The sequence below is a fragment of the Cyanobium sp. ATX 6F1 genome, assembly GCF_024346315.1.
In the GTDB taxonomy this organism is placed as follows: Bacteria; Cyanobacteriota; Cyanobacteriia; order PCC-6307; family Cyanobiaceae; genus ATX-6F1.
On record NZ_JAGQCS010000005.1, the window covers coordinates 223,835 to 278,014 of the forward strand.

The 54,180-nt window shown below is 66.0% G+C and carries 57 protein-coding genes, 1 tRNA gene and 1 riboswitch (2 of these 59 only partly in view); of the genes, 26 read left to right on the forward strand and 32 right to left on the reverse strand.

Annotated elements, in window-relative coordinates; genetic code table 11:
• Positions 1-1,215, forward strand: the 3' portion of a protein-coding gene (locus KBZ13_RS09645; RefSeq protein WP_255008621.1) for a mannose-1-phosphate guanylyltransferase/mannose-6-phosphate isomerase. It extends 246 nt beyond the left edge of the window; 1,215 of the gene's 1,461 nt are visible here — the last part of the coding sequence; the start codon falls outside the window, past its left edge; its stop codon occupies positions 1,213-1,215.
• A gap of 131 nt (positions 1,216-1,346) precedes the next feature.
• Here the strand turns inward: KBZ13_RS09645 and glmS are convergent, their stop codons facing one another.
• Positions 1,347-3,251: a glutamine--fructose-6-phosphate transaminase (isomerizing) gene (gene glmS, locus KBZ13_RS09650; RefSeq protein WP_255008622.1), complete on the reverse strand. Its 1,905-nt coding sequence runs from the start codon at positions 3,249-3,251 to the stop codon at positions 1,347-1,349.
• A 94-nt stretch (positions 3,252-3,345) separates the two neighbouring features.
• Positions 3,346-3,591, reverse strand: coding sequence for a photosystem I iron-sulfur center protein PsaC (gene psaC, locus KBZ13_RS09655; protein ID WP_254939178.1), 246 nt, complete (start codon positions 3,589-3,591; stop codon positions 3,346-3,348).
• Positions 3,592-3,735: 144 nt separating this feature from the next.
• On the opposite strand from psaC, the gene acpP reads away from it, so the two are divergent.
• The 3 genes from acpP to tkt are packed head-to-tail and all read left to right on the forward strand — an operon-like array spanning position 3,736 to position 7,294.
• Complete coding sequence (gene acpP, locus KBZ13_RS09660) at positions 3,736-3,978, forward strand: acyl carrier protein (protein WP_255008624.1); 243 nt, start codon at positions 3,736-3,738, stop codon at positions 3,976-3,978.
• 8 nt (positions 3,979-3,986) lie between these two features.
• Positions 3,987-5,234 (forward strand): beta-ketoacyl-ACP synthase II, encoded by a 1,248-nt coding sequence (gene fabF / locus KBZ13_RS09665; protein WP_255008626.1) that lies wholly within the window; start codon positions 3,987-3,989, stop codon positions 5,232-5,234.
• Positions 5,235-5,284: 50 nt separating this feature from the next.
• Complete coding sequence (gene tkt / locus KBZ13_RS09670; protein WP_255008628.1) at positions 5,285-7,294, forward strand: transketolase; 2,010 nt, start codon at positions 5,285-5,287, stop codon at positions 7,292-7,294.
• Between the two features lie 208 nt (positions 7,295-7,502).
• On the opposite strand, the gene KBZ13_RS15810 is transcribed toward tkt, so the two are convergent.
• Both KBZ13_RS15810 and KBZ13_RS09675 read right to left on the reverse strand, forming a co-directional pair.
• Positions 7,503-7,772 (reverse strand): DUF2442 domain-containing protein, encoded by a 270-nt coding sequence (locus tag KBZ13_RS15810; RefSeq protein ID WP_409995636.1) that lies wholly within the window; start codon positions 7,770-7,772, stop codon positions 7,503-7,505.
• On the reverse strand, positions 7,744-7,917 hold the full coding sequence (locus KBZ13_RS09675; RefSeq protein ID WP_255008747.1) for a DUF4160 domain-containing protein: 174 nt from the start codon (positions 7,915-7,917) through the stop codon (positions 7,744-7,746). Before KBZ13_RS09675 ends, KBZ13_RS15810 begins: the two co-directional genes overlap by 29 nt.
• Positions 7,918-7,919: 2 nt before the next feature.
• On the opposite strand from KBZ13_RS09675, the gene KBZ13_RS09680 reads away from it, so the two are divergent.
• Positions 7,920-8,174: a hypothetical protein gene (locus tag KBZ13_RS09680; protein WP_255008763.1), complete on the forward strand. Its 255-nt coding sequence runs from the start codon at positions 7,920-7,922 to the stop codon at positions 8,172-8,174.
• A 269-nt stretch (positions 8,175-8,443) separates the two neighbouring features.
• On the opposite strand, the gene thiC is transcribed toward KBZ13_RS09680, so the two are convergent.
• The 6 genes from thiC to ruvB all read right to left on the reverse strand — a co-directional run bounded on the left by thiC (position 8,444) and on the right by ruvB (position 13,962).
• The gene (gene thiC, locus KBZ13_RS09685; protein ID WP_255008630.1) at positions 8,444-9,829 is read right to left on the reverse strand and encodes a phosphomethylpyrimidine synthase ThiC; all 1,386 of its coding nucleotides are present in this window, start codon (positions 9,827-9,829) and stop codon (positions 8,444-8,446) included.
• Between the two features lie 92 nt (positions 9,830-9,921).
• Positions 9,922-10,027, reverse strand: a riboswitch (TPP riboswitch).
• A gap of 53 nt (positions 10,028-10,080) precedes the next feature.
• The gene (locus KBZ13_RS09690) at positions 10,081-10,668 is read right to left on the reverse strand and encodes a HEAT repeat domain-containing protein (RefSeq protein WP_255008632.1); all 588 of its coding nucleotides are present in this window, start codon (positions 10,666-10,668) and stop codon (positions 10,081-10,083) included.
• Positions 10,669-10,680: 12 nt separating this feature from the next.
• Positions 10,681-10,887 (reverse strand): DUF3188 domain-containing protein, encoded by a 207-nt coding sequence (locus KBZ13_RS09695; protein WP_255008633.1) that lies wholly within the window; start codon positions 10,885-10,887, stop codon positions 10,681-10,683.
• Positions 10,884-12,092 (reverse strand): amidohydrolase, encoded by a 1,209-nt coding sequence (locus tag KBZ13_RS09700; RefSeq protein ID WP_255008636.1) that lies wholly within the window; start codon positions 12,090-12,092, stop codon positions 10,884-10,886. The genes KBZ13_RS09695 and KBZ13_RS09700 overlap by 4 nt, the downstream gene beginning before the upstream one ends.
• The gene (locus tag KBZ13_RS09705) at positions 12,092-12,853 is read right to left on the reverse strand and encodes a tetratricopeptide repeat protein (RefSeq protein WP_255008638.1); all 762 of its coding nucleotides are present in this window, start codon (positions 12,851-12,853) and stop codon (positions 12,092-12,094) included. The genes KBZ13_RS09700 and KBZ13_RS09705 overlap by 1 nt, the downstream gene beginning before the upstream one ends.
• Positions 12,853-13,962: a Holliday junction branch migration DNA helicase RuvB gene (gene ruvB / locus KBZ13_RS09710; protein ID WP_255008640.1), complete on the reverse strand. Its 1,110-nt coding sequence runs from the start codon at positions 13,960-13,962 to the stop codon at positions 12,853-12,855. Before ruvB ends, KBZ13_RS09705 begins: the two co-directional genes overlap by 1 nt.
• Positions 13,963-14,013: 51 nt before the next feature.
• Between ruvB and smpB the strand changes: the two genes are divergently transcribed.
• Entirely contained in the window at positions 14,014-14,511 is a 498-nt protein-coding gene (smpB, locus tag KBZ13_RS09715) for an SsrA-binding protein SmpB (RefSeq protein WP_255008642.1), read from the forward strand.
• A 9-nt stretch (positions 14,512-14,520) separates the two neighbouring features.
• Here the strand turns inward: smpB and KBZ13_RS09720 are convergent, their stop codons facing one another.
• Both KBZ13_RS09720 and KBZ13_RS09725 read right to left on the reverse strand, forming a co-directional pair.
• Positions 14,521-16,542 (reverse strand): serine/threonine protein kinase, encoded by a 2,022-nt coding sequence (locus tag KBZ13_RS09720; protein WP_255008644.1) that lies wholly within the window; start codon positions 16,540-16,542, stop codon positions 14,521-14,523.
• A complete protein-coding gene (locus KBZ13_RS09725; RefSeq protein WP_255008646.1) occupies positions 16,539-17,525 on the reverse strand; it encodes a cysteine synthase A in 987 nt (328 codons plus the stop codon). The genes KBZ13_RS09720 and KBZ13_RS09725 overlap by 4 nt, the downstream gene beginning before the upstream one ends.
• A 97-nt stretch (positions 17,526-17,622) precedes the next feature.
• On the opposite strand from KBZ13_RS09725, the gene egtB reads away from it, so the two are divergent.
• Genes egtB through KBZ13_RS09750 form a run of 5 tightly spaced genes read left to right on the forward strand, consistent with a single transcriptional unit; the run spans position 17,623 to position 21,434 of the window.
• Positions 17,623-18,879, forward strand: coding sequence for an ergothioneine biosynthesis protein EgtB (egtB, locus tag KBZ13_RS09730; protein ID WP_255008648.1), 1,257 nt, complete (start codon positions 17,623-17,625; stop codon positions 18,877-18,879).
• A complete protein-coding gene (gene egtD, locus KBZ13_RS09735; RefSeq protein WP_255008650.1) occupies positions 18,876-19,883 on the forward strand; it encodes an L-histidine N(alpha)-methyltransferase in 1,008 nt (335 codons plus the stop codon). Before egtB ends, egtD begins: the two co-directional genes overlap by 4 nt.
• Positions 19,870-20,118, forward strand: a complete 249-nt coding sequence (locus KBZ13_RS09740; protein ID WP_255008652.1) for a hercynine metabolism small protein — start codon at positions 19,870-19,872, stop codon at positions 20,116-20,118. The genes egtD and KBZ13_RS09740 overlap by 14 nt, the downstream gene beginning before the upstream one ends.
• The gene (locus KBZ13_RS09745; RefSeq protein WP_255008654.1) at positions 20,115-20,633 is read left to right on the forward strand and encodes a hercynine metabolism protein; all 519 of its coding nucleotides are present in this window, start codon (positions 20,115-20,117) and stop codon (positions 20,631-20,633) included. Before KBZ13_RS09740 ends, KBZ13_RS09745 begins: the two co-directional genes overlap by 4 nt.
• A gap of 3 nt (positions 20,634-20,636) precedes the next feature.
• Positions 20,637-21,434 carry a YdcF family protein gene (locus KBZ13_RS09750; protein ID WP_255008656.1) on the forward strand — a complete coding sequence of 266 codons (798 nt, stop codon included), beginning with the start codon at positions 20,637-20,639 and terminating at the stop codon, positions 21,432-21,434.
• 4 nt (positions 21,435-21,438) lie between these two features.
• On the opposite strand, the gene KBZ13_RS09755 is transcribed toward KBZ13_RS09750, so the two are convergent.
• The 7 genes from KBZ13_RS09755 to KBZ13_RS09785 form a co-directional block, all read right to left on the reverse strand.
• Positions 21,439-21,702 (reverse strand): hypothetical protein, encoded by a 264-nt coding sequence (locus KBZ13_RS09755; RefSeq protein WP_254939156.1) that lies wholly within the window; start codon positions 21,700-21,702, stop codon positions 21,439-21,441.
• A gap of 34 nt (positions 21,703-21,736) precedes the next feature.
• Positions 21,737-23,287, reverse strand: coding sequence for a lysine--tRNA ligase (lysS, locus tag KBZ13_RS09760; protein ID WP_255008659.1), 1,551 nt, complete (start codon positions 23,285-23,287; stop codon positions 21,737-21,739).
• A 58-nt stretch (positions 23,288-23,345) separates the two neighbouring features.
• Positions 23,346-24,155 carry a response regulator transcription factor RpaB gene (rpaB, locus tag KBZ13_RS09765; RefSeq protein ID WP_315859620.1) on the reverse strand — a complete coding sequence of 270 codons (810 nt, stop codon included), beginning with the start codon at positions 24,153-24,155 and terminating at the stop codon, positions 23,346-23,348.
• 171 nt (positions 24,156-24,326) lie between these two features.
• Positions 24,327-25,634 (reverse strand): ABC transporter substrate-binding protein, encoded by a 1,308-nt coding sequence (locus KBZ13_RS09770; protein ID WP_255008661.1) that lies wholly within the window; start codon positions 25,632-25,634, stop codon positions 24,327-24,329.
• Positions 25,635-25,677: 43 nt separating this feature from the next.
• Complete coding sequence (locus tag KBZ13_RS09775) at positions 25,678-26,190, reverse strand: rod shape-determining protein MreD (RefSeq protein ID WP_255008663.1); 513 nt, start codon at positions 26,188-26,190, stop codon at positions 25,678-25,680.
• Positions 26,191-26,193: 3 nt separating this feature from the next.
• Positions 26,194-26,943: a rod shape-determining protein MreC gene (gene mreC, locus KBZ13_RS09780; protein ID WP_255008665.1), complete on the reverse strand. Its 750-nt coding sequence runs from the start codon at positions 26,941-26,943 to the stop codon at positions 26,194-26,196.
• Positions 26,944-26,948: 5 nt separating this feature from the next.
• The gene (locus KBZ13_RS09785; RefSeq protein ID WP_315859621.1) at positions 26,949-27,995 is read right to left on the reverse strand and encodes a rod shape-determining protein; all 1,047 of its coding nucleotides are present in this window, start codon (positions 27,993-27,995) and stop codon (positions 26,949-26,951) included.
• Between the two features lie 185 nt (positions 27,996-28,180).
• Here KBZ13_RS09785 and KBZ13_RS09790 point away from each other — a divergent pair, with 185 nt between their 5' ends.
• Positions 28,181-28,576 (forward strand): single-stranded DNA-binding protein, encoded by a 396-nt coding sequence (locus KBZ13_RS09790; protein WP_255008667.1) that lies wholly within the window; start codon positions 28,181-28,183, stop codon positions 28,574-28,576.
• Between the two features lie 31 nt (positions 28,577-28,607).
• Here the strand turns inward: KBZ13_RS09790 and KBZ13_RS09795 are convergent, their stop codons facing one another.
• Both KBZ13_RS09795 and ahcY read right to left on the reverse strand, forming a co-directional pair.
• Positions 28,608-29,231 carry a DedA family protein gene (locus KBZ13_RS09795; RefSeq protein ID WP_255008751.1) on the reverse strand — a complete coding sequence of 208 codons (624 nt, stop codon included), beginning with the start codon at positions 29,229-29,231 and terminating at the stop codon, positions 28,608-28,610.
• Positions 29,232-29,407: 176 nt separating this feature from the next.
• A complete protein-coding gene (gene ahcY / locus KBZ13_RS09800) occupies positions 29,408-30,835 on the reverse strand; it encodes an adenosylhomocysteinase (RefSeq protein ID WP_255008668.1) in 1,428 nt (475 codons plus the stop codon).
• Positions 30,836-30,970: 135 nt separating this feature from the next.
• On the opposite strand from ahcY, the gene tsaE reads away from it, so the two are divergent.
• Positions 30,971-31,423, forward strand: coding sequence for a tRNA (adenosine(37)-N6)-threonylcarbamoyltransferase complex ATPase subunit type 1 TsaE (tsaE, locus tag KBZ13_RS09805; protein WP_255008669.1), 453 nt, complete (start codon positions 30,971-30,973; stop codon positions 31,421-31,423).
• Here the strand turns inward: tsaE and KBZ13_RS09810 are convergent.
• The 4 genes from KBZ13_RS09810 to mgtE form a co-directional block, all read right to left on the reverse strand.
• On the reverse strand, positions 31,420-32,424 hold the full coding sequence (locus tag KBZ13_RS09810) for a carbohydrate kinase family protein (RefSeq protein ID WP_255008670.1): 1,005 nt from the start codon (positions 32,422-32,424) through the stop codon (positions 31,420-31,422). The two genes, tsaE and KBZ13_RS09810, sit on opposite strands and share 4 nt — an antisense overlap.
• Positions 32,425-32,457: 33 nt before the next feature.
• Positions 32,458-33,591: an 8-oxo-dGTP diphosphatase MutT gene (mutT, locus tag KBZ13_RS09815; RefSeq protein ID WP_261358966.1), complete on the reverse strand. Its 1,134-nt coding sequence runs from the start codon at positions 33,589-33,591 to the stop codon at positions 32,458-32,460.
• Between the two features lie 88 nt (positions 33,592-33,679).
• Positions 33,680-34,630: an RpoD/SigA family RNA polymerase sigma factor gene (locus KBZ13_RS09820; protein WP_255008672.1), complete on the reverse strand. Its 951-nt coding sequence runs from the start codon at positions 34,628-34,630 to the stop codon at positions 33,680-33,682.
• A 191-nt stretch (positions 34,631-34,821) separates the two neighbouring features.
• A complete protein-coding gene (gene mgtE, locus KBZ13_RS09825) occupies positions 34,822-36,228 on the reverse strand; it encodes a magnesium transporter (RefSeq protein WP_255008673.1) in 1,407 nt (468 codons plus the stop codon).
• Between the two features lie 97 nt (positions 36,229-36,325).
• Between mgtE and KBZ13_RS09830 the strand changes: the two genes are divergently transcribed.
• Positions 36,326-36,805 carry a glutathione peroxidase gene (locus KBZ13_RS09830; protein ID WP_255008674.1) on the forward strand — a complete coding sequence of 160 codons (480 nt, stop codon included), beginning with the start codon at positions 36,326-36,328 and terminating at the stop codon, positions 36,803-36,805.
• Here the strand turns inward: KBZ13_RS09830 and KBZ13_RS09835 are convergent.
• Genes KBZ13_RS09835 through gyrB form a run of 4 tightly spaced genes read right to left on the reverse strand, consistent with a single transcriptional unit; the run spans position 36,771 to position 39,826 of the window.
• A complete protein-coding gene (locus tag KBZ13_RS09835; protein WP_255008675.1) occupies positions 36,771-37,187 on the reverse strand; it encodes a fluoride efflux transporter FluC in 417 nt (138 codons plus the stop codon). The two genes, KBZ13_RS09830 and KBZ13_RS09835, sit on opposite strands and share 35 nt — an antisense overlap.
• Positions 37,184-37,549, reverse strand: coding sequence for a FluC/FEX family fluoride channel (locus KBZ13_RS09840; RefSeq protein ID WP_255008677.1), 366 nt, complete (start codon positions 37,547-37,549; stop codon positions 37,184-37,186). The genes KBZ13_RS09835 and KBZ13_RS09840 overlap by 4 nt, the downstream gene beginning before the upstream one ends.
• Positions 37,550-37,562: 13 nt before the next feature.
• Positions 37,563-37,868: an SH3 domain-containing protein gene (locus tag KBZ13_RS09845; protein WP_255008679.1), complete on the reverse strand. Its 306-nt coding sequence runs from the start codon at positions 37,866-37,868 to the stop codon at positions 37,563-37,565.
• Positions 37,868-39,826, reverse strand: a complete 1,959-nt coding sequence (gyrB, locus tag KBZ13_RS09850; RefSeq protein WP_255008681.1) for a DNA topoisomerase (ATP-hydrolyzing) subunit B — start codon at positions 39,824-39,826, stop codon at positions 37,868-37,870. Before gyrB ends, KBZ13_RS09845 begins: the two co-directional genes overlap by 1 nt.
• A gap of 148 nt (positions 39,827-39,974) precedes the next feature.
• On the opposite strand from gyrB, the gene miaA reads away from it, so the two are divergent.
• Entirely contained in the window at positions 39,975-40,877 is a 903-nt protein-coding gene (gene miaA, locus KBZ13_RS09855; RefSeq protein ID WP_255008683.1) for a tRNA (adenosine(37)-N6)-dimethylallyltransferase MiaA, read from the forward strand.
• 41 nt (positions 40,878-40,918) lie between these two features.
• Positions 40,919-41,521: a translation initiation factor IF-3 gene (gene infC, locus KBZ13_RS09860; RefSeq protein WP_255008684.1), complete on the forward strand. Its 603-nt coding sequence runs from the start codon at positions 40,919-40,921 to the stop codon at positions 41,519-41,521.
• A 38-nt stretch (positions 41,522-41,559) separates the two neighbouring features.
• Here infC and KBZ13_RS09865 read toward each other — a convergent pair whose 3' ends face one another.
• Positions 41,560-42,348, reverse strand: coding sequence for a dienelactone hydrolase family protein (locus KBZ13_RS09865; RefSeq protein ID WP_255008685.1), 789 nt, complete (start codon positions 42,346-42,348; stop codon positions 41,560-41,562).
• Between the two features lie 168 nt (positions 42,349-42,516).
• On the opposite strand from KBZ13_RS09865, the gene KBZ13_RS09870 reads away from it, so the two are divergent.
• Genes KBZ13_RS09870 through cysE form a run of 4 tightly spaced genes read left to right on the forward strand, consistent with a single transcriptional unit; the run spans position 42,517 to position 44,991 of the window.
• Positions 42,517-43,533 carry a GntR family transcriptional regulator gene (locus tag KBZ13_RS09870; protein WP_255008686.1) on the forward strand — a complete coding sequence of 339 codons (1,017 nt, stop codon included), beginning with the start codon at positions 42,517-42,519 and terminating at the stop codon, positions 43,531-43,533.
• Between the two features lie 30 nt (positions 43,534-43,563).
• Entirely contained in the window at positions 43,564-43,833 is a 270-nt protein-coding gene (locus KBZ13_RS09875; RefSeq protein ID WP_255008687.1) for a type II toxin-antitoxin system VapB family antitoxin, read from the forward strand.
• A gap of 17 nt (positions 43,834-43,850) precedes the next feature.
• Positions 43,851-44,234, forward strand: coding sequence for a type II toxin-antitoxin system VapC family toxin (locus KBZ13_RS09880; RefSeq protein ID WP_255008688.1), 384 nt, complete (start codon positions 43,851-43,853; stop codon positions 44,232-44,234).
• Between the two features lie 16 nt (positions 44,235-44,250).
• Positions 44,251-44,991, forward strand: a complete 741-nt coding sequence (gene cysE / locus KBZ13_RS09885; protein ID WP_255008753.1) for a serine O-acetyltransferase — start codon at positions 44,251-44,253, stop codon at positions 44,989-44,991.
• Between the two features lie 23 nt (positions 44,992-45,014).
• Here the strand turns inward: cysE and secA are convergent, their stop codons facing one another.
• Positions 45,015-47,855, reverse strand: a complete 2,841-nt coding sequence (secA, locus tag KBZ13_RS09890; RefSeq protein WP_255008689.1) for a preprotein translocase subunit SecA — start codon at positions 47,853-47,855, stop codon at positions 45,015-45,017.
• A gap of 175 nt (positions 47,856-48,030) precedes the next feature.
• On the opposite strand from secA, the gene KBZ13_RS09895 reads away from it, so the two are divergent.
• Complete coding sequence (locus tag KBZ13_RS09895) at positions 48,031-48,498, forward strand: GNAT family N-acetyltransferase (RefSeq protein ID WP_409995638.1); 468 nt, start codon at positions 48,031-48,033, stop codon at positions 48,496-48,498.
• Between the two features lie 4 nt (positions 48,499-48,502).
• Here KBZ13_RS09895 and KBZ13_RS09900 read toward each other — a convergent pair.
• A tRNA-Gly gene (locus KBZ13_RS09900) sits at positions 48,503-48,574 on the reverse strand.
• Between the two features lie 272 nt (positions 48,575-48,846).
• On the opposite strand from KBZ13_RS09900, the gene KBZ13_RS09905 reads away from it, so the two are divergent.
• From KBZ13_RS09905 to KBZ13_RS09925, 5 genes are all read left to right on the forward strand, one after another.
• Positions 48,847-49,806 carry a GDP-mannose 4,6-dehydratase gene (locus KBZ13_RS09905; RefSeq protein WP_255008690.1) on the forward strand — a complete coding sequence of 320 codons (960 nt, stop codon included), beginning with the start codon at positions 48,847-48,849 and terminating at the stop codon, positions 49,804-49,806.
• Between the two features lie 291 nt (positions 49,807-50,097).
• Positions 50,098-50,841, forward strand: a complete 744-nt coding sequence (locus tag KBZ13_RS09910; RefSeq protein ID WP_255008691.1) for an ABC transporter permease — start codon at positions 50,098-50,100, stop codon at positions 50,839-50,841.
• Positions 50,838-52,061, forward strand: coding sequence for an ABC transporter ATP-binding protein (locus KBZ13_RS09915; RefSeq protein WP_255008693.1), 1,224 nt, complete (start codon positions 50,838-50,840; stop codon positions 52,059-52,061). The genes KBZ13_RS09910 and KBZ13_RS09915 overlap by 4 nt, the downstream gene beginning before the upstream one ends.
• A 55-nt stretch (positions 52,062-52,116) precedes the next feature.
• The gene (locus KBZ13_RS09920) at positions 52,117-53,334 is read left to right on the forward strand and encodes a class I SAM-dependent methyltransferase (RefSeq protein ID WP_255008695.1); all 1,218 of its coding nucleotides are present in this window, start codon (positions 52,117-52,119) and stop codon (positions 53,332-53,334) included.
• A 46-nt stretch (positions 53,335-53,380) separates the two neighbouring features.
• On the forward strand, positions 53,381-54,180 hold the 5' portion of the coding sequence (locus KBZ13_RS09925; RefSeq protein ID WP_255008696.1) for a class I SAM-dependent methyltransferase. Its footprint extends 40 nt past the window's final position; the window shows 800 of its 840 coding nt (coding positions 1-800); the start codon lies at positions 53,381-53,383; its stop codon lies beyond the right edge, outside the window.

The window sequence follows — 54,180 nt, forward strand, 5'->3', positions numbered from 1 at the left end:
ATCGGGATCGAGCCCGGGGCGATCCTGCTGGAGCCCCTGGGGCGCAATACCGCTCCCGCCGTGGCGGTGGCGGCCCTCAAGGCCACGGCCCTGGGGGAGGACCCCCTGCTGCTGGTGCTGGCCGCCGACCATGTGATCCGTGACGCCGGTCGCTTCCGCGCCACGGTCTGCGCCGGCATCGCCAGCGCCGAAGCCGGTTCCCTGGTCACCTTCGGCATCGTCCCCAGCTCGGCGGAAACCGGCTATGGCTACATCGAGGCCGCCGAGAGCCTGGGGCCCTCACCGGTGCCGATCGCCCGCTTCGTCGAGAAACCCGACCGCGCCACCGCCGAGCAGTTCTTGTCCACCGGTCGCTTCACCTGGAACAGCGGCATGTTCCTGTTCCGTGCCAGCACGGTGCTCTTGGAGCTCGAACGGCTGGCGCCGGAGGTGGTGAGCGCCTGCCGCGCTGCCCTCGACCACGACAGCAGCGATCTGGATTTCCTGCGGCTGGAGCGGGAGGCCTTCGCCACCTGCCCCAACGTCGCCTTCGATGTGGCGGTGATGGAGAAGACCGAGCGGGGGGCCGTGCTGGCCCTGGAGGCGGGCTGGAGCGATGTCGGCAGCTGGAGTGCCCTGTGGGAGACGGGCGACCGCGACGGGGCGGGCAACGTGTTGCGGGGCCGGGTGATCAGCGAAGGGGCGCGCAATTGCTATCTGCGCAGCGAGCACCGCCTGGTGGTGGGGCTGGGGGTGGAGGATCTGGTCGTGATCGAAACCGATGACGCCGTGCTGGTGGCCCACCGCGACCGGGCCCAGGACGTCAAGACGATCGTGAACAGGCTGGCGGCCGATGGCAGTTCCGAAGGCAAGGCCCACCGCCGCATCTACCGCCCCTGGGGCCACTACGACGGCGTCGTGGAAGGGGAGCGCTGGCAGGTCAAGAAGATCCAGGTCAAACCGGGCGCCTGCCTGTCCCTGCAGATGCACCATCACCGGGCCGAGCACTGGGTGGTGGTCAAGGGCACGGCCGTGGTCGAAAAAGACGGGGTCGAAGAACTGGTGGGCGAAAACCAGAGCACCTACATCCCCCTGGGCGCCAAGCACCGCCTCTCCAACCCCGGCAAGATCCCGGTGGAGCTGATCGAGGTGCAGAGCGGCCCCTACCTGGGCGAAGACGACATCGTCCGCTTCGAAGACCGCTACGGCCGCAGCGACGCCGCGCTGGTGCCGTAGTCGCCCCAAACGTCCCCCCCCTGACCCAGCGACCCCAGGGCGTCACCCCCCGTTGAACCGGGGTCCCGGTCTGCGCAGGCGGCCTTGCTCGCCCCGCGAGCTCAGCCGCCGAAGCGGACCGGGACCCCGGTTCACTCCACCGTGACACTCTTCGCCAGATTTCGTGGTTGATCCACATCCAACCCCCGGTGGGCGGCGATGTGATAGCTGAGCAGCTGCATGGGAATCACCGTCAGCAGCGGCGAGATCAGTTCATCGACCACCGGCACCGGCAGCAGCAGGTCGAACAGCTCGGTGTCGGGGCCCTCAGGGGCCACGCCGATCAGCTGGGCATCGCGGGCCTTGGCCTCTTGGGCATTGGAGAGCACCTTGTCGAAGACCACGCCCGGCACCGCGATCGAGACCACGGGAACCCGGGCATCGAGCAGAGCGATCGGTCCGTGCTTCATCTCGCCAGCGGGATAACCCTCGGCGTGGATGTAGCTGATCTCCTTGAGCTTGAGGGCGCCCTCGAGGGCAATCGGATAGTTGATCCCCCGGCCCAGGAAGATCATGTCGTGGGTCTCGTTGAACAGGTGGGCCACTTCGGCGCAGCGCCGGTCGTGTTCGTCCACCAGCTGAGAGAGCTGGGCGGGGATGGTGCGCAGTTCCCCCACCAGCCGCTGCAAGGTCTCCGGGCACTGCCCCCGGCGCTCGGCGAAGGCGATCGCCAGACCGTAGAAGGTCAGCATCTGGCCCATGAAGGTCTTGGTGGCCGCCACCCCCACCTCGATGCCGGCGCCGATGTCGAGGATGTGGCTCACCAGGCGACCCAGGGAGCTTTCCGGGCGGTTGGTGATCCCCAGCAGCCGCGGGGCGAAGGCCGGGTCGGCCACCAGTTCCCGCCGCTCCTGCTCCATCAACAGGGCCGCCAGGGTGTCGGCCGTCTCTCCCGACTGGGTCACCCCAATGGTCAGGGTGTGGGGGGCCAGGGGCGGCGGGGCATAGCGGAACTCGCTGGCATGGAACACCGAGGTGGGCAGGCCGGCGAGTTGCTCGAGCAGGTAGGCCCCCACCAGGGCGGCATGGCGGCTGGTGCCGCAGGCCAGAATCTGGATGCGTTCCACCCCTGCGAAGACCGACTCATCGAGGGGCAGGGCCACCAGAGGTGCAGCCCCGGCCACGGTTCGCTCGGCCTCGCTCGATTCAGGCAGATGGCGGGCGACCCAGAGGGCCGCGGTCTCGGATTGCTCGTGGATTTCCTTGAGCATGAAATGGCGGAAGCTGCGCTTGTCAGCCACGTGCTCCGTGCCGCTGAGCAGCGTCGGCGTGCGCTGCTGGCGCTCACCGGCCCCGTCATAGAGCTCGATTCCCAGGGGGGTGAGCAGGGCCACCTCGCCGTCCTCCATGGGCAGGATCGTGCGGGTGAAGCCCGCCAGGGCCGGAGTGTCGCTGGCGCAGAGGAACTCCCCTTCCCCCAGGCCGATCAGCAGGGGAGCCTGGCGGCGGGCCACCACCAGGGCACCGGGAGTCTCCGCCCAGACCACCGCAAGGGCGTAGGCGCCGTGGAGCAGCGGCAGCACCCGCTGGAGCGCCTCCAGCAAGAGCTGGCCGCTGGCGGCACGGCCGGCTTGACGCAGGGCCGCCAGTTCACGGCCCAGCAGGTGGGGGATCACCTCGGTGTCGGTCTCCGAGAGAAACACCACCCCTTCGGCCTGCAGCTCCTGGCGCAGGCTGCGGAAGTTCTCGATGATGCCGTTCTGCACCACCGCCACCTGGCCGGAACCATCCAGGTGGGGATGGGCATTGCGTTCCTCCGGTTTGCCGTGGGTGGCCCAACGGGTGTGGCCGATGCCGCAGAGCCCCCGGGCCCCCTGCTGCTCGTAGCGGCTGGTGAGGTTGACCAACTTGCCCTGGGCCCGCAGGCAAGTGAGCTCACCCCCGGCCACGGTGGCCAGGCCGGCGGAGTCGTAGCCGCGGTACTCCAGCTGACGCAAGCCCTCAAGCAGCAGAGGAGCCGCCTCGCGGGAACCGATCACCGCGACGATGCCGCACATGGAGGAAGGGGCTGAGTGGGCTCGTTTCTAGTGGATCGCCAGGCAGAAAAAAAGCCCGGCCGAGGCCGGGCTTGATTCCTTGATGGAGGGCCGATTAGTAGGCCAGACCCATGCTGCGGCTGGTCTCGTCGCCGAGGTAGACGCGGATGCTGAGGAAGTCGGTGGGGCAGGCGGTTTCGCAACGCTTGCAACCGACGCAGTCTTCGGTGCGGGGGGACGAGGCGATCTGGGCTGCCTTACAGCCATCCCAGGGGACCATCTCGAGCACGTCGAGTGGGCAGGCGCGCACACACTGGGTGCAACCAATGCAGGTGTCGTAGATCTTGACGGAATGGGACATGCCCGACCGGAAGCGAACGGCGTGGAGCCCAAAGTACCCAAAGCGGACCGGGGCCAACCGGGGCCCTGGGCACCCCGTCACCCTTGTTCATAAGCCAGGGGGTGTCCGGGCGACCCGTAGGATGCGGCCTCCCACCAACCGGTCATGTCCCAGGAAGCGACCTACGAGAAAGTCCGCTCGATCGTTGCCGAGCAACTCAGCGTCGATGCCGCTGAAGTCAAGCCAGAGTCGAACTTTCAGAACGATCTGGGCGCTGACTCCCTCGACACCGTTGAACTGGTGATGGCCCTGGAAGAAGCCTTCGACATCGAGATCCCCGACGAGGCCGCCGAAGGCATCCTCACCGTCGGTGACGCCGTCAAGTACATCCAGGACAAGCAGGCCTGAGGATCCCGATGGTGGAGGGTCTCCACCGCGTCGTGGTCACGGGCCTGGGCGCGGTCACACCGATCGGCAATGACGTTTCCTCCTACTGGGAAGGTTTGAGCACCGGTCGCAACGGGGTGGCGCCGATCGCCCTGTTCGATGCCTCACGCCATGCCTGTCGGTTCGCGGCCGAGGTCAAGGGCTTCGACCCCACGGGCTGGATCGAACCCAAGGAGGCGAAGCGCTGGGACCGCTTCTGCAAGTTCGGTGTGGTGGCCGCCAAACAGGCGGTCGCGGATGCGGGCCTCAGCGTCGACGATCTCAACCAGCATCGGGTCGGTGTGGCGATCGGTTCTGGGGTGGGCGGACTGCTGATGATGGAGACCCAGGCCCACGTGCTGGCGGAACGGGGGCCGGATCGGGTCAGCCCCTTCTGTGTGCCGATGATGATCCCGAACATGGCCACGGGATTGGCGGCCATCGCCCTGGGGGCCAAGGGACCCAGCAGCGCCGTGGCCACCGCTTGCGCCGCTGGCTCCAATGCCATCGGTGACGCCTACCGGCTGATTCAACTTGGTCTGGCCGACGCCATGGTCTGCGGCGGGGCCGAATCGGCAATCACGCCTCTGGGGGTGGCCGGTTTCGCCAGCGCCAAGGCCCTCTCCTTCCGCAACGACGACCCGGCCACGGCGAGCCGCCCCTTCGATGCCGAGCGCAACGGCTTCGTGATCGGTGAAGGGGCCGGCCTGCTGGTGCTCGAAAGCCTGGAGCACGCCGAGGCCCGCGGCGCCGAGATCCTGGCGGAGGTGGTGGGCTACGGCATGACCTGTGACGCCTATCACTACACCTTGCCCTCCCCCGGTGGAGTGGGCGCCGCCGAGGCGATCCGCTTGGCCCTGGCGGACGCGCACCTCGACCCGGCGGACGTGGACTACATCAACGCCCACGGCACCAGCACCCAGGCCAACGACAGCAACGAAACCGCCGCCATCAAGACGGTCCTTGGGGAGCGTGCGTTCCAGATCCCGGTGAGCTCGACCAAATCGATGACGGGGCACCTGCTCGGTGGCAGCGGCGGGATCGAGGCCGTGGCCTCCGTGCTGGCGCTTGTTCACGGCCTCGTTCCACCTACGATCAATTACCAAAACCCGGATCCGGCCTGTGATCTGGATTACGTTCCCAACCAAGCCCGGGAACAGAAGCTGAACGTGGTGCTCTCGAACTCCTTCGGGTTTGGTGGTCACAACGTCTGTCTTGCCTTCCGTCGGATGGGCTGATTCCCAGCCCCCCGGAACGCCCCACTCCCCTCACCCTTCCCTCCATCCCCATGGTCGCCGCGCCCCCCGTGTCCATCGACACCCTCTGCGTCAACAGCATCCGCTTCCTGGCGATCGACGCGATCAACAAGTCGAACTCGGGGCACCCCGGCCTGCCCATGGGCGCCGCTCCCATGGCCTACGCCCTCTGGGATCGGGCGTTGAAGCACAACCCCAAGAACCCCCTCTGGTTCAACCGCGACCGCTTCGTGCTCTCCGCCGGCCACGGCTGCATGCTGCTCTACGCGCTGCTGCACCTCACCGGCTACGACAGCGTCACCATCGAGGACATCAAGCAGTTCCGCCAATGGGGATCGAAGACCCCCGGCCACCCGGAAACGTTTGAGACACCGGGCGTTGAAGTCACCACCGGCCCCCTGGGCCAGGGCATCGCCAACGCCGTGGGCCTGGCGATCGCCGAAGCGCACCTGGCGGCGCAGTTCAACAAACCCGGTCTGCCGCTCGTCGATCACTACACCTACGTGATCATGGGCGACGGTTGCCACCAGGAGGGGATCTCCGGTGAGGCCGCCTCCCTGGCGGGTCACCTGGGCCTGGGCAAGCTGATTGGCCTCTACGACGACAACCACATCACCATCGATGGAAACACCGAGGTTTCCTTCACCGAGGATGTGCTCAAGCGCTATGAGGCCTACGGCTGGCACGTGCAGCACGTGGCCGAGGGCAACACCGATGTGGACGCGATCAGCCGGGCGATCGAGGCGGCCAAGGCGGTCACCGACAGGCCAAGCCTGATCAAGGTCACCACCACCATCGGCTACGGCTCCCCCAACAAGGCCGACACCGCCGGCGTGCATGGGGCGGCCCTGGGCGTTGAGGAAGCGGCCCTCACCCGGGCGGCCCTGGAGTGGACCTACGGCGACTTCGAAGTGCCCCAGGCGTCCTACGACCACTGGCGCCAGGCAATCGAGCGCGGCGCCGCCCTGGAATCGGCCTGGAACGACACCCTGGCCTCCTACCGCTCCGCCTACCCCGCTGAAGCCGCTGAATTCGAGCGCCGGCTGCGGGGCGAGCTGCCCAGCGGCTGGGAGCAGGCCCTGCCCAGCTTCACCCCCGCCGACAAGGGCCTGGCCACGCGCCAGTACTCCTACAACGTGCTCAATGCGATCGGGCCCAAGCTGCCCGAGCTGATCGGCGGCTCGGCCGACCTCACCCACTCCAACCTCACCGACATCAAGGGAGAGAAGAGTTTTCAGAAGGGCGCCGAGGCCAACCGCTACCTGCACTTCGGCGTGCGCGAACACGCCATGGCAGCGATCCTCAATGGCCTCGCGTATCACGGCAGCGGCTTGATTCCCTACGGCGGCACCTTCCTGGTGTTCGCGGGCTACGCCCTGGGCGCCATCCGGCTCTCGGCCCTGAGTGAGCTGGGGGTGATCTACGTGTTCACCCACGACTCGATCGGCCTGGGCGAAGACGGTCCCACCCACCAGCCGGTGGAAACGCTGGCGAATCTGCGCGCGATCCCCAATCTGCTGGTGATCCGCCCGGGCGATGGCAACGAAACCAGCGGCGCTTACCAGGTGGCCGTCACCAACCGCAAGCGGCCCACGGTGCTGGCCCTCAGCCGCCAGGCCATGGCCAACCAGGCCAACTCCAGCGCCGACAAGGTGGCCAAGGGCGGCTACATCCTCGAGGACAGCGACGGCACCCCCGAGCTGATCGTGATCGGTTCGGGCACCGAGCTCGAGCTCTGCACCAAGGCCGCCGCCCAACTGCGGGCCGAGGGCAAAAACGTGCGCGTGGTGTCGATGCCCTGCGTGGAACTGTTCGAGGAGCAGGACGCCGCCTACCGCGAATCCGTGCTCCCCGCCGCCGTGCGCCAGCGCCTGGTGGTGGAAGCCTCCAGTTCCTTCGGTTGGCACAAGTACACCGGCTTCGACGGTGACACCGTGTCGATCGATCGCTTCGGAGCCTCGGCTCCGGGCGGCGTGTGCTTGGAGAAGTTCGGCTTCACGGTGGAGAACGTGGTGGCGAAGGCGAAGGCGTTGCTGGGCTGAGGCTGGGCGGAACTCAGCCAGTGAATGTGGGCCGGGACGCTTCTCGGCCGATCAAAGCCCCGCCCAGATGGGTGGGGCTTTTTGATGGCTTGTGGGAGATCATTGGCTGAGAAGGTTCGATCGCAGAAACCATTGCTGGATCTAACGGTCAAGATCAGCGGCGGATAGCAGCCATGGGAGCGCATCACGCAAGCCATGCCATGCCTGCTTATTCTTGATGTTCGGAAGTCATCCTTGCTTGAAGCGGAAACTCACTTGGATGACGGATTGAGGCTACAGATAGATCTACGTCGAGATCGGGCCAATAGAGATGATCTTCTGTTGGGCGGAGCACATTGGCTACTTGTTCAATTGTGCCCCCCCTGAACCAAGGGAATTCCGAGTAGGGGATCACCAACTCCTCTTCATCGACCAGTATCCACAGGCAATGCCTGGAGACATTGGTGACCTCAGCTGGGAAAGTAGTTGTTCCAGGCATCGATGATCTCCTGATGGTGAGCTTCCACTACGCGTTGGGCATCCCTGAGTCGCGAATCGCCAAGGCAAATATTCTTTGCAATTTGCACAGCTGGTGTCAACCAGAACTTTGCTTCTCCATCAGGATGACTGACGTGAACATGCATGCGTGGCTCTTCTCGCGAAAAGAAGAATAAACGATATTCTCCATCTCGAAGAACAGTTGGCAACAAGGACTCCTCTAGATAACCACTCAAGCATAGGCAGGAAGGTCGCCCATGTCATGCGGCGTGGCGCAGCAACAGCCCTAATGATCTCCGGGAAGCTCAAACAGGATGAATGCTCCTCAGCCGGTCATACGATCTTCCCAACGCCGATTGGGCTGGCCAGCGAACAAACTGAAGTCAAGGCCCTCCTGTTGTAGGTGACCCAACCAAGGTGTGATGCATGGCATGAAACTCCAGCGGCACAAGGGCCTTGGGCCAACGGCTTTGACCAGGCAGAGTCTTGGGCGGAACCGAGAATCAACTGTTGACACTCCCCAGAAGCTGGTCTGCTCTCGCCAGCGCTTCTGGCTCAGCCCGCCCATGCCAGCCAATGCCAATCCAACCAGCCAACTTCCCTGATCCTCAGACATGAACAAGGCCCAGGAGTTACTCCCCTGGGCCAATCATCAGCAAGCAGGTTGGCTACTCACACCACCGCGGCCTCCTTCTCCTGTGCCTGCGCCTTGAGCACCTCTTCGAGCCCTGCGATGTCCTCATCGGTGATCTTCGTCTGCATCGGGCAGTGCTTCGGCCCGCACATCGAGCAGAATTCGGCCTGCTTGTAGATGTCGGCCGGCAGGGTTTCGTCGTGGTACTCGCGGGCGCGTTCGGGATCGAGCGCTAAATCGAACTGCTTGTTCCAGTCGAAGGCATAGCGAGCCCGGCTCAGCTCGTCGTCGCGGTCGCGGGCGCCCGGGCGGTGGCGGGCGATGTCGGCGGCGTGGGCAGCGATCTTGTAGGCGATCAGGCCCTCACGCACGTCATTGGCATTGGGCAGGCCCAGGTGTTCCTTCGGGGTCACGTAGCAGAGCATCGCCGTGCCGTGCCAGCCGGCCAGGGCCGCGCCAATGGCGCTGGTGATGTGGTCATAACCCGGAGCGATGTCTGTCACCAACGGACCGAGCACATAGAAGGGCGCCTCGCAGCACTCCTCCATCTGCTTTTTGACATTGAACTCGATCTGATCCATCGGCACATGGCCCGGGCCCTCCACCATCACCTGGATGTCGTGCTCCCAGGCGCGGCGCGTGAGCTGACCCAGGGTTTTGAGTTCCGCCAGCTGGGCAGCATCGGAGGCATCGTGCTGGCAGCCGGGCCGCAGGGAATCTCCCAGCGAAAAGCTGCAGTCGTAGCGCTTGAAGATCTCGATGATGTCATCGAAGCGCGTGAACAGCGGGTTCTGCTTGTGGTGATACAGCATCCACTGGGCCAGGATGCCGCCGCCGCGGCTCACGATGCCGGTGAGGCGTCCCTTCACCAGCGGCAGGTGCTCGATCAGCAGTCCCGCGTGGATGGTCTGGTAATCGACGCCCTGCTGGCAGTGCTTCTCGATGATGTGCAGGAAATCATCGGCGTCGAGCTTCTCGATCGAGCCATGCACGCTCTCCAGCGCCTGATACACCGGCACCGTGCCGATCGGCACCGTGGAGGCATTGATGATTGCCGTGCGCACCTCATCGAGGTTGACACCGCCAGTGGAGAGATCCATCACCGTGTCGGCGCCGTACTTCACGGCCAGGCGCAGCTTGGCCACCTCTTCCTCAAGGTCGGAGGCATTGGGGGAGGCGCCGATGTTGGCGTTCACCTTGCATCTGGAGGCGATGCCGATCGCCATCGGCTCCAGGTTGGTGTGGTTGATGTTGGCGGGGATGATCATCCGCCCCCGCGCCACCTCCTCCATCACCAGCGATTCGGGCAGGTTCTCGCGCTTGGCCACATAGGCCATCTCCTCGGTGACCACGCCCTGGCGGGCGTAGTGCATTTGCGACACGTTGGCGTCGCCGCGACGCTTCTCAATCCAGGCGCTGCGCATGATCGTGGGGGGTAGGGCGGAGAACGGGGCTGGGGACAGTCGGCTGAGCGAGGTCGTCTCCGGAGCCGACGCCCACCGGGCCCGAAGGCAAGGCAGATTTCGGGGCACTTCCCTGCGCCGGCATGACCCGGATCAGGTTCGGAGGGTGTGATCTCAGCCCAGGCCTTCTGATTTGGCCGGGCACCCCTAGTGACCTGTGAAACCTAGCAAGGCTGTTTGGTCAAGCGCCAATCCGGAGCTGAGCCGACGACCTAACCCCGCAATCCATTGAGGGCCGCCGCCACCACCCGGTGGTCCCCGTCCTGCTGGAGGCCCACCAGCAACTCCCGGGCGGCGGCGGCGGCGCCTGGATCCGTCGCCTCCCGCACCAGCCTCCCCAGAATCTCGGTGCCGCCCACGCGCACGCTGCCATCGCCATCGGCCACGGCCAGTTCGGCCAGCTCCAGCAGCGCTGCCGGCCCCATCTCCGGCTGCTCGGCCAGGGCCGAGAGAATGCTGCAGCGCACCAGCCACTGGCCATCGCGCTCGAAGGCCTCCCGCACCAGCGGCCAGGCGCGTGCCACCCCATGGCTCACGAGAGCATTGGCCGCCTCGGCCCGCACATTGGGGTCTCCGTCGTGACGCAGGGCCTCCACCAGGGCCTGCCAGCCCGCCTCGTTGCGTTTCTGCCCCAGGCCCGCGCAACTCAACGAGCGCACCATGAACACCTCCTGCTCAAGCCCCAGTAGCAGCAGGGGCACCGCCTGCTCCACCTCCGCCGCCCGCAAACCCACCAGCGCTGGCATTGAGCGGCTGGGATCACCTGAGACGATCGCCTGCTTGAGCATCTCCAGATCCATTCAACGTCTCCTTCAACGACCCGTCTTCTCAGACCGTAGGGCGCTCAGCAGGGCCCGGCGGCGCTGGCCCCGCACGATGGCACTGGTGGCCAGCAGCCCTGAACCGATCAGCAGGGCCGGCAAAGCCTGGAGCCGTTCCCGCTCCTGGCGGCTGACCATGACCAGCAGGGCAAGGAGGATCAGCAGCGGCGAGGCCAGGGCCAGCAGACGCCGGGTCATCGCTGCCGCTCCAGCCAGCGCAACAGGCTGAGGGTGAGCACCTGCACCCCCACGGCCAGGGCGCCTTCATCGGGATCGAAGCTGTTGCTGTGCAGCGGCGAGCAGCCCTGGGGCCCGGCCACCCCGAGGCGGAACATCGTGCCGCGGGTGTCCTGCAGCAGCATCGCGAAATCCTCTGCCCCCAACGATGGCTGCTCCAGGCGCAACACCCGGGCGCGCCCCAGCCGCTCGATCGCGGCCTCCTCCACCAGGTCCGTGAGTTCCGGGTCGTTCTGCACCGGAGGGGCGATGCAGCGATAGCGCACCCGCGCCTCGCCGCCGTAGCCGCGGCAAATGGCGTGCACGGTTTCTTCGATCCAGCCCGGCAGTTGGGCATGCACATCCGGATCCAGGCAGCGCACGGTGCCCAGCAGGCGCACGTGGTCGGCGATCACGTTGAAGGCCTTGCCGCCTTCGATGCGCCCGAAGCTGACCACCACCGGGTGGAGGGCATCCAGCTTGCGGCTGATCGCCTCCTGCAGGCCGCTCACCACCTTCGCGGCGATCCAGATCGCATCGGTGCTCTGGTGGGGCCGGGCCCCGTGGCCCCCCTCCCCCAGCACCTCCACCTCCAACTCGCCCGCTGCCGCCGTCAGGCCGCCGCTGCGCACGCCGATCGTGCCCACCGGCAGGCTCGGGAACACATGCACCCCGAAGAGGGCGTCCACCCCCTCCATCGCCCCGTCGGCCACCATCCAGCTGGCCCCCTGGGCAATCTCCTCGGCGGGCTGGAACAGCAGCCTTACCCGGCCCTGCAGCCGATCCGCGTGGGGCGCCAGCAGCTGGGCCACCCCGAGGCCCAGGGTGGTGTGCAGGTCGTGGCCACAGGCGTGCATCAACCCCTGACGGGTGGAGGCATAGGCCAGCCCCGTGCGCTCCTCCACCGGCAGGGCATCCATGTCGACCCGCAGGGCCGCCAGGGGGCCATGGGACGGGCCCAGTTCCGCCACCACCCCGGTGCGGCCCACCCCCTCGCGCACCCGCCAACCCCACTGGCGCAGCTCACCAGCCACCAGGGCGGCGCTCTGGTGCTCCTCCCCGCTCAGCTCCGGGTGGGCATGGAGGTGGCGCCGCAGGCCGATCCACTGGGGCAGAGCCTCCGCCAGGGCGCCCTCCAGAGCCAGCGCCTGCCAGAGATCAGTGGAAGCCGTTGCGGCGGGGGACATCAGCGGGTGAGGGCGAGGAAATCCTCGAGGGCGTGAACGGGCTCCGGCGGCCAACGCCGCTGCGCCAGCAACCATTCTGGCTGGCCGTAACGGGGATCAAGGCCGGAGGCCGCCGCCCAGTTGCTTTCGGCCTCACCGCTGGCTCCCCGGCGCCACAGCAGGGCGGTGAGGCCGGCGCGGGCATCGGCGAACATCGGGTAACGGCGGATCAACGAGCGCAGCTGCCGCTCGGCGTTCTCCTGCTCGCCCAGTTGAATCGCGGCCAGGGCGGCGCTGGAACGGGCCATGGCGAAGCCGGGACGGGCCGCGGCGGCGGCCTCGAAGCAGGAGCGGGCTGCGCTCCAATCCCCCTGGGAGCCGCGCACGTTGCCCAGGTTGTAGAGGGCGGAGGCATCGGCGGGGTCGCGCTCGAGGATCCAGCGGTAATCCGCCTCCGCCTCCGGCCATTGCTGCAGCGCCTCCTCGGCGGTGCCGCGGTTGAGGTGAGGATCGGGGCTCTCCGGCTCCAGGACCATGGCCCGGTTCTGGTCGGCGATGTCCGCCTCCGGCCGGCCCAGGGCCAGCTGCACGTTGCCGCGGTTGCTCCAGGCCGAGGCCGATTCAGGCGCCTCCTCCAGCACCCGATCCCACAGGGGCAGGGCCTCACCGAAGCGCCCCGCCTGGCTGGCGGCCAGCGCCTGATCGAACAGCTGGGGCAGGGTCAGTTGCACCGTGAGCAGCAGGGCCAGCAGCGGTGGCCCCAGCAGTGGCACCCCGAGCATCAGGCCGCCTCCGGCCAGCCCAGGTGCTCCCGGCCCTTGGCGGTCACCACCCGGCCGCGGGGGGTGCGCTGCAGAAAGCCCAGTTGCAGCAGGAACGGCTCCACCACCGCCTCCAGGGTGGCGGGGTCCTCGCCCAGGCCCGCCGCCAGGGTGTCGATGCCGACGGGGCCACCGCCATAACCCTCCAACAGCAACACCATCAAACGGCGATCGCTGGCGTCGAGGCCCCGTTCATCCACCCGGTGCAGGCTGAGGGCCTCGCCCACCAGCTCGGCGCTGATGGTGCCGTGGCCACCCACGCTGGCCACATCGCGTACGCGGCGCAGCAGCCTGTTGGCGATCCGGGGCGTGCCGCGGCAGCGCCGGGCCACCTCCAGGGCCGCCAAGGGCTCCAGATGCAGCTTCAGCAGGCCCGCCGCCCGTTCCACGATCGCCTGGAGGTCGGGCAGGTCGTAGAACTCCAGCCGCTGCACCAGCCCGAAGCGATCGCGCAGGGGTGAACTGAGCGAACCGGCGCGGGTGGTGGCGCCCACCAGGGTGAAGGGGGCGATCGGCAGGCTGCGGGTGCGCGCCGAAGCGCCCATGCCCACGGTGAGATCGAGCCTGAAATCCTCCATCGCCGGATACAGCAGTTCCTCGGCCACCCGGTTGAGCCGGTGGATCTCGTCGATGAACAGCAGCTCGTGGGGCTGCAGGTTCACCAGCAGACCGACGATGTCGCGGGGGCGCTCCAGGGCCGGCGCGCTGGTGATGCGGCAGCGCACCCCGAGCTCCTCGGCCAGTACCAGGGCCATGGTGGTCTTGCCGAGGCCGGGGGGGCCGTAGAGCAGCACGTGATCGAGCGCCTCGCCCCGGTGGCGGGTGGCCTCGATGGCGATGCCCAGCACCTGCTTGAGCTCCCGCTGGCCGATGTAGTCCGCCAGGCGACGGGGGCGCAGGGTGTCTTCACGCAGCACAGGGGCGTCGGGGGCGCTCTCCTCCGCCAGGCTTTCGGGATCCACCAGCCGCGGCCGGGACCCCAGCGAGTCCCCCGCCGACGCCGCCGGCTTGCGCTTGGAGCGCCCGGCGGCGTCAGCGCCCCGTCCGGCCCCTGAGGAAACGATCGCCATGGGGCGAGGGTACCGGCCCCTGCCTAGGGTCGGGAGATTCCAGGGACGGTGATGGCGAAGGGCGGAGGCAAGAAAACCGCCAAGTCCGCACGGGACGCCGCCAACAAGCTGCTGGCGGACAACCGCTTCGCCCGCCACCAGTACGAGATCCTCGACACGCTCGAAACCGGCGTGGAGCTGCTGGGCACGGAGGTGAAATCGATCCGCGCCGGCAAGGCCAACCTGCGGGATGGCTTCTGCCTGATCAGGAACGGCGAACTGCAGCTGCACAACGTGCATATCTCCCCCCACAGCCACGCCGGCGCCTACTTCAACCACGAGCCGCTGCGGGTGCGCAAACTGCTGGCCCACCGACGTGAGATCGACAAGTTCCGCGTCGCCCTCGATCAGAAGGGGCTCACCCTGGTGCCGCTCAACCTCCACCTCAAGGGCTCCTGGATCAAGCTCACCATTGGCCTGGCCAAGGGGCGCAAGCTCCACGACAAGCGCCAGGATGAAAAACGCAAGCAGGACGCCAAGGAGACCCGCGCCGCGATCGCCCGGATCTGATCGGAGCGCTCAGTTCGCCTTGGGCTCGGCGCCGGGCACCGGCGGCGGCGGGGTGGGCCCCGCGGGCGCCGATGGAGTGGGCTCGGGCGTCGGGGCGGGGGTGGGCGTGCTGGGGGCCGGATCGGTGGGCGTGGGCTCCCCTGGGGTGGTCGGGGTGGTGGGCGTCACCGGCGGGGCAGGATCCACGCGCAGCGACAGGGTGATCAGGGCCGGTGCCACGCCCTCATTGGTGATCAGCAGCTGCACCGGCGCGCTGGTGATCCTGTCGAGGCTGATCACCCGCAGGGGCCCCTTGGCCTCCAACAGGGCGCCGTCGGCAGCGAACACGCTCATCTGCATCAGCGGCGAACCGTTGACCCCCAGCACCAGCCGGGAGCCGGGGCCGATCTGGATCGGGAACAGGCGGGCACCCCCGGCCTCCACCTGGGCCGAGAGCACCCGGGTCTGACCGAGCTGGGTCTGGATCTGCTCGATCTGCACGTTGGCCAGGCTCTTCTGGGCCGCCGCATACCAGAGCTGGCGGAAGGGCTCCGGGGGGATGTCCTCACCGGAGCGGCCGGGCAGCAAGTTCTGGGCTGAGCCCGACACCAGCTGGCGCAGCACCGCCGGGCTCAGCCCCTGGGCCCCCAGGCGGGTCTGCTGGCTCTGCCAGTCGCCGGCACTGAAGCTGCCCAGGCGCCGGCGCAACTCCGGGGGCAGCTGTTCCACCCGCGCCAGCCACTCTTCGGCCAGCTCGTTCCAGACCTTGCGCAGGGGCGCGTCCTCGAGCGAATCACTGGGCAGGCGGCCGCCCCGTTCGGGGAACTGGGCCAGCAGGCTGGCGTCCACCAGCTTGAGGAACCAGGCCCGATCGATCTGGAGCGCCCGTAAGCGATTAAGAAGCTGCTGGCGCTGGTCCACCTCCGCCGGCGGCAGGCTGGCGGGCAGCTGCAGGGAGGCGGCCGGATCGGGGGTGGGGGCCTTGCCGCGGCTGAGCAGCAACCAGCCCAGGGCGGTGCCCACCACCGCCGAGAGCACCAGGGCAATCACCACCGGCCAGAGCCGGCCTTCGGCCTCCTCCTCCTTCTGCTCCTGGCGGCTGCGGGGAGCAGGCTCGACGCTCGCGGCCACGGCGGGCCGCAGGGGGGGAAGCTCCGGCTCAGGCGACGTCGATGGCGCTTCCACTGGCGGAGTGGGCGGGGCGCTCTGGGGCACCAGCACCACGGTGCGGTCGGCCCGGGCCACGGGCCCGGTGCTCTCGGGCATGGGCAGTTGCTGCAGGGCCTGCAGGGCCGCCGCCGCCGAGGCGAAGCGCTCGGAGGGCTCGCTCGCCAGCAGGCGCGTCAGGGCCTCCCGAAAGCCCGGCTCGGGCTCCAATCCAGCGGGCAACCGCCAGGCCAGGGTGACCGGATCGAGCAGCTCGGCGGGCTCCTGGCCACTGAGCAACACCAGCGCCACCACCCCCAGGCTGTAGAGGTCCATCCAGGGCTGGGCCGGCTCCCCACGCACCAGCTCCGGCGGCGCGTAGCCGGGGGTGGCCCCCAGCAGACCGGCTGACTGGGCGGCGGTGGCCGCCACCCCCCGCACCAGGCCGAAATCCAGCAGCACCGGCAGACCGTCGCGATCCCGCCGCAGCAGGTTGGCGGGGGTCAGATCGCCATGGAGCAGCTGCTGGCTGTGGAGCACCGCCAGCACTGGCAACAGCTGGCGCAGCAGCAACAGCACCTCTCCGGAGCCGAACACCAGCTGGCGCTCGCGGCGGGCCTCCAGCAGCTCCTGGTAGGTGGGACCGCCCTGCCACTCCCGCACCAGCCAAAGGCTGGCGCCGTCCTGGATGACACCACCGAACCGGGGCACCTGCGGGTGGAGCACCCCTTGAAGGCGGCCCCAGAGCTCACGAAAACGCTGTTGATCCTGGCCCGGGGCCAGCTGGCGCAACACCATCGGCGCCTCGCCGGCCAGCTGGTCGCTGGCCCGCCACAGCACCCCCTGGGCACTGCGGCTGAGCTGCTCCTCCAGCAGGTAGCGATCGCCGATCAATGCGCCGCTCATGAGCCGCGCCGGGGCTGGCTGAGCCCCTTGCTGGCCAGCCATTCGCCGTCGTAGAGGCGGGAGCGGTAGCGGTCGCCGCTGTCGCAGAGCACGGTCACCACCGTGTGACCGGGCCCGAGACGCCGGGCCGTCTCCACCGCGGCGGCCACGTTGATGCCCACCGATCCGCCCATGAACAGTCCCTCACGCCAGAGCAACTGGTAGATCGTGTCGAGGGCACTCTGGTCGTCAATGCGCACGGCGTCATCCACCGGTGCCCCCTCCAGGTTGGCGGTGACCCGGCTGTTGCCGATGCCCTCGGTGATCGAGCTGCCCTCGAGCGTCAGTTCGCCGCTGGTGGCCCAGCTGTAGAGGGCACTGCCGTGGGGATCGGCGATCACGCAGCGCACCCGGGGGTTGCGTTCCTTCAGAAACAGCGCCACCCCGGCATAGGTGCCGCCGGTGCCGGTGGCGGCCACCCAGGCATCCACCTGGCCGCCGGTCTGCTCCCAGATTTCCGGGCCGGTGGAGTTGTAGTGGGCGCGCCGGTTGGCGAGGTTGTCGAACTGATTGGCCCAGATCGCCCCGGGGGTTTCAGCGGCGATCCGGCCGGAGAGGCGCACGTAGTTGTTGGGGTCGCGGTAGGGCACCGCGGGCACGGTGCGCACCTCCGCCCCCAGGCTGCGCAGCAGGCCGATTTTCTCCGCTGACTGGGTGTCGGGGATCACGATCAGGCTGCGGTAGCCGCGGGCATTGCAGAGGTGGGCCAGGCCGATGCCGGTGTTGCCGGCGGTGCCCTCCACCACGGTGCCGCCGGGCTGGAGCTCACCGCTGGCCTCCGCCTCCAGCAGGATTCCGAGCGCGGCCCGGTCCTTGACGGAACCGCCGGGGTTCATGAACTCCGCCTTGCCCAGAATCTCGCAGCCGGTGAGCTCGCTGAGGGCCTGGAGCCGGATCAGGGGCGTATGGCCGACCGCACCCACGAATCCCTGGGTAATGCCCATGGCGCCGGCCGTGCTCCTGCAGAAGATGTGGGGCGATCGTAGGTGCCACGCCGCGCCCGTTTGGCCCGATTAACCTCGCTCCAGTCACGCTGCCCCGGTGGAGAGTCCCCCCGACACCGCGGCGCTGGCCCACCGGCTGGGGAGCATCCGCCGCCAGAGCGAAGCCCTGATCGCCGGGCTCCAACCCGAGGACCTCTGCCTGCAGGGCATGGCGGACGCCAGTCCGCCCAAATGGCACCTGGGCCACACCGGCTGGTTCTTCGAGACGTTCCTGCTGGCAACGGAGCTGCCGGAGCACGAACCGGCCGACAGCCGCTGGGGCTACCTGTTCAACTCCTATTACGACACGGTCGGCGAGCGGCTGGCGCGGCCCCTGCGGGGTCTGCTCACCCGTCCGACGATCGCCGAGGTGCTGGCCTGGCGTCAGCGGGTGGACGCCAGCCTGGTGCTGCTGATCGAGCGGCTCGATCAACGCCCCCCCGCCCAGCGCAGCGCCCCGCTGGCCCTGCTGGAGCTGGGTCTTCAGCACGAACAACAGCACCAGGAACTGCTGCTGATGGACCTGTTGGACGGGTTCGCCCGCAACCCGCTCGAACCCGCCTATCGCAGCGGCCCCGATGGTCCCGAAGCCGGCTATGCCAACGGCCCTGGAGCCAGCGAATGCGCCACCGCCGATGGGGGCTGGCGGGCCCATCCCGGCGGGCTGGTGGCGATCGGCCATCCGGGTGAGGAGGCCGCGGGCTTCCATTTCGACAACGAGACCCCCCGCCACCGCCACTGGCTCGAGCCCTTCGCCATCGGCGGACGACTGGTCAGCAACGGCGACTACGCCGCCTTCATCGCCGACGGGGGCTACCGGCGCCCGGAACTCTGGATGAGCGAAGGCTGGGCCCTGGCCACCGAGCGGGGCTGGCAGGCCCCCCGCTACTGGCGTGGCAGCGGCGGCGCCCAGGGCTGGGAGTGGGAGTTCACCCTCGCCGGCCGCCGTCCCCTGCGGCCACAGGCACCGGTGCGCCACCTGAGCTGGTTCGAAGCCGAGGCCTACGCCCGCTGGGCCGGCGCCCGCCTGGCGACGGAAGCCGAATGGGAGATCGCCGCCGCAGCGGGCCTGCTGGCGGACATCGGGCAGCTCTGGGAATGGAGCGCGAGCCCCTACCGCCCCTACCCCGGCTTCCTGCCCGCCGCCGGCGCCGTGGGCGAGTACAACGGCAAGTTCATGAGCTCCCAATTCGTGCTCAGGGGCCACTCCTTCCTCACCCCGGCGGGCCACGGCCGGCTCACCTACCGCAACTTCTTCCCCCCCGGCAGCCGCTGGATGGCCAGCGGCCTGCGCCTGGCGAGGAACGCTGGATGACTTCGGCGCTGCTGGAGCCGGAGCTGCTCGACCTGCACCCCGCCGCCGCCGACATGGAGCGGCTGGTGCGCGAAGGTCTGCGCCGCAGTCCCAGGCAGCTGCCGGCCTGGTTCCTCTACGACGAGGAGGGCTCCCGCCTGTTCGAGGCGATCTGCTGCCAGCCGGAGTACACCCTCACCGCCACCGAGACCGCCCTGCTGGAGGCCCGGGCGCCGGCCATGGCCGCGGCCATGGGCTCGGGGGTGCTGGTGGAGTTCGGCGCCGGCAGCGCCCGCAAAGTGAGTCCGCTGCTGCGGGCCCTGGACGGGCCGGCCTACGTGGCGCTCGACATCAGCGCCGCCCACCTGCGCTCGGCCTGCCGGGATCTACAGGGCCGCCATCCCGGCGTGCCCGTGCTGGGCATCTGCTGCGACTACACCAGCCTCGAGCGCCTGCCGGACCACCCGCTGCTGGAGCGGCGAAACAGGCTGGGCTTCTTCCCGGGCAGCTCCCTGGGCAACTTCAACCGTGCGGAGGCCCTGGGGCTGCTGCGGCAATTCGCCCGGCTGCTGGGCCCGGGCAGTCAGCTGCTGATCGGCATCGACCAGCCCAAGAGCGAGCGGCGGCTGGAGGCGGCCTATGACGACCGCGCCGGCGTGTCGGCCGCCTTCGCCCTCAACCTGCTGCGCCGGCTCAACCGGGATCTGGGCGGCGACTTCGACCCCTCGGCCTTCCGCTACCGGGCCCGCTGGCAACCGCAGCAGCAGCGGATCGAGATGGCCCTGGTGAGCGAGCGGGATCAATGGGTGAGCGTGGCCGGCGAACGCTGGCACTTCGCCGGCGGCGAGCCCCTGATCACCGAACACAGCGTCAAGTACGACCCCGCCAGGTTCCTGGCCCTGGCGGAGCAGGCCGGCTGGCGGGCCAGGGAACGCTGGAGCGATCCAGCCGGCGACCTCAGTGTTCATCTTCTGGGGCAGGCAGACTCGTCAGCAACGGAACCCCAGCTCGATGAGCAGAGATGACCAACGGCGCGCTGTGCGCCTGGTGCGCGAGGGCCTGATCGAGCAGCTCGAAGCGCTCTACGGGGAGGCCTTCGACCGCATCAGCACCCAGGACCTGGGCGAAGGGGCGATCGCCCGGCTCACCCAGTTGCTGCTGCGCTCCCGCGAAGGGGCGATCACGCCGCTGCAGGAGGAGATCGAGGCCCCCTTGATCACCAGCGCTCCGGGCCAACCCCGGGATGGGCAAACGCCGTGAGCGCCAGTTGGTTCGAGCAACTTGAAGCCCGGCTCGAGCAGCAGTTGGAGGCCTTCCTGCGCTCCAACCCCCAGCAGCAGTCGCTGTTCGATCAAGAGGAGTTGCAGGAGCGCGAACGGCGCCTGCACCGGCGGGAGCTTCAGCTGCAGCAGCAGGCCATTGAGCAGCGCAACCAGCTGCTCGACCTGGCCAAGGAGATCTCCACCTGGCAGCAGCGGGTGGAGCGGGCCCGGAGCGCCGATGCCAGCGCCCTGGCCCAGCGGGCCCAGGCCCACGTGGATCAGCTGATGGGCCAGGGCCGCGACCGCTGGAAGGCCCTGGCGCAGCTGGGGGAAGACTTCCAGCGGCTGCAACGGGAACGGGACGAACTGGCCCAACAACCCCGCGGCGCCACCGACGCCCGTGATGGGTCGGCGGCAGCACCCAAGGCGGCCGCCGCCGACCTGGATTCGGACTGGGCAGCCTTCGAAACCCAGCAGGACCTGGAGCAGCTCAAGCGAAACCGCGGCTCCTGAACCATGGGCTTCCTGCTCTCGAAGCTGCTGCCCCTGGCGCTCTACCCCCTGGGGCTGGCGCTGCTGTTGCAGCTGGGCGCCCTGGTGGGCCGCCGACGGCGCTGGGCCGGCTGGGTATCAGCCGCGGGCCTTGCCCTGCTCTGGATCAGCGCCATGCCCTTCACCGCCCGGCAGCTGGTGTGGAGCCTGGAGGAACGCAGCGCCGCCCTCACGCCTGATCCCTTGCCGAAGGCCGATGCGGTGGTGGTGCTGGGGGGCGGCCTCAGGCCCGCCCTGACGCCGCGCCGGAGCGTGGAGGTGGGGGAGGCGGGCGATCGGCTGCTTATGGGCCTGCGGCTGATCCGCCAGGGCAAGGCACCGCTGCTGGTGGTGAGCGGCGGCCAGGTGAGCTTCACCGGCAGCGATCCGGCCCCGCCGGAGGCGGTCACGGCCCGGGCCCTGGCCATCGAGCTGGGGCTCAAGCCCAGTGCCATCGTGGCCAATGCCCGCTCCCGCACCACCGCCGAGGAGGCGCGTGACATCGGCGCGCTGGGGAAGCGGCGGGGCTGGCGTTCGGTCCTGCTGGTGACCAGCGCCACCCATCTGCCCCGCGCCCTGGCCAGCTTCGAGCGGCTCAGCGGCCTGCGGGTGGTGCCTGTGGCCTGCGACTTCCAGTTCGCTTCAAGGAACCTCTGGGGCCGACCCACCGCGGGCAGCGTGCTCAAGGACGCTCTGCCGGACGCCGAGGCGCTGTTCCTCAGCACCGTGGCGCTGAAGGAAGTCCTGGGGTTGGCCAGCTACCGCCTGCTGGGGCGCAGCTGAGGGCTTACTTTTTGGGAACCGGCGGCACCAGGCTCACGCCCTCGGGCGGCGGGGTGGGATCGGGATCGGCGATCAGCATGTGCTGGAGCACGATCTCGGGGCGCTCACTGTCACGCCAGCGGATCCGATAGGCCGGCATCTTGGTGCCCCGGCTCGTGGTCTGTTCGACAGGCTCCATCACCCAGCCGCGGCGGGAGCGACCCTGGGGATTGCGCTTGACCACCGCATCCGCGTGCTTGAAGCGGAAACCTACGCGCTCACCACTCATGGGCCGGTTGAGATTGCCTAGTGAGTCCATTATCTCACTGCGCCGGTTCGGGGTCCGAAATGGAGCTTTCCTGACCTCCCCGGCTCTCCGGCCGTAACAGCGGAAAGGCAATCACATCGCGGATGCTGGGGCTGTCGGTGAGCAGCATCGCCAGCCGATCAATGCCGATGCCCAGGCCGCCGGTGGGGGGCAAGCCCACCTCCAGGGCCTGGAGGAAGTCTTCATCCAGGCCCTGGGCCTCCAGATCCCCCGCCAGGCGCCGATCCTGCTGGGCCTCCAGCCGCTGGCGCTGGTCGATGGGGTCGGTCAGCTCACTGAAGGCATTGGCGGTTTCGCGGCCAACGATGAACAGCTCGAAGCGCTCCACCAGGCCGGGCTTGCTGCGGTGGGCCCGGGCCAGGGGTGAATTCTCCAGGGGGTAATCGATCACGAAGGTGGGCTGGATCAGATCGGCCTCCACCCGTTGCTCGAATGCCTCCACCAGCAACCGGCCCACCGAATCCGCCAGGGCCGGCGCCTCCAGCCCTGCGGCCTCCATGGCGGCGGCGGCCGCCGCCCGGTTGGGGAAGCTGGTGAAGTCCAACCCGGTGGCCTGTAGCACCAGATCGTGCATGGTGGACCGGCGCCAGGGGAGGCTGAGGTCGACCTCCGTGCCCTGGTAGGTGAGGCGGGTGCCACCGCACACCTGCACGGTCACCGCGGCGATCAGCTCCTCGGTGAGCACCATCATGTCGGTGTAGTCGGCGTAGGCCTGGTAGATCTCCACCGAGGTGAACTCGGGATTGTGGCGGGTGCTGATCCCCTCATTGCGGAAGATTCGCCCCAGCTCGTACACACGCTCGAAGCCGCCCACCACCAGCCGCTTGAGATGCAGCTCGGTGGCGATGCGCAGGGTGAGAGGGAGGTCGAGGGTGTTGTGGTGGGTCTCGAAGGGCCTGGCGTCGGCTCCCCCGGGCACGCTCTGCAGCACGGGTGTTTCGATCTCCAGAAAGCCCCGCTCATCGAGCCAGCGGCGCAGCCCGCTCACCAGCCGGGCCCGGCGCCGGAAGGTCTCGCGGGTCTGGGGGGAGACGATCAGATCCAGGTAACGCTGGCGGTAGCGCTTTTCCACATCCGCCAGGCCGTGCCACTTATCGGGCAGGGGCTGGAGCGATTTGGTCAGCATCCACCACTGCAGCACCTTCACCGAGAGCTCGCCGCGGTCGGTGCGCCGCAGGGTGCCGCGCACGCCGATCAGATCGCCGGCATCCACCAGGGAGGTGAGCTGGTCGAAGCTCTCGGGGTTATCCGGCTGGGAGGCGGCCAGGGTGGCCTTCTCGATGAACAGCTGGATCGGGCCGGATTCATCGGCCAGGGTGAAGAAGGCGAGCTTGCCCATCACCCGGCGGGTCATCACCCGGCCGGCCACCAGCACCTCCAGGTCGCGCTCCGCACCGTTGGGCAGGTCGGCGTGGTCGCGCTGCAGATCGGCCGTGTGGTGGCTGGGATCGAAGCGCAGGGCATAGGGACCCTGACCCAGGTCGGCGAGGACGCGAGCCTTGTCCAGTCGGGCCTGCTCCAGGCGGTTGAGGCGCTGCACAGGCACCGGCGGGGGATCAATCAAGAGGCCCCATCCTGCAGGAGAGGGCGCATGCAGGGAGGGCTCAGGCGCTGACGCCGACCAGGGTGGGTTCACCCACCCGCTGGGAGGCGTAGCCGGTGCCGCGCACGGTGAGGATCAGCTCCGGGTTGCGCGGATCGGGTTCGAGCTTGCCGCGCAGGCGGGCCACGTAGACGTCGACAACGCGCAGGTCGGCGGCCCGGCGGGGTGGGTAGCCCCAGAGCTGCTCGAGGATCTCCGCCCGGGGCACCACCTGGCCCGGTTCGCGGAACAGCAGCTCCAGCAGGCTGAATTCGGTGTAGGTGAGCCCGATGCGCTCGCCCTCGCGCGTCACCTGGCGGCGGTTGGTGTCCACCACCAGATCGCCGACGCGCATCACCCCGTGGCCCACGGGCAGATCCCTGGGTTCGCTGGCGGCCGAACCGCGGCCCACCCGGCGCAGGATGGTGGCGATGCGGGCTTCGAGCTCCTTGGGGCTGAAGGGCTTGGGGAGGTAATCGTCGGCTCCGAGATCCAGGCCCGCCACCCGCTCGGTGATCGCATCGAGGGCGGAGAGAAAGATGATCGGCACGCAGGATTCGGCCCGCAGCCGCCGACAGACGGCGAAGCCATCGAGCTTCGGCAGCATCACATCGAGCACCACCAGATCCGGTTGCTCCTGGTGGAAGAGGTTCAGCGCCTCCTCCCCGTCTTCCGCGCAGATCACCCGGTAGCCCGCCAGTTGCAGGCGCATCACCAACACCCGGCGCACCGCCGCCTCGTCGTCGACCACGAGCACGGTGGCCTGATGCTCGTCATGCCCGGAGTCGAAGGAATCGCCCTGATCTGGACGGGGATGGTCCTCCAATGGCATGGCGTTAAGCCGGATGAAGAAAGGCAACACTACCGCTCAGCGCGGACCCACCGAGCCCTGAAACGGCTGGGATCAGGAGGCTTTCCCCAAGTCTTAAGGATTCGTCCAGATCCCTCGGCATCCGGATCCACGCACCCCGCGGCGGCCAGCGTCAAAGCCTGCGCCGCTCCGCTAGGGCCAGCGGGCTTCGGCGTAACGGTTCCACTCCAGGGCCGCCGCCGCCAGGGCCTGGTCGCTGCTGATCTGCCCCAGCATCGCCCGCTGCAACTGCGTGTAGAGGATCGACTGCAGCCGCTTGACCCCCGGGGTGGCAGGCACCAGCACCCGGGCTCGTCCCAGGGTGGTGAGCGAGAGCTTGCGGGCGGAGACCACCTGGGCCTCGGCCGCCCCCCGGGGCTTGGCCCGCTCCAACTGCTGCCCCACCTGACGCAGGGCGCCGGTGGCCGAAGGCAGCACCTTGGCCTGTTCGGCGAAGCGGGCCTGATTGGTGGCGTTGGTGAGAAACAGCGCAAAACTGACCGCCTCACGCGGGAGCTTGCTCTGTTTGGGGACCGCCAGGTTCATCACCGCCACGTTGGCGGCGCCATCGGGGCCCACCAGCGGCGGAAAGGGGGCCGTGGCGGTGGCGACGGTGGGGGCGTTGGTCTGGATGCTGCGCAGGAACTCCGCCCCGCTGGCCACCTGGGCCAGGTCACCGCTCTGGTAGAGCTCGATCGCCCGCCGGAACCCCTGGCTCACCACCTCCCGGGGCAGCAGCCCGCGCCGGTAAAGGTCCGTCCAGAAGGCGAAGGCCCTCCGGCCCGCGGGGCTGTCGAAAGCCGCCCGCTGGCGGGCATCGGTGAGGCTCACCCCCATCTGCACCATCGATTCGAGCAACTCCGCCGAGTCGTCGGGCACCACCGTGGTGAACAGGGCATAGCGGCCGGTCTGGCGCTTGATCGCCGCCGCGTAGGCGGGCACCTCGCTCCATTGCTTCGGGGGCTGGCGATAGCCGGAGCGGGCCAGCAGGCTGCGGTTGGCCAGGGTGATGCGGGTGGTCAGGTACCAGGGGATCGTGATCTGGTGGCCATCGGCGCGGCCCGCCTGCCAGATGCGGGGCAGATAGGCGCCACCGGCGCCGGGCGGCAGCACCGGATCCAGGTTCAGAAGACCCCCCTTGCTGGCCAGGTTGGCCGCGAACAGGGGGTTGAGGTTCACCAGGTCAGGGGCGGAGCGGGCGAACACCGACGCCAGCAGCTTGCGCTCCACCGAACCCCAGGGCAGATCGGTCCAACGCACCGTCACCCCAGGGTTCTGACCTTCCCATTCGGCGATCACGGCCCGCATGTAGCCGTTGAACTTGGGGGCCAGATCCAGGGTCCAGAACTGCAGCTCCCGTTTCGGGGCCTCGGGCCTGGCGCAGCCGCCGAGCAGCAGCAGGGCAAAAGCGACGCCCGAAGCGCGAACAATCAGCTTGCGTGTCCCCCATGGGCGGGCCATGGAGGGTCGGTTTCGGGGGATCAAGGAAGAGGGCGGCAACGGCTCAACCCCGCAACGACGAGGTTCGCTGGCGCCAGAACAGCAGCTGCAGCGAGCAGATCATCGGCGCCAGCAGACCCGTGAGCAGGGTCTGGGCCAGCAGGATCGGCAGGCCGCTGAGCCGCAGCAGCTCAAGCGGAGAGCCCCCTAGGGCGAACTGAAGCATCAGGCTGAGGTTGAGCAGCAAGGTGCCCACCAGGGCCAGAAGCCCCAGGCTGAAGCTGCGCTCCAGCGGCGGCCCGTTGCGCGCCATCCGGCCCCACCACCAGCCCAGCAGCGCCAGGGCCGGCATCTGGCTGGCCCCGCCGAGGTTGAGGCCATCGAGCATCAGGCCCAGAGCAAGACCGGCCAGAGCGCCTGAGAGCGGCCCCTCCACCAGGGCCCAGGGCAACAGCCAGAGCACCGCCCAGGAGGGCGGCACCCCGGTGAGCTTGAGCACGCCCGGGGAAGCCAGCACCAGCAGGGGAACGGCCAGGGCCGTGGCCACGTACCAGGGCTGACGAGACAGCAGCGCCATGGCTCAGCGACGGCTGGAGAGCATCACCTGAACCCCGTCGATGGCCTCGATCGGAGCGCTCAGCTGCACCAACGCCTCGGGGGCCGGCATCACCTTGTCGTCCACGGCCTGAATCACCCCGACGGTGAGGTTGGGGGGTACCAATGTGCTGGCCGGGGAGGTCACCACCAGATCACCCGGTCGCACCTGGGGATCCTTCTCCAGGAACCGCAGCACCGGGCGGGCGGTGCCCAGGCCCGTGAGCAGACCATGGCGCTGGGTGCGCCCCACCCAGACGCCCACGTGGCTGCTGGTGTCCGTGAGCAGGGTGACCCGGGCCGTCACCGGGGTGACGCTGGCCACCCGGCCCAGCAGGCCACCGGGGGCCACCACGGCGTCGCCGGGCTGGATGCCCTGGAGCGACCCCCGGCCGATCACCAGCTGCTGCCACCAGCCCCCAGGTTCCCTGGAGATCACCGGCGCCATCAGCAGCTGCGGGTTGGCGTGGCTGAGGTCCAGCAGGGTGCGCAGGCGGCTGTTGTCCTGGCGCAGCTGGGCCAACTGGCTCTGATCCGAAAGCTTCTCGGCCGACTGAACCCATTCCTGCTGGGCCGAGCCCGGCCAGAACGGGGCGCTGAGCAGGGCGTAGAGCTCGCTCAAGTAAGCCCCCTTGCTCAGGCGGATGCCCACCAGGGCCAGGAACAGCAGCATCCAGGGCCAGCCCTGGACCAGCAGCCGCGCCGGGGGGACGCGAAAGGGGCGTCCAAGCGGCATCGCGATCAGTTGGTGTTGCGCGAGAAGTCAGGGGTGTCCAGCACCCGCTCCAGGCGCTTGTAGTCCTCCAGCACCCGGCCGCAGCCGTTGACCACACAGAGCAGTGGATCCTCGGCGATGTGGGTGAGGATGCCGGTCTCGTGGCTGATCAGGTCGCTGATGCCGCGCACCAGGGCGCCGCCGCCGGCGAGCATGATGCCGCGATCGACGATGTCGGCGGCCAGCTCGGGGGGGGTGCGCTCCAGGGTGCGCTTGACCGCCTCGACGATCACGTTCAGGGGTTCGGCCATGGCCTCGCGGATGTCACCGGCGCGCACATTGATCGTGCGGGGCAGACCGGAGAGCAGGTGGAGACCACGCACATCCATGGAGGTGTCGTCGTGGCGATCGTCGGGGAAGGCCGATCCGATCCGGATCTTGATGTCCTCGGCGGTGCGCTCACCCACCACGAGGTTATGGACCTTCTTGAGGTAGATGCCGATGGCCTCGCTGAGTTCGTCGCCGGCCACCCGCACCGACTCGCTCAGCACCGTGCCGCCCAGGCTCAGCACGGCCACTTCGGTGGTGCCGCCGCCGATGTCGACGATCATCGTGCCCACGGGCTCGGTGACCGGAAGACCGGCGCCGATCGCCGCCGCCACCGGCTCATCGATCAGGTGCACCTCCCGGGCGCCGGCCAGGCCCGCCTCACGCACGGCCCGCCGCTCCACGCCGGTCACGCCGCTGGGAATGCCGATCACCAGCCGGGGAGCCACGATGCCGCGGCCCTCATTGCCCTTCTGAATGAAGGACTTGATCATCATTTCAGCGGCGTCGAAGTCGGCGATCACGCCATCGCGCAGGGGGCGCACGGCCCGGATGTTCCCGGGGGTGCGACCGAGCATCAACTTGGCCTCATCGCCCACCGCCAGGGGCACCCCCTTCTCCAGATCGAGCGCCACCACCGAGGGTTCCTGCAGCACGATCCCCTTGCCGGACACGTACATCAAGGTGTTGGCCGTTCCCAGATCGATGCCGATGTCGCGTGAGAGCTGGAAACGTCGAAAGAACACAGGGGTGCCACCAAGGGGGCGAATCATAGGAGTGCTGGCCGGGCGGGCCCCTGGATGAACGGCAAACTGGGACCTGCCCCAAAAACACAGGCTGATACGTCCGGGGCCAGGGGTGGAACTCCCTGAACGAGGCGCCCCAAGAAAGTGGCGCATCATTGACCAACTACACATCAGGAGACAACGCCATGGGCGTCAATTCCGTCACCCTCGTCGGCCGGGCCGGCCGCGACCCCGAGGTGCGCTACTTCGAATCGGGCAGCGTGGTGGCCAACCTCACCCTTGCGGTCAACCGCCGCAACCGCGACGAAGAGCCCGACTGGTTCAACCTCGAGATCTGGGGCAAGCAAGCCCAGGTGGCCGCCGACTATGTCCGCAAGGGCTCCCAGCTGGGAATCATCGGTTCGCTCAAGCTCGACCGCTGGACCGACCGGGCCACCGGTGAGGAACGCAGCAAGCCGGTGGTGCGGGTGGACCGCCTCGAACTGCTGGGCTCCAAACGCGACGGCGAGCAGGGCAGTGCCTATGCCGAGGGAGGTGGCTACGGGGGAGGTGAGCCCAGCTCCGAGGAAGTGCCTTTCTGAGGGCTCTCCAGCGGGGGCGTGGCGTCTGGGGTCAGTGTGTGTTGCGGTGCTTGTTCCAGGTGCGCAGCCCCAACCAGGCCCCCAGGCCGAGCACAGAGAGCACCAACAGCACCTTGATCGCCTTGGTGAACGGCTCCATCCAAACTTCTACGTTGGTGTAGCCCTCACCCAGCATCATCCCAGCCACCGTCAGCAGCAGGGTCCAGATCAGACTGCCTGCGGTGGTCCAGATCAGGAAGGGGGCCAAAGGCATCATCTCGATCCCCGCCGGCACCGAGATCAGCGTGCGGATCCCTGGCACCAGTCGACCCCAGAACACCAGCGCCGTGCCGTGGCGGTTGAACCAGCTGCGGCTGCGGCGTAGCTCCTTGGTGCTGATGCCGATCCAGCGGCCATGGCGCTCGAGCCAATGCTCAATCCGCTCTTCGTTCACGAGGCGGCCAACGCCGTACCAGGGCAGGGCTCCGAGCACTGTGCCCAGCAAACCGGCCAGCACCACTGGAACCAAGGCGAGCTTCCCCTGCTGCACATAGAACCCCCCCAGGGGCATGATCAATTCCGAGGGAATGGGCGGAAACAAATTCTCCAGAAACATGGCGGCAAAAATCGCGCCATAACCCGCGGTCGGATTGGCCTCCACCGCCGATCCGATCATGTCGGGCAACTGTTGAACCAAATCGATGGCCACAGGAAGCGATCAGAGGGGTCGTGGCAAGTCTTCCAGACCAGCAGGCTGAGAACGCCTCCAGAGACCAAAGGCCAGGGGCACAAAAAAGCCCGACCAGAAGGCCGGGCAGGAATCAAAGGCGGCCGATCAGCCAGCCAGTTTGCTCAGTAGCGGTAGTGGTCGCTCTTGTAGGGGCCTTCCACCGGCACGTTGATGTAGGCGGCCTGGTCGGCGCTGAGCTCGGTGAGCTTGACGCCGATTTTCTCGAGGTGCAGGCGGGCGACCATCTCATCGAGATGCTTGGGCAAGACATAAACTTGTTTGCCGTACTGATCGCCTTTGGTGAACAACTCGATCTGGGCCAGCACCTGATTGGTGAAGGAGTTGGACATCACGAAGCTGGGGTGGCCGGTGGCGCAACCCAGGTTCACCAGTCGGCCCTCGGCCAGCAGGATGATCTTGTTGCCGCTGGGCAGGATGATGTGATCGACCTGGGGCTTGATGTTGTCCCAGGTGTACTGCTTGAGCGAAGCCACATCGATCTCGTTGTCGAAGTGGCCGATGTTGCAGACGATCGCCTGATCCTTCATCTGGATCAGGTGCTCATGGCGGATCACCCGGAAGTTGCCCGTGGCGGTCACGAAGATGTCCACATCGCCCACCACCTCATCGAGGCGCACCACCCGGTAGCCCTCCATGGCGGCCTGAAGGGCGCAGATCGGGTCGATCTCGGCGATCATCACGATCGCGCCGAGGCCGCGCAGCGACTGTGCTGAACCCTTGCCCACATCGCCGTAGCCCATCACCAGAGCCACCTTGCCCGCCACCATCACGTCGGTGGCGCGCTTGATGCTGTCGACCAGGGATTCGCGGCAGCCGTAGAGGTTGTCGAATTTGCTCTTGGTGACCGAATCGTTGACGTTGATGGCAGGGAAGGGCAGCTCGCCGCTCTTCTGCAGCTGGTAGAGGCGGGCAACACCGGTGGTGGTCTCCTCGGTGACGCCCTGGATGTTGGCGTGGATGCGGGAGTAGAAGCCGGGCTGGGCGGCCAGCTTCTGGCGAATCGAGTTAAAGAGGGCGGTTTCTTCTTCGTTCGAGGGGTTCTCAAGAACGGAAAGATCGCTCTCAGCTTTGGTGCCCAGAATCACCAGACCGGTGGCGTCGCCGCCATCGTCGAGGATCATGTTGGGCGTGCCGCCATCGCCCCACTCGAGGATGCGGTGGGTGAAGGCCCAATACTCATCAAGGGTTTCGCCCTTATAGGCGAACACAGGAACGTTGGCGGCAGCGATGGCCGCGGCGGCGTGGTCCTGGGTTGAGAAAATGTTGCAGGAAGCCCAGCGCACCTCGGCGCCGAGGGCCACCAGGGTTTCGATCAGAACGGCGGTCTGGATCGTCATGTGCAGCGACCCGGCGATGCGGGCACCCGCCAGGGGCTGTTCGGCGCCGTACTTCTGACGCAAGGCCATCAGGCCGGGCATCTCGGTTTCGGCGATCGCGATCTCCTTGCGGCCGAAGTCGGCCAGGCCGATGTCGGCGATCACATAGGTGTTGGTGACCTGCAGGGCAGGCGAGCTGGGGGCGGCAACCATGGGGGTTCGCGGCAGTGTGGATTGAGGTGTTGAGGGTGCGATCGGAACGGCAACCCCCCCAGGAAAAGCCTGGGGCCTGGGAATATCTGCAGAGACGCCGAGGCTTCGGGCTCGCTTGAGATGCAATCTACAGGGATGGACCAGCGTGATGTGTTCCTGGCCGACCCGTCGGCCACCGCCCGGCTGGGGGAACGTCTGGCCGTCGAGTTGCTGAGCCTGGAGCCAGCCGACCGCCTGCTGCTGCTGCGGGGCCAGCTGGGGGCGGGCAAGACCTCCCTGGTGCAGGGTCTGGCCAGCGGCCTCGGCATCGACGAGCCGGTCACCAGCCCCACCTTCGCCTTAGCCCAGCATTACCAGGGCTGCCGGGGCGAAGCACTGACCCATCTGGTCCACCTCGATCTGTACCGGCTGGAGGGGGCCTCGGCCGCTGATCTCTACCGGCAGGAGGAGGAGGAAGCCCTGGCCCTCGGAGCCGTACTGGCGGTGGAATGGCCCGAGCGGCTGCCGTTCCTGCCGGCAGGCGCCTGGTGGCTGGATCTGGAACCCGAAGCGGAGGGGCGGCGGGCCAGGTTATTCAGAGCCCCCTAGGGGGGAAGCGCCCACTCCTTCAAAGCCTTCGCCACCTGGGCCTGATCCGGTTGGGGATCGATCGCGCCGGCCCCCTGACACACCAGGGCGCCACAGGCGCAGGCAAAGGCGATCGCGTCCCGCACCTGGGCCGCCTCGGCTGCCGCCAGCAGCTCCGGCTCGGCGCACAGCCGGTGCAGCAGCCCGGCGAGGAAGGCATCCCCTGCCCCGGTGGTGTCCAGCACGGGCACGGGGGCGGGGGCCAGCTCACCGCTGTGCCCCCCCAGCCACCAGCGCACCGGTGCCTCACCATCGGAGATCACCACCGCCGGAGCCTGGGGCAGGGCGGCGGCGATCACCCTGGGGTCCCGGCGGGAGGCCCCCAGACGCTCGAACAGCCAATCCGCCTCTTCGCCGGCCAATTTCAACAGCTGCGTTCGCTCCAGCAACGGCGCCAGGATGGTCTTGGCCTCCTCAGGCCCCACGGACCAGAAACTGGGACGCCAGTTCACATCGAGAGCCACGGGCACCCCCGCGGCCGCCGCCAGCGCCACAGCTCGCCACAGGGCCTCCCCCGAAGCGGGGCTTGCCAGGGGCAGGCTGCCGATCAGCAACCAGCGGGCCGCCGGCAGCAGCTGGGCGAGGGGAGCCCCCAGGGCGGCGGCATCGAGGGCCTGATCGGCGAAGCCCTCGCCCCGATCACCGGCAAAACCACCGAAATGACGCTCACCGGAGCGCTCCCGCCGCACCAGCACGGCCCGGGTGGGCCGCCACCCATCCCACTGCAGCCCCTGGGTGTCCACGCCGCGCGCGAGCAGCAGCCGCTCAAACGCACGCCCAAACTCGTCTTCCCCGAGACGGGCCAGAAGTGCGGCGGAGGTGCCCAGCCGGGCCAGGCCGCAGGCCACGTTGGCGGGGGCCCCACCCAGGCGATCGTCGACGGGGCCCGCCAGGGCCGGGTCGCCCCCCGGCGGACCGAGCCGATCCACCAGGGCCTCGCCGAGGCAGAGCACCTTCGCCATGCCCTCAAGCTATCGGCGGTCTTCGCCGCCGCATCAACGGGTCAGTCGTTCCCTCAGGGCCGCAATGATCCGTGCATTGGCGGCCGGGAAGGGGAACTCCGCCAGCCGCTCCGGCTCCACCCAGCGCACCTGCTGGCTGGCCAGGGGCTGGGGCTCGCCCGAGCGCCAGCGACAGAGGTGCACCACGAAGCGCAGGCGCTTGTGGCTGTAGGCGTGCTCCAGGGTGATCAGTTCCTCCCCCACCTCCACCTCGATCGCCAGTTCCTCGACCAGCTCACGCACGATCGTGGCCTCGATCGCCTCCCCCGGCTCCTGCTTGCCGCCCGGGAACTCCCACAGCCCCCCCAGCAACCCCTCCTCCAGGCGCTGATCGATCAGCACCCGGCCGCTGTCATCGAGCACCACCGCCACCCCGATCACCTGGAAGGGCGGGCTCTTGCCGGGGTCGCTCACGGGGTAGGCCTGGGGATCGCCGGCAGCGTAGGCAGCGCAAGCCGATCGCCAGGGGCAGCGCCCACAGGCTGGCTGGCGGGGGGTGCAGACCGTGGCGCCCAGATCCATCAACGCCTGGTTGAAATCCCTGGGGCGCAGCGGATCCAGCAGTTCAGCGCTGAGCGCCCAGAACAGGCGCCCCTGGCGGCGGGGCGGCTCGGGATGGGCCAGCAGGCGCGCCAGAACCCTTTGGACATTGCCATCGAGGATCGGATGGGGCCGATCGAAGGCCGAGGAAAGAATGCTGCCGGCGGTGCTGCGACCGATGCCCGGCAACGCCAGCCAGCCCTCGAGCGTTCGCGGCCAGGGGTCGGCGGCCCTCTCTGCCGCCGCCGCCAGAAGCGAACCAGCCGCCTGGTGCAGGCGCCGGGCACGGGCGTAGTAGCCCAGCCCTTGCCAGTGCAGCAGCACAGCCTGCTGATCGCTCGCCGCCAGGGTGACCAGATCGGGAAAGGCCACCATCCAGCGCCGCCAGTAGGGAAGCATCACCGCCAGCTGGGTCTGCTGAAGCATCACTTCAGCCGTCCAAAGACTGAACACACACAAGGGTTCACCCGGTTCAGGCCGTGTGCCCTGTGCCGTGAGCTTCCAGGGCAGATCGTGACGGCCATGGTCCTCCCACCAAACCAGCAGGGCGGAGCGCAGGGCGGCGGGATCCCAGGGCGATGGGGTCAAGGCAGCCACGGGCACCTGACCACCAGCACATTCGGCCTGGACGCTTCGGCGCACCAGCCTTGAACCCACTGTTTTGCAGCGGGCGGTCTCAGCTCGCCACGTAGGCCGCGACGCTGTCGCTGAGGCGCCGAAGGCCGATCAGCCCATCGCGCTCCAGGTTGCGGATGCGGTCGCGGCTCATGCCCAGGATGCGGCCAATGCCGGTGAGGCTCATCGGCTCCTCCACATCGATGCCGTAGCGCATCTTCAGCACCCGGCACTGGATTTCGGGCAGCTGCTCCAGCAGGGCGCGCATGTCACCCCGCAGGCAGGCCCCATCGACGGCGTCAGAAGGCAGCTGGTCATCGCCCTGGAGCAGATCCAGCAGCTCGGTGTCATCGCCATCACCCACCTTCATCTCCAGGCTCACCGGCTGACGGGCGCGGCAGAGCAGGTCTTTGACTTCTTCTTCGGGGAGCTCCACGGCCACGGCCAGCTCACTGACGGTGGGGGTGCGGCCCAGCTCCTGGCTCAGCTCGCGCTGGCCTTTCTTGAGCTTGTTGAGGGTTTCGGTGATGTGGATCGGCAGCCGGATCGTGCGGCTCTTCTCGGCGATCGCCCGGGTGATCCCCTGGCGGATCCACCAGTAGGCGTAGGTGGAGAACTTGTAGCCGCGGGTGGGATCGAATTTCTCCACGCCGCGCACCAGGCCGATGGTGCCCTCCTGGATCAGATCCAGCAGCTCCATGTTCCGCTTGGTGTACTTCTTGGCCACGCTCACCACCAGGCGCAGGTTGGCGGCAACCATGCGCTCCTTGGCGCGGCGGCCATTGGCCAGCTTGCGCCTGAGCGCGGGAGGCTCCAGCTGGGCGGCGGCGGCCCATTCGGGCTCCGAGGGCTTGGCGCCCTGGCGCATCTCCAGCTCCTCGGCGAGCTCCTCGAGCGCCATCAGTTCCTGCACCTGGCGGCCGAGGGTGATCTCCTGCTCATGGCTGAGCAGGGGCACGCGACCGATGTCGCGCAGGTAGGAGCGCACCAGATCGCCCTCTAGGGAGGGCATCTGGCGGTTGGCCGCAGCGCTGGAGGCTTGGCCGGCGATGGGCGCGGACGCTAGGGCGATGACCACAGCGGTGTCTTGAACTTGTGTAAAGCCTAACCTAAAGAACTGTGAAGCACCTCTCAGGAAGGGCGGGATTCCGTGGTTCTGTCCCAGGCCGCCTGATCGCTTCCCCGCCCCGCCCAGGCGGAGCCTCAGCCCAGCCTCTCCAGCAGCCAGGCGGCGGTGTGCAGGTAGATGAACACGCCGGCCACGTCGGTGGCCGTGGCGATGAACGGGGCCGACATCAACGCCGGATCGAGGCCGAGGTGGTTGAACAGCAGCGGCAGGGCCGCCCCGGCGGTGGCCGCCAGGGTGGTGATCGCCACGAGGCTGAAGCCGGCCGCCCCGGCCACCACCCAGTTCCCTCCGGACACATAGGCCGCCCAGGGCACCACCACCACCACCATCAGCATGCCCAGCAGGGCACCGGCCACGGCCTCGCGGCTGATCGCACGGCCTGGCCCGAGGCTCTGGATCCGCTGGGTGCTCAGGCCCCGGATCACCACCGTGGAACTCTGGGCACCCACGTTGCCGCCGGTGCCGATCAGCAGCGGGATGAACGCCGCCAACACCACCACCTGCTTGAGCACCCCATCCATCGAGGCGATCACAGCGGCGGTGCCGCTGTTGGCGATCAGCAGGACCATCAGCCACACCACCCGGCGCCGGGCCACGGTGAACAGGTTGCTCTGGAAGTAGTCGTCTTCGTCGCCGGCCTGCACAGCGCCGGCGGCATAGAGGTCGCGGGTGGCCTCCTGCTCGATCACATCGATCACATCGTCCACGGTGACGATCCCCACCAGCCGCTGCTCCCGGTCCACCACCGGCACGGCCAGAAAGTCGTAGCGCTGGATCACCCGTGCCACCTCCTCCTGGTTGGTGTCGGTGGCGATGCTCACCACCTCGCGGGTCATCACGTCACCGACCCGGTCTTCGGGGTCGGCGACCACCAGATCCCTCAGTGAAAGGATTCCAGTGAGGTGGCGCGACGCATCGGTGATGTAGAGGCTGTAGATGGTTTCGGTGTCGCGGGCCCGGCGGCGCACGATTGAGAGGGCCTGGGCGGCGCTGTGAAACTCCTTGAGGTCAATGAATTCGGTCGTCATCAACCGACCGGCGGTTTCCGCTTCGTAGCCCAGCAACTGGGCCGTGACCCGACGCTCGGCCGGGCTGAGTTCCGCCAGCAGCCGCCGAACCACCTTGGCGGGCAGCTCATCAAACAGGCGCACCCGATCGTCGGGCGACATCTCCTCCACCAGTTCCAGCACCTCACCGGAGCGCAGCCGCTCCAGCAGGGTCTGCTGCACGGCGGGCTCGAGGTATTCGTAAATCTCGATCGCCTGGTCCTTGGGCAGCAGCCGGAAGGCCAGGGCTTGCAGGGTGCGGGGCAGGGTGCCGATCGCCTCGGCCACGTCCACCGGTTGAACGGGCTGCAACAGCAGCTTGACGCCGTCGTAGTTGCCGGCCTCGAGCAAGCTCTGCAGCTGCTGGGCCACCAGTTCCGCCAGGTCGGCGCCGCCGGAGTTGCGGCCTGAGCTGATGCCGGTTGCCTCGCTCATCGGCCTGAGGGTCAAGGCAGTCCAAGTTTATGGGGGAGCCCCCACCTCAGCGCTCCAGGGCGGCCGCTAGCTTGCCGTTGATGCACACAGGGATTCCATGGCTGTCGACGTTTCGGATGTGGTGGTGAAGGCGGCCGATGGCAGCGAGCAGCGCCTCGGGGATCGTGCCGGCAAGGTGCTGCTGATCGTCAACGTGGCCAGCCGCTGCGGCTTCACCAAGCAGTACGCCGGCCTGCAGAAACTCCAGGACACCTACGGCCCCCAGGGCCTTCAGGTGCTCGGCTTTCCCTGCAATGACTTCGGCGCCCAGGAGCCGGGAACGCTGCCGGAAATCCAGCAGTTCTGCTCCACGAGTTTTGGCGCCAGCTTCGAATTGTTTGAGAAGGTCCACGCCAAGGGCGCTGCCACCGCCCCCTACGACACCCTCAACCAGGCCGAACCCGCGGGCGAGGTGGCCTGGAATTTCGAGAAGTTCCTGATCGGCAAGGACGGCACGGTGCTCGGGCGTTTCAAGAGCGCCGTGGATCCCGAATCCGCCGAACTCAGCGGCGCGATCGAGGCGGCGTTGGCGGCCTGAGCAGCCAGCGGCTGGAGGCCTGCCCCAGGGCAGCGGCCAGCAGGCCAACGGTCAGACTGCCCGCCACCAGCAGCACAGCCCAGGCGCCGTGCCCCTGCTGCTGCAGTCGCACCACATCCAGCATCCAGGAGCTGAAGGTGGTGAGGGAACCGCAGAAGCCGATTCCCAGCAGCAGCATCACGGCACTGGCTGGCTTCAGGGGGCCCGCCAGGATTCCCAGCAGGAACGAACCGACCAGGTTCACCAGCAGATTGGCGCCGGCGCTGCCCCCCAGCACCGGCCCCAGCTGAACAACCGCCTGCCAACGCAGCAAGGCGCCCGGCACGGCCCCCGCCCCCACCAGGGCCAGTTCCTTGAGGTCAAAGCGCAGGGCGGCGCTCATGCCCCCCCCATGAGCAGGCCCAGTTCCAGGGCCAGCAGCCCCGCCAGCACCGACCCCAGCCCGAGGGCCAGCGCTTCGCGCCGCTCGCCCCGCTGCAGGGCCTGCAACACCTCAACGATGAAGGTGGAGAAGGTGCTGAGGCTGCCGAGAAATCCCGTGGACAGGAGCAGCAGCAGGCGGGGGCTGCCGGGGCTGCGCTGATCGAGGGCCACCAGCAACCCCAGGGCAAAGCTGGCGCCCACGTTGACGGCGAAGGTGGCCCAGTGCTTGCGCGGGATCAGCGGCTGGAAGTGGTTGACCAGGCGAAAACGCAGCCAGGCCCCTGGAATCGCCCCAACGGCCACCAGCAAGGTGTCCCTCAAGGCAGCACCTGCCTCAACCCACCAGCCAGCCCCGCCGTGGGGTGCCAGGCGCGGAATCCGCCTGCACCTGGAGCCAGCGGCGGCCGTTCGGGGCCACCCAGCTGCGCAGCAGCCGCAGGGGTTCGCCGGGCTGCAGGGCCACCAGGGCGGGGGCATGGCGGCGGGGAGCCAAGCGCAGGGCGACGGAATCAGCCACCAGCAGCGGCTCGGCGGCCAGGCGCCGACGCACCGCCGGCTGACGACGATCAGCCCCACCAGCGGGCAGGGCCGCCGGTGCGATCAGGGCGAAACCCAGCACCCAGGCCCAGCGCCAATCCATCAGATGTCGAGTTGGGCGAAGTCCAGCTCGGCGCTGTGGGTCTCGATGAACTCCCGGCGGGGGGCCACCTTGTCGCCCATCAGGATCGTGAAGATGCGGTCAGCCTCGGCCGCGTCTTCAATTTCCACACGTTTCATCGTGCGGGTCTCCGGGTCCATGGTGGTTTCCCAGAGTTGCTTGGGCATCATCTCCCCGAGACCCTTGAAACGCTGGATCGTGTAATTGGCCTTCTCGGGGAAAGCATCAAGGGTTTTCTTGAGATCCTGTTCGTTGTAGCAATAGGTGTGATTTTTGCCGCGCTCCACCTTGTAGAGGGGCGGGCAGGCGATGTAGATGTAGCCCCCCTCCAGCAGCATCCGCTGGTAGCGGAAGAAGAAGGTGAGGATCAGGGTGCGGATGTGGGCGCCGTCCACGTCCGCATCGGTCATGATCACGATCCGGTGGTAGCGCAGGGCGGATTCATTGAAATCCTCGCCCTTGATGCCCAGGCCCAGCCCCGTGATCAGGGCCTGAATCTCGGTGTTCTTGTAGATCTTGGCGTCATCGGTTTTCTCGATGTTGAGGATCTTGCCCCGCAGGGGCAGGATCGCCTGGAAGCGACGATCGCGGCCCTGCTTGGCGGAGCCACCGGCCGAATCCCCCTCCACGATGTAGATCTCGGACTCCCTGGGATCACGGGAGCTGCAGTCGGCCAGCTTGCCCGGCAGGGTGGAACTCTCCAGCACCGACTTGCGGCGCACGAGTTCGCGGGCCCGGCGGGCGGCCTCGGCGGCATTGAACGCCTGGATCGCCTTCTCCAGGATCAGATCGATCACCCCGGGGTTGAACTCCAGGTATTCGCTGAGGGCCGCGCCCACGAGGTTGTCGACGATGCCGCGCACCTCGGTATTGCCGAGTTTGGTCTTGGTCTGACCTTCGAACTCGGGCTCGGGCACCTTCACCGAGAGCACGGCGGTGAGGCCCTCGCGGATGTTCTCGCCGGCGAGGTTGCCTTCGGCCTCCTTGCGCTTGCCCCGCTTGCGGGCAAAAGTATTGAGCGTGCGGGTCAGCACGGTTTTCAGACCGTCGATGTGGGTGCCGCCATCGACGGTGCGGATGTTGTTGGCGAAACCGAGGATGCTGTCGGAGTAGGCATCAACGCACCACTGCAGGGCCGCCTCCACCTGAACGCCGTCTTTCTCGGAATTCACATAGATGATGTCGGGGTGCAGGGGATCCTTGTCGGTGTTCATGTAGGCGACATATTCCTTGATGCCGCCTTCGTAGAGGTAGATCTCCTCGTGGGCCTCCCCGCTGGAGCTGCGGGCCGCCTCGCGCTCGTCGCGGAAGACGATCTTGACGCCGCCGTTGAGGTAGGCCAGCTCCCGCAGCCTCCCGGAGAGGGTGTGGTAGTCGAAGGCGATGCCGCCGCTGAAGATCTCGATGTCGGGCTTGAAGCTCACCGTGGTGCCGGTGCGGCCGCTGCTGTCGGGCTCTGAAACCAGGCTGCCGATCGGGGCACCGCGCTCGAAGCGCTGGCGGTGCACCTGCCCCTGGCGCCGCACCTCCACCTCCACCCACTCGCTCAGGGCGTTCACCACCGAAATCCCCACGCCGTGGAGGCCGCCAGACACCTTGTAGCCGCCACTGCCGAACTTGCCGCCGGCGTGGAGCACCGTCATCACCGTTTCCAGCGCCGACTTGCCGGTGCGGGAGTGCACATCGGTGGGGATGCCACGGCCGTTGTCGGAGACCGTCGCCGAGCCGTCTTCCCCCAGGTGAACCAGAATCTCGCTGCAGTGGCCCGCCAGGGCCTCGTCCACGGAGTTGTCGACCACCTCATAGACGAGGTGGTGCAGACCCCGGGGGCCTGTGGTGCCGATGTACATGCCCGGCCGCTTGCGCACGGGCTCCAGGCCTTCCAGCACCTGGATCTGCTCGGCGCCGTAGGCGGCACTGACCTTGCTGGCTTCGCTCATTCCGGTGATTTGCGGCCAGGAAGGCGGGAGGAAGCGAAAAGACGCGACCTGGCAGGCTCAATCTATCACCGATGCCCCACAGCCCCGCCTGGGGGCCTCTGAGACTCCGTTCGCCCGGGGGTTCCAACCCCCCTTCTGCCCCCGCCCCTTGTCCGACCCCACGCCGCCCCTGGTGATCGCACTGCTCGGGCCCACCGCCAGCGGCAAGACCGACCTGGCGATCGAGCTGGCCCAGCGGCTTGACCTGGCGGTGATTTCGGTGGATTCGCGCCAGCTCTATGTGGGCATGGACATCGGCACGGCCAAGCCCACGGCCGCCCAGCGCCGCATGGTGCCCCACCACCTGCTGGACCTGCGCCGCCCCGATCAGCCGATCAACCTGCAGGAATTCCGCGCCGAGGCCGAAGCGGTGATCACCGCCGAGCACCGGCGGCGGGGGGTGGCGTTCCTGGTCGGGGGCAGTGGGCTCTACCTCAAGGCGATCACCCAGGGACTGTCGCCCCCGGCGGTGCCGCCCCAACCCCAGCTGCGGGCGCAGCTGCAGGCCCTCGGCCAGGCCAGTTGCCACCAGTTGCTGCGCGCGGCCGATCCGGCCTCCGCCGGGCGCATTGCCGTTGCCGATGCGGTGCGCACCCAACGGGCCCTGGAGGTGCTCTACGCCACCGGCCGGCCGCTCTCGAGCCAGCAGGGGATTGTGCCTCCGCCCTGGCGGGTCCTGGAGCTGGGGGTGAACCGGGCTGATCTGATGGAACGCATCGATCGCCGCACCGAGGCCCTCTACCAGGGGGGCCTGGTGGCGGAAACGGCCCAGCTGCTGGAGCGCTTCGGGGACCACTGCCCGCTGCTGGAGACGATCGGCTACGGCGAAGCCAAGGCCCTGCTCGCCGGGCGCCTGGAGGAGGCCGAGGCGATCGCGCTCACGGCCCGGCGCACCCGCCAGTACGCCAAGCGCCAGCGCACCTGGTTTCGCCGGCAACACCAACCGGTGTGGCTCACCACTCCGGATCTTCTCAACGAAGCGGTTCTACAGATCAGGCACGTTCTAGGCTGAAGCGTTCACGGCACCTTCCAACCGTCCACTCGCCCTTCTGAATGCCACCTCGTCCCCGTTTTGACCGCCGGGCGCCCGTCCGGGAACTGCCCAACATCAACGACCGCAGCTACGCCCAGCTGCGGGTGGTCGACTCCGACGGCAGCCAGCTCGGAGTGATCACCAGGGAAGCGGCCCTGGAGGTGGCCAAAGACCGGGAACTGGATCTGGTGCTGGTCAGCGAGAAGGCTGATCCACCGGTCTGCCGAATCATGGACTACGGCAAGTTCAAGTTCGAACAGGAGAAGAAGGCCAAGGAGGCCAAGAAGAAGTCGCACCAGACCGAGGTCAAGGAGGTCAAGATGCGCTACAAGATCGACTCCCACGACTATCAGGTGCGGATCGGTCAGGCGGTGCGCTTCCTCAAGGACGGTGACAAGGTCAAATGCACCGTGATCTTCCGGGGCCGGGAAATTCAGCACACCGCCTTGGCTGAGGTGCTGCTGTTCCGCATGGCCAAGGACCTCGAGGAGAACGCCGAGATCCAGCAGGACCCGAAGCGGGAGGGCCGCAACATGATCATGTTCCTCAGCCCCCGCAAGACGCCGCTGACCAAGGAAAAAGACGCCGCCGCCCTGGCGGCCAAGGCGGTGCGCACGCTCTGATCGGGGCGGCGAGCCGATCGGGCTCAGCTTCCGTCTGTTCAGCCCTTGCCCGTCAGTTCGGCGTCGAACAGCTCCAGCATCAGCCTCCAGCCCTCGGCCGCCGCTGCCGGCTGGAAGGCGTTCCGGGCGCTGCACATGTAGCCGTGGGCGGCGCCTTCGGCCCTGATCAGTCGGTGGCGTTCGCCGCTGGGATCGGCGGCCGCCAGGGCGCGCTCGATGGCGACCACCTCCGCCGGGGGGATCAGGGGATCAGCCCCACCGCAGAAGCACCAAAGCCTTCCAGCCACCTGATCGAGCAGCTCCAGGCTGGGGGGGCCGCCGCCGGGGCGCCCCGTGGCCACACCGGCGCCGTAGAAGTCGCAGCTGGCCACCACAGCCGGCAGTGTGGCGAGCAGCAGGGCCGCGTGGCCGCCGAAGCAGAAGCCCACGCAGCCCAGAGCAGGGCGGCCCGCTGCTGATGGCCGGGACGGATCAGGTGCCAGCTGATCCTGCAGCCAGCGGGCGGCGGCCGCACCATCGGCGAGCAGCTGGGGGGTTGTGGTGAGGTCTTTGTGCTGGCGGCCCTCCGCCAGGGAGGCGTCGTCGTAACCCAGCTCCAGATCGGGGGCGGTGCGGGCGAACAGCGGCAGCGCCAGGGCGCCGTAGCCCTCCGCCGCCAGCGCGCCGGCGACGCCGCGCACCCAGGGGTTGACCCCGAACACCTCCGGCAGCACCAGCACCCCGCCCCGCAGGGCTCCATCAGCCGGCCGGACCCACCAGCTGCGCAGAACAGTGGCGGCCACATCAGGGCCCTGGGGCACAGCAATCTCGATCCAGGAGCCGAGCACGGAACGGGGGCTGGGGGATGGGGCCAATGGAACAGGGCTGTGGAGAAAAAGGGGCTGCGACAGCTGGGGCAACTGGCACCCCTGGCACACACTCTTATGCCAAAGGGGGAATTGTCACCAGCCCCAAAGCTCCGTAGGGTGGCCGTCGTCAGCTCTGGCCCACCCGGCGTGCGATTCCACATCCAGCAGGAAAGCGACATCCCGGCGTCGACCCAGCTCTACAACCAGATCTGCTTCGCGATCGCGGCCCGTCACTACCCGCCTGGTCACCGCCTGCCGAGCACCCGCCAGCTGGCGATGCAGACCGGTCTGCACCGCAACACGATCAGCAAGGTCTACCGGCAGCTGGAGAACGACGGAGTCGTCGAGGCCATGGCCGGCTCCGGCATCTACGTGCGCGACCAGCAGAAGCCCCGGGAGCTCAAGCCCCCGGCCGGCCTGCGCAGCAAGATCCGCCCCGACATCGACCGGGAGGTGCGCCAGTGCGTCGATGGATTGCTGAATGCGGGTTGCACCCTGCAGCAGGCCAGGGAACTGCTCACCCGGGAGATCGACTGGCGCCTGCGCTGCGGCGCCCGGGTGCTGGTGAGCACCCCGCGCGAAGACATCGGCGCCTCGATGCTGATCGCCGAGGAGCTGGCCCCCAACCTGGATGTGCCCGTGGAGGTGGTGCCGATGGAGGAGCTCGAGGCGGTGCTCGAGAGCTCCAACAACGGCACGGTGGTCACCAGCCGCTACTTCCTCCAGCCCGTGGAGGAGCTGGCCAAGCGCCACGGGGTGCGTGCGGTGGCGGTGGATCTCAATGAATTCCGCCAGGAGCTCGATCTGCTCAAGGAGCTGCGGGCGGGCAGTTGTGTGGGCCTGGTGAGCATCAGCCCCGGCATCCTGCGGGCGGCGGAGGTGATCCTGCACAGCATGCGCGGCAATGAGCTGCTGGTGATGACAGCGACGCCCGATGTGAACAGCCGACTGCTGGCACTGCTGCGGGCCGCCAGCCACGTGCTCTGCGACCGCCCCAGCCTCTCGCTGGTGGAGCAGACCCTGCGCCAGAACCGCTCCCAACTGATGCGCCTGCCGCAGCTCCACTGCGCCAAGAGCTACCTGGGGGCCGCCACGATCGAACTGCTGCGCAAGGAGATCGGGCTGCAGGCCCCCCTGAGGGAGTCCCCAGGCACCGCTGGGTAGAATTCAGCCAACTTCTACCCCGGCTCTGCCATGGGGATGAACATCAAGGACGAGCGGGTCCACGCCATGGCCAAGGAGCTGGCGAGCCGCCGCGGCACCAGCGTCACCAACGCCGTGCGCCAGGCCCTGGCCGCCGAACTGGAGCGGAATGGCGAGCCCAACAGCGGGGCCGCGCTGGAGGCCAGAAAGCAGGCGATGCAAGCGTTACTGGCACGCTGCCGCGCCCTTCCCCGTCTTGATCCGCGTGAGCGGGGAGAGGTTGAGCGTGATCTTTTCGACGACGCTGTGCTGCCATGGTGATCGACAGCTCGGCCCTGGTGGCGGTGCTCCTGGGCGAGTCGGATGCAGGCGTTTACCTGAACTGCCTCAATCAGGAGCAAAGCAAGTTCATCAGCACCGCGACACTCGTCGAAGCCCAGATCGTGACGATGCGCTATCTCGGGGAGGCCGGGTTGGCCGAACTGCAGCTGCTGTTGCAACTCGGCCAGGTCAACACGGTGGCCCTGGCGCCGGCGCACGTGGCTTGGGCATTGAAGGGCTGGTGCCAATTCGGGAAAGGCAACCATCCAGCGGCGCTGAATCTGGGCGATTGCTTCAGCTACGCACTCGCCAAGGCCCTGGATCGCCCCCTGCTGTTCAAAGGATCAGACTTCGCCCAGACCGATCTTCGGCCCGCGCTGGATCTCCACCGTGAGCCCTGAACCCTCCAGCGGCCGCCTGCTTCAGGCCATCCGAGCCGATCTGGCGATCATCCAGGAACGGGACCCGGCCGCCCGCAGCAAGCTCGAGATCCTGCTCTGCTATCCGGGGTTCCATGCCCTGGTGATCCATCGCTTCAGCCACCGACTCTGGCGGCTGGGCCTGCCCCTGCTGCCGCGGCTGGTGTCCCAACTGGGCCGCACGCTGACGGGCGTGGAGATCCACCCCGGGGCGCGCATCGGCCATGGGGTGTTCATCGACCACGGCATGGGCGTGGTGATCGGTGAAACCGCCGAGATCGGCAACCGCTGCCTGCTCTACCAGGGGGTGACCCTGGGGGGCACCGGCAAGATGCACGGCAAGCGCCACCCCACCCTGATGGAGAACGTGGTGGTGGGCGCCGGCGCCAAGGTGCTGGGCGCCATCAGCGTGGGCTCCAACACCCGGATCGGCGCCGGCTCAGTGGTGCTGAAGGACGTGCCCGCCGACAGCACCGTCGTGGGGGTCCCTGGCCGGGTCGTGCACCAGTCGGGGGTGCGCATCGACCCCCTGGCCCACTCCGCCCTGCCTGACACCGAAGCCCAGGTGATCCGCAACCTGATGGAGCGGATTGATGCCCTTGAAGGTGAGCTGAGCCTGCTTCAGCGACGTCTCAGCGAAGGCGCGACCCCGGGGAGGGATGGGCTAGATGCCGGCATGTCCCAGAATCTCAAGGACCGGGAAATTATGGAGTTTCTGGGGGATGAAACCCTGCCTTAGCTGAAGGGGTTCTGGGAGGCAGCTCAGGCAGAGGCCACCGGCTCAGTGGAGGTGTCGAGCCTTGGCTCGAACATGAACATCGAATAAATCACGTTCCGGCGCATGCCGGTCATCATCTCCAGGAACATGTCGTAGCCCTCGTTCTTGTATTCGATCAGGGGATCCTTCTGGCCGTAGCCACGCAGACCCACCGATTCGCGCAGGGCATCCATGGCCTGGAGGTGTTCCCGCCAGAGGGTGTCGATCTGCTGGAGGATAAAAAAGCGCTCGGCCTCGCGCATCAGCCCCGGCCGCCCCTGCTCCACCTGCCCCTCCTTGAGGTCATAGGCATTGCGCAGCTGCTCCTGGAGAAAGGCCTTGAGCTCCTCGATGGAGAGGCCCTGCAACTGCTCGGGTTGTAGATCTTCGAGGAGATAGACAAATTCCTTGACCTTGGCCACCAGCCGCTCCAGATCCCATTCCTCAGGCGGGAGATCGGGGTTGACGTAGGCCTCGACGATGTCGTCCATGGTGCGCTCGCCATAGCCAATCACCTGCTTTTTGAGCTCACGGCCCTCCAGCACCCGCCGCCGCTCGGCGTAGACGGCCTTGCGCTGGTTGTTCATCACCTCGTCGTACTCGAACACCTGCTTGCGGATGTCGTAGTAGTAGGTCTCGACCTTCTTCTGGGCCCCCTCCAACGAACGGGTGAGCATGTTCGATTCGATCGGCATGTCCTCTTCGACCCGGAAGGCGTTCATCAATCCGGCCACACGCTCGCCTCCAAAGATGCGCAGCAGGTTGTCTTCGAGCGAAAGGAAAAAGCGTGTGCTGCCCGGGTCTCCCTGGCGGCCGGCGCGGCCCCTCAGCTGGTTGTCGACCCGGCGGGCCTCGTGGCGCTCGGTGCCGATCACATGCAGACCACCTGCTTCGCGCACCGTCACCTCATCGCGTTTCACCACCGCGTCGTATTCGGCCTTGACCCGGGCAATCAGCTCACGGAGCTGCTCGATCTGGGGATCATCGGTGGGGGCCTTCTCCGCCGCCTGGGCGATGCGGTCTTCGAGCTCAAGCACGGTGAGGGTGCGATCACCCCAGGCGGCCACCAATGCACGGGCCAGACTGCCCAGGGCCTGATCGCACTCCTCGGAGAGCGCGCAGGGGTAGAGGGTGCCGATGGCGCGTGCCTCACTCAATGGCTTGGCGGACAAGGCCGTTCCCGGAGCGAAACCGGCGGCTGGATCGCGCTGCAGGGGAATCGGGGGCTTGTGGCCCTCCTCGGGACGCACCAGCCGGGGCAGCAGCACCTCCCTGAGCTTGAGGCGGGCCATGTAGTCGGTGTTGCCGCCCAGGATGATGTCGGTGCCGCGGCCGGCCATGTTGGTGGCGATGGTCACAGCGCCGGCCCGGCCTGCCTGGGCGACGATCTCGGCCTCGCGCTCCACGTTCTCGGGCTTGGCGTTGAGCAGGTTGTGGGGGATCTCCTGTTCAGCAAGCAGGGCCGAGAGCACCTCGGATTTCTCGACGCTGGTGGTGCCCACCAGCACCGGCCGGCCGGCGCGGTGGAACTCAGCGGTCTCCGCGGCGACCGCCCGCCACTTGGCGGACTCGTTCTTGTAGACCTGATCGACCAGATCGGTGCGCGAGCGTACCCGGTTGGTGGGCACCACGGTGACCTCCAACTTGTAGGTCTTCTCGAACTCCACTTCTTCTGTCTTGGCGGTGCCGGTCATGCCGGCCAGACGCGGATAGAGCAGGAAGAAGTTCTGATAGGTGATGCTGGCCAGGGTCTGGGTTTCGGGCTGGATCGGCAGGTTTTCCTTGGATTCGATCGCCTGGTGCTGACCATCGCTCCAACGACGGCCGGGCATCACCCGGCCGGTGAACTCATCAACGATCACGGCGTCCTCATCGCGCACGATGTAGTTGACGTCCTTGATGAACAGCTCCTTGGCCTTGAGGGCGTTGGTGATGAAGTGGGCCCAGGGGTCCTCGGGATTGAACAGATCCCCCACTTCCAGCAGCTGCTCGGCCTTGGCGTAGCCCTCATCGGTGAGCGTCACGTTGCGCTGCTTCTCATCAACCTCGTAGTCGCCTTCGGGGTCGATGCCGTCCTTGGTCATGCCTTCGGCCCGCTCGAGCTGGGCGGCCACCTCGGTGGCACGGCGGTATTTCTCCTGGGGCCGCTCCACCTGACCGGAGATGATCAGGGGGGTGCGCGCCTCATCGACCAGGATCGAGTCGACCTCGTCGATGATGCAGTAATGGAACTCCTGCTGCACCACCTCGGCGATGTCATTCGCCATGTTGTCGCGCAAGTAATCGAAGCCCAGCTCGCTGTTGGTGGCGTAGGTGATGTCGCAGGCGTAATTGCGGCGGCGCTCGGCCGGGGCCATGTCCTGCTGGATCAGGCCCACCGAGAGCCCCAGGAAGCGGTGCACCTGACCCATCCACTCGGCGTCGCGGCGGGCCAGGTAGTCGTTCACCGTGACCACATGCACCCCCTTGCCGGTGAGGGCGTTGAGGTAGGCCGGCAGGGTGGCGACCAGGGTCTTGCCTTCGCCGGTCTTCATCTCGGCGATCTGACCCTCATGCAGCACCATGCCGCCCAGCAGCTGCACGTCGAAATGGCGCATGCCCAGCACCCGCTTGCCCGCCTCGCGCACCACGGCGAAGGCCTCGGGCAGCAGTTCATCGAGCAGCTGACGCTGGCGCACCGGCGTCTCCGCCTTGGCTAAGGCCTCCCGGAAGGAGGCGGTCTTGGCGCGCAGGTCTTCGTCGGAGAGGGGAGCGACGTCCTCCTCCAGCAGGTTGATGTCCGAAACCAGGGGCTGGAAACGCTTCAGCTTGCGGGCGTTGGGATCCCCCAGCAGCAGCTTGAGCATGGAAAGCGGACCAGCCAGATCAGGGCACCCTATCACCGCGCAGCCAGGCCCTGTAGGGCAAAAGCAAGCTGGCGCAGGGGTTTTCAGCAAACAGATGGCGACAGATCCGGGATCCTCGAGGATCCTCGAGGCGCCGGAGGCGAGGATTCTGCTGTTCGCCTGATCGGCCAGCCCCGTGAGCTCGCCCAGCCCAACCGTTGAGGCCCCGGGGGGCGAGGCCTACCGGCTGATCAGCCACGGGCCCCTGGCCCTGCGGCTGCGCGCTCATCTGGGGGGCCTCCAGGCCCTGCTGGATGGGCACAGCTTCTGGGCAGCGGGCCGCAGCCGGGGCGATCTGGCGCGGATGCTGGGCCATAGCCAGGCCATTGTGAGCGCTTGGCAGGGCCGTGAACTGGTGGGCTTCGGCCGGGCCACCAGCGACGGGGTGTTCCGGGCCGTGCTTTGGGATGTGGTGGTGGCCAGTGGGCACCAGGGCGAAGGCCTGGGCCGGCGGATCGTCGGGGCGCTGCTGCACAGCCCGGCCGTGGCCAGGGCCGAGCGCGTCTACCTGATGACCACGAACAGCTCAGGCTTCTACAGGCGCCTTGGATTCAGCCCAGAACACGGTCAGGAGCTGCTTTTGCGGGCCCAGACGGGCCGTTGAACGAAGCGGATGAAGAGATTCGAACTCTCGACCCTCTCCTTGGCAAGGAGATGCTCTACCACTGAGCTACATCCGCAGTACGCGGTATCTGAGAGCATAGGAGACAGAGCTGAGTGCAGCTGTGGAGGCCCGGCGCTCGGATACTAGAAAATCATGGACTACGGAGGGCCTGCCTGTCAAACCGGGCAAAGCCATCCATCCAGACTTGACAACGCTATGGGAAAATGCGCGATGAGCAGATGGGACGGGGTCAAGACGTGAGCACAGGGGGAAACCCGTGTAAAGCACCCAAGCAGCCGAAGGCCCGAAAAGCCATACAGGCCCGCTTGACATGCGAAGGCTGAACCAATGACGAGACCCACTGCACTGATCATTGGAGCTACAGGGCAGGACGGCGCATACCTCACGCAACTGCTGTTGACGAAGGGTTATAGGGTCGTCGGCACCAGTCGCGATGCTCAGGCATGCGATCAAAGTCGCCTTCGACGGCTGCAGGTTGACGCAGATGTTGAAATCATCTCACTAGCGCCGAACGACTTTCGAAGTGTCCTTAAGGTTGTTTCATCGATAGCACCAAACGAAATCTACAACCTGGCTGGACAAACCAGCGTGGGCCTATCGTTCGAGCAGCCCGTTGAGTGCATGGAATCAATTGCTGGAGGATGTCTAAATGTTCTGGAAGTAATCCGCTTCTTGAATCTACCAACAAGACTGTTCAACGCAGGAAGCTCGGAATGCTTTGGCGAAGCTGCGGGAAAGCCTGCCGATGAGAGCACAGCCATGCAACCGAGAAGTCCCTATGGGGTCGCCAAGGCAACGGCGTACTGGCAAATTGCTAACTACAGAATTGCCTATGGACTCTGGGCATGCACAGGGATACTGGCCAATCATGAGTCACCCTTGAGACAAAGCAGGTTTGTCACCCAGAAGATCATCCGAGGAGTCCAACTCATCAAGGAGGGCAAACTAGACAGGCTCGAACTTGGCAACCTAGAGATCTGGAGGGATTGGGGCTGGGCGCCTGAGTATGTGCGAGCTATGAATATGATGCTACAAACGAACAAGCCGCAAGACTATCTGATCTCTTCAGGCGAAACATCGTCGTTGAAAGAATTTGTGCAGGTGGCCTTTGAGATGGCTGGACTCAAGGCCGAAGACCATGTTCACACACAAGGATCACTGATGAGGCCCAGCGACCTCAGATACTCCGCGATGAACCCCGCCAGAATCTACAAGGAACTGGGCTGGAGATCTAAGACAAAGCTAAGGGAAATCATCGGCAAGATGTACAACGACATTCTCTTCTGAATTCTCAATGGACAAGCCTTCCAATCCACGAACGACAAACAAAGCAACTCAACGAAGTACAAACTGCCGAAACAGAGGCGCCTTCTGGAGATGCACGCACCCAATCACATTGCTCCAGAAGGAGATATGGCTGCAAACAGTTGGCGAACTGGGCAAGCATGCGTCTGCAGACGTCAAGACGGGGTGGAACACATGAGAGAGAGAAAAATTAATCCCAAGCAAACGATAGTCATTGAACCCAGAAAGAGCATCAGGCTCTTTGACATCGAAGAGTACGTTAAGTATCGGAGCATGCTGAAGCGCATGGTCAAGCGGGAGATACAGACAAAGTTTGATGATATGAAGTTGAGTGTATTATGGAATCTGGTCCGGCCACTATCGGTGACGGCTGTATTTAGCCTATTCAAGCATGCTTCTGGAGCAACAACAGGAGAGACAGCGCCTTACCCCATTTTCATCTATAGCGGACTGATCATCTGGTACTACTTTACAGATGCCACACAGGAGTCGGCAAGCTCCCTTCGCAAGGATGCCGGTATGATCAAAAAGGTCTATTTCCCGAGGCTCATCATCCCTGCTGTGCCTATTGTGTCGAATCTGATCCTGCTGGGCATGGCCTTCCTGCCCTTGCTGATCATGATGATCGCCTACGGGGTCAAGATAAGCTGGACCGTACTGCTTCTGCCCTTGGTGATAGTGCAGTGTGGAGCTCTGTCATTGGGCGTGGGCGTGCTGTTTGCATCCATATCACTTCGCAACAGAGACTTTGAGCAGCTGCTATCCCTGATGCTGTATATAGGTTTGTTCGTTTCATGCGTGTACTTCTCTCCCAACCTCTTTCAAGGCCCCATAGCACTGTTGATTAAAATAAACCCCATGGCCGCAACATTGCAGTCATTTCGTGCATGCCTAGGCAGCACCGGCACGTTTCCCATCCTGTGGTGGCTCTATGCCGTGCTGGTTTCTGTGGGGTCGATTCTGATGGGGCTGGTGGCGTTCAACTCGGTTGAAAAAGAGTTAGCCGACAGACTATGAATAGGAGTTACGCCGTACAATGTGATGAGATCGGGAAGAAGTACCGAATAGGGAACAAGGAGTTCTGGGCATTACGGAATGTCAGCATGGACATCAAGCAAGGTGAGCGCGTTGGCATCGTGGGCAGAAATGGCGCAGGGAAGTCAACCCTTCTGAAGATTCTCTCCAGGCTGGTGTACCCAACAGAGGGCAGGGCCGAAATCACGGGACGGGTGGCCTCGCTTCTGGAAGTGGGGACCGGCTTCAACATGGAGCTCAGTGGTAGGGATAACATTCATCTGAATGCCTCCATTCACGGGATGGAAGGCGATGAGATCCGAAGTATATTTCAACAGGTTGTAGATTTCTCGGGTGTTGGCGAGTTTATTGACACCCCAGTCAAGCATTACTCAAGCGGCATGTACATGCGACTTGCCTTTGCAGTCTCAGCCCACCTGGACCCAGATATACTTATCATGGACGAAGTTCTTGCCGTCGGCGACTTGAGCTTTCAAAAGAAGTGCCTGTCACGGGTTGAAGGATTGGCCGATGGTGGAAGAACAATTGTATTTGTATCGCATAGCATGGGCGATATAGCAAGGTTCTGCGAGAGAGTCATCTGGATTGACCACGGAAAGGTACGATTTGATGGCGGCTCCATAGAAGGAGTCAATCGATACGAAGAAGAGATGAATCCAAAGGTCTCCGTAGCGTTAGAGAATCGTCGTCGAGAAGGAACAGGCAATGCAAGAATCGTGGAAATCAAAAGTTACGGTCCAGTGGCGTCGCAGCCAGAAATCATGCGAACCGGGGAAAGCTGCGATATAAAGCTAAACTACGAGGTGTATGCAGACTATGCGGATGTCTTTGACGTCTTTGCCTGCATCGTCTTTATGAATGAGGTTGGGAAACGTGTCTTTGGAGTACCAAGCGAAGTTCTGCCAGTCAATCTGACAGACCTGGGAAAGGCGGGAGCACTGCGCTGCCATATCGGCCGACTTCCACTTGTCCCTGGCTTCTACAGTCTGACCGTAGCACTGTTGATCAACAATCAGTTGGTAGATAAACTGGAGATGGCGACATCCATTAAGGTATTTGATGGTGATTTCTATGGTACAGGAAGGCTACCACTCAAGACCATGGGTGATATCTGTGTTGATTTCGACTGGATAGTCGAACCACGCAGCCAGGCAAAGGATGAAGATGTTGGCACGAATAAAGAAATGGAGTTGAAGGGATAGAGATGTAGAGGGCCTCATCCATGCTACATTTAAGTCAAGACTAAAAAACATTCAGATGAACATCAGAAAAGAGGAATTAGAGCAGAGAATCAAAGTGCTATCAAGTGCTTTCATCAAAACCGTCCAGAACAATCCAGATCTTTCAGAGGAGTTAGAGCCGCTCCTGACTCTTCTTGGCAAGAAGGATGAAAAGGAACTCGTGCTGGTCTTCGCTCATTGGTTGTCGGGACAGAATCGCAGTGTAACGGAAAGCCTCGCAAGTAAGACGCCGAGCGGGAGCTCAACTGAGCTGGCGATCAGGCTTGAGCAAATGATTGAAGACATGAAGAATGCAAGTCCCGTCGAAGGGGAGATGCAAGCCAGAATTACAGTCCTGTCTGAAATGATTCAGCAGCTCGTGACCGGCGATTACGAGTTTTCAGGAAATATTGAGCTACTTCTGAACCATCTCAAGTCTGATCCCGAAAGGGGTATGATCATCACGCTTGTACGCTGGGTTTCCAATCAAAGCCCAATGACACTTGAGCTGGCCGACAAACGTTCTAGTCAAAACAATACAACTCCATTGGAGCAACATCTGGCGTTGCTGAAAGAAGACTTGGTCGTGGGGAGTGCAATGGCGGGAGGCCAGATCCGTTCAACGTATATGGGTGAGATTTTTGGAGATATGACAAGAATAAAAGTCCCACTAAGCGTCATACACCAGGAAACACAGCATATGAACCACGTTGACATGGCCTATGTGTGTGCAATCCCCAAGCTACGTGAAGCGAAAAGAATCTTTGAGATCGGTACATACCGCGGCCAGACGACATGTGGATTTGCAGATGTATGTGAGGACGCAGAGATTTACACTCTCAACCTGCCACCCGACCAGGATGGTCGCTATGGGGAGTACATAGGATCGTTCATTAAGACAAGTCCGAACAAGCAGAGGATTCACCAAGTCTTCTCTGATTCCAAAGACTTCGACACGACGCCCTATCAGAGAACGATGGATTTTGTCTTCGTTGATGGAGACCACAGCTACGAGTACGTCAAAAACGATACGGAGAAAGCCTTTGAACTCCTGGCCCCAAATGGAGCCATTGCATGGCACGACTTTGCCGGAAAGTCAGAAGGAGTCGTCAAATACCTACGTGAACTAGCCATCGATAAACCACTCATGAGAATAAGAAGTACCTGCCTAGTGCTGTACATTGACAACATGGATGTCGGTACCTATCAGTGGAAACCCCTTCAAGCAAGTCTTGAGGAAAAGGAATATGGCTAGTATCAAGAGACTACTATCAGTAATGAATCCCGTACGAAGAGGCACCATGGTTTCAACCAAAGTTCAAAGCTATCTTGACAATGGTCGTATCCCTTGGTCGCCTGGTTATAAGCAATATAAGCTTGAACAATTAGAAAAGACTCTTTTGAGTGATCAGACTCTTGAGATCTTTCGTACAGGGGGGCAATTACCATCAGGCTATGGCTATGGGGTTGATGAACGCATGGTTGAATACCCCTGGCTGTTCTCGAGAATAAACAGCAATGATGAACGCTTGCTGGATGCAGGGTCTGTGCTCAACTATCCATATCTCCTTGAGAAGACAGTCCTCAAGCATAAGGACATCTTTCTGATGACACTGGAGCCGGAGAGTACAATGACGCGACGAAGTCGCCTCTCCTATGTGTTCTGTGATTTGCGAGATAATCCCTTCCGGAACGAGGCCTTTGATACCGTGGTCAGTCTGAGCACCATTGAGCACATAGGAATGGATAACACCTTGGTCTACTCGGACAAAGTGAGGTACAAAGAACAAGATGCTTGCAGCTACCTGGTCGCAGTCAATGAAATGATCAGAGTTCTGAAGACTTCGGGCAAGCTCTTTCTGTCAGTACCCTTTGGGAAAAAGGAGTTCCATGGATGGCTGCAGCAGTTTGACAGCGAAATGATTGCAGGACTGTGCAGTCACTTGAATGGTGCTTCCTTGATTGAGGCATCCTACTTTCGCTATGACAGCAAAGGGTGGCAATTAGCCGACGCCGAGGGTTGTAAAGACTGCGAGTACTTTGACACCCATGCGAATCAGAGTGTTCAGGATGATCTTGCAGCTGCGGCCAGAGCAGTGGC

What these genes read in the sequence shown, in the direction of transcription:
- KBZ13_RS09695 (WP_255008633.1), bottom strand. Translation starts at nt 10,887, where the DNA reads ATGACCCGGCGTCTGCTGGCCCTGGCCTCGCCGCTGCTGATCCTCCTT.
- KBZ13_RS09775 (WP_255008663.1), bottom strand. Translation starts at nt 26,190, where the DNA reads ATGGCGCTGCTGTCTCGTCAGCCCTGGTACGTGGCCACGGCCCTGGCC.
- tsaE (WP_255008669.1), top strand. Translation starts at nt 30,971, where the DNA reads ATGGACCAGCGTGATGTGTTCCTGGCCGACCCGTCGGCCACCGCCCGG.
- gyrB (WP_255008681.1), bottom strand. Translation starts at nt 39,826, where the DNA reads ATGAGCGAAGCCAGCAAGGTCAGTGCCGCCTACGGCGCCGAGCAGATC.
- glmS (WP_255008622.1), bottom strand. Translation starts at nt 3,251, where the DNA reads ATGTGCGGCATCGTCGCGGTGATCGGTTCCCGCGAGGCGGCTCCTCTG.
- KBZ13_RS09820 (WP_255008672.1), bottom strand. Translation starts at nt 34,630, where the DNA reads ATGCCCTCCCTAGAGGGCGATCTGGTGCGCTCCTACCTGCGCGACATC.
- secA (WP_255008689.1), bottom strand. Translation starts at nt 47,855, where the DNA reads ATGCTCAAGCTGCTGCTGGGGGATCCCAACGCCCGCAAGCTGAAGCGT.
- KBZ13_RS09690 (WP_255008632.1), bottom strand. Translation starts at nt 10,668, where the DNA reads ATGGATCTGGAGATGCTCAAGCAGGCGATCGTCTCAGGTGATCCCAGC.
- infC (WP_255008684.1), top strand. Translation starts at nt 40,919, where the DNA reads ATGCCACCTCGTCCCCGTTTTGACCGCCGGGCGCCCGTCCGGGAACTG.
- mgtE (WP_255008673.1), bottom strand. Translation starts at nt 36,228, where the DNA reads ATGAGCGAGGCAACCGGCATCAGCTCAGGCCGCAACTCCGGCGGCGCC.
- ruvB (WP_255008640.1), bottom strand. Translation starts at nt 13,962, where the DNA reads ATGGCGATCGTTTCCTCAGGGGCCGGACGGGGCGCTGACGCCGCCGGG.
- KBZ13_RS09835 (WP_255008675.1), bottom strand. Translation starts at nt 37,187, where the DNA reads ATGAGCGCCGCCCTGCGCTTTGACCTCAAGGAACTGGCCCTGGTGGGG.
- KBZ13_RS09770 (WP_255008661.1), bottom strand. Translation starts at nt 25,634, where the DNA reads ATGGCCCGCCCATGGGGGACACGCAAGCTGATTGTTCGCGCTTCGGGC.
- KBZ13_RS09845 (WP_255008679.1), bottom strand. Translation starts at nt 37,868, where the DNA reads ATGGATTGGCGCTGGGCCTGGGTGCTGGGTTTCGCCCTGATCGCACCG.
- KBZ13_RS15810 (WP_409995636.1), bottom strand. Translation starts at nt 7,772, where the DNA reads ATGCCTGGAACAACTACTTTCCCAGCTGAGGTCACCAATGTCTCCAGG.
- KBZ13_RS09705 (WP_255008638.1), bottom strand. Translation starts at nt 12,853, where the DNA reads ATGCTCGGGGTGCCACTGCTGGGGCCACCGCTGCTGGCCCTGCTGCTC.
- tkt (WP_255008628.1), top strand. Translation starts at nt 5,285, where the DNA reads ATGGTCGCCGCGCCCCCCGTGTCCATCGACACCCTCTGCGTCAACAGC.
- KBZ13_RS09910 (WP_255008691.1), top strand. Translation starts at nt 50,098, where the DNA reads ATGCTGAAGCGCATGGTCAAGCGGGAGATACAGACAAAGTTTGATGAT.
- KBZ13_RS09740 (WP_255008652.1), top strand. Translation starts at nt 19,870, where the DNA reads ATGAGCAGAGATGACCAACGGCGCGCTGTGCGCCTGGTGCGCGAGGGC.
- rpaB (WP_315859620.1), bottom strand. Translation starts at nt 24,155, where the DNA reads ATGCCATTGGAGGACCATCCCCGTCCAGATCAGGGCGATTCCTTCGAC.
- egtD (WP_255008650.1), top strand. Translation starts at nt 18,876, where the DNA reads ATGACTTCGGCGCTGCTGGAGCCGGAGCTGCTCGACCTGCACCCCGCC.
- KBZ13_RS09755 (WP_254939156.1), bottom strand. Translation starts at nt 21,702, where the DNA reads ATGAGTGGTGAGCGCGTAGGTTTCCGCTTCAAGCACGCGGATGCGGTG.
- KBZ13_RS09830 (WP_255008674.1), top strand. Translation starts at nt 36,326, where the DNA reads ATGGCTGTCGACGTTTCGGATGTGGTGGTGAAGGCGGCCGATGGCAGC.
- KBZ13_RS09675 (WP_255008747.1), bottom strand. Translation starts at nt 7,917, where the DNA reads ATGCATGTTCACGTCAGTCATCCTGATGGAGAAGCAAAGTTCTGGTTG.
- KBZ13_RS09720 (WP_255008644.1), bottom strand. Translation starts at nt 16,542, where the DNA reads ATGAGCGGCGCATTGATCGGCGATCGCTACCTGCTGGAGGAGCAGCTC.
- KBZ13_RS09750 (WP_255008656.1), top strand. Translation starts at nt 20,637, where the DNA reads ATGGGCTTCCTGCTCTCGAAGCTGCTGCCCCTGGCGCTCTACCCCCTG.
- KBZ13_RS09810 (WP_255008670.1), bottom strand. Translation starts at nt 32,424, where the DNA reads ATGGCGAAGGTGCTCTGCCTCGGCGAGGCCCTGGTGGATCGGCTCGGT.
- mreC (WP_255008665.1), bottom strand. Translation starts at nt 26,943, where the DNA reads ATGCCGCTTGGACGCCCCTTTCGCGTCCCCCCGGCGCGGCTGCTGGTC.
- KBZ13_RS09790 (WP_255008667.1), top strand. Translation starts at nt 28,181, where the DNA reads ATGGGCGTCAATTCCGTCACCCTCGTCGGCCGGGCCGGCCGCGACCCC.
- KBZ13_RS09915 (WP_255008693.1), top strand. Translation starts at nt 50,838, where the DNA reads ATGAATAGGAGTTACGCCGTACAATGTGATGAGATCGGGAAGAAGTAC.
- KBZ13_RS09795 (WP_255008751.1), bottom strand. Translation starts at nt 29,231, where the DNA reads ATGATCGGATCGGCGGTGGAGGCCAATCCGACCGCGGGTTATGGCGCG.
- psaC (WP_254939178.1), bottom strand. Translation starts at nt 3,591, where the DNA reads ATGTCCCATTCCGTCAAGATCTACGACACCTGCATTGGTTGCACCCAG.
- KBZ13_RS09700 (WP_255008636.1), bottom strand. Translation starts at nt 12,092, where the DNA reads ATGTCCCCCGCCGCAACGGCTTCCACTGATCTCTGGCAGGCGCTGGCT.
- smpB (WP_255008642.1), top strand. Translation starts at nt 14,014, where the DNA reads ATGGCGAAGGGCGGAGGCAAGAAAACCGCCAAGTCCGCACGGGACGCC.
- KBZ13_RS09875 (WP_255008687.1), top strand. Translation starts at nt 43,564, where the DNA reads ATGGGGATGAACATCAAGGACGAGCGGGTCCACGCCATGGCCAAGGAG.
- acpP (WP_255008624.1), top strand. Translation starts at nt 3,736, where the DNA reads ATGTCCCAGGAAGCGACCTACGAGAAAGTCCGCTCGATCGTTGCCGAG.
- KBZ13_RS09725 (WP_255008646.1), bottom strand. Translation starts at nt 17,525, where the DNA reads ATGGGCATTACCCAGGGATTCGTGGGTGCGGTCGGCCATACGCCCCTG.
- ahcY (WP_255008668.1), bottom strand. Translation starts at nt 30,835, where the DNA reads ATGGTTGCCGCCCCCAGCTCGCCTGCCCTGCAGGTCACCAACACCTAT.
- fabF (WP_255008626.1), top strand. Translation starts at nt 3,987, where the DNA reads ATGGTGGAGGGTCTCCACCGCGTCGTGGTCACGGGCCTGGGCGCGGTC.
- thiC (WP_255008630.1), bottom strand. Translation starts at nt 9,829, where the DNA reads ATGCGCAGCGCCTGGATTGAGAAGCGTCGCGGCGACGCCAACGTGTCG.
- KBZ13_RS09905 (WP_255008690.1), top strand. Translation starts at nt 48,847, where the DNA reads ATGACGAGACCCACTGCACTGATCATTGGAGCTACAGGGCAGGACGGC.
- KBZ13_RS09920 (WP_255008695.1), top strand. Translation starts at nt 52,117, where the DNA reads ATGAACATCAGAAAAGAGGAATTAGAGCAGAGAATCAAAGTGCTATCA.